Source organism: Methylobacterium oryzisoli, from assembly GCF_046557895.1.
GTDB classification, from domain to species: domain Bacteria; phylum Pseudomonadota; class Alphaproteobacteria; order Rhizobiales; family Beijerinckiaceae; genus Methylobacterium; species Methylobacterium oryzisoli.
Genome location: NZ_JBKIBX010000003.1, coordinates 208,957 through 264,759, shown reverse-complemented (window position 1 = coordinate 264,759; position 55,803 = coordinate 208,957). Strand labels below are relative to the sequence as shown.

At 72.0% G+C, this 55,803-nt stretch carries 50 protein-coding genes (1 of these 50 only partly in view); 32 read left to right on the top strand and 18 right to left on the bottom strand.

Features of this window, described 5'->3' with window-relative positions; genetic code table 11:
- Positions 1-150 precede the first annotated feature (150 nt).
- The gene (locus tag ACKUB9_RS05485) at positions 151-1,365 is read right to left on the bottom strand and encodes a glycosyltransferase family 4 protein (RefSeq protein WP_407520071.1); all 1,215 of its coding nucleotides are present in this window, start codon (positions 1,363-1,365) and stop codon (positions 151-153) included.
- Between the two features lie 62 nt (positions 1,366-1,427).
- Positions 1,428-2,414 (bottom strand): NAD-dependent epimerase/dehydratase family protein, encoded by a 987-nt coding sequence (locus tag ACKUB9_RS05480; protein WP_407520070.1) that lies wholly within the window; start codon positions 2,412-2,414, stop codon positions 1,428-1,430.
- Positions 2,415-2,839: 425 nt separating this feature from the next.
- Between ACKUB9_RS05480 and ACKUB9_RS05475 the strand changes: the two genes are divergently transcribed.
- From ACKUB9_RS05475 to ACKUB9_RS05455, 5 genes are all read left to right on the top strand, one after another.
- Complete coding sequence (locus ACKUB9_RS05475; RefSeq protein WP_407520069.1) at positions 2,840-3,946, top strand: glycosyltransferase family 2 protein; 1,107 nt, start codon at positions 2,840-2,842, stop codon at positions 3,944-3,946.
- Between the two features lie 143 nt (positions 3,947-4,089).
- Positions 4,090-5,568 (top strand): right-handed parallel beta-helix repeat-containing protein, encoded by a 1,479-nt coding sequence (locus tag ACKUB9_RS05470; RefSeq protein WP_407520068.1) that lies wholly within the window; start codon positions 4,090-4,092, stop codon positions 5,566-5,568.
- A 951-nt stretch (positions 5,569-6,519) separates the two neighbouring features.
- Entirely contained in the window at positions 6,520-7,473 is a 954-nt protein-coding gene (locus ACKUB9_RS05465; RefSeq protein ID WP_410825769.1) for a right-handed parallel beta-helix repeat-containing protein, read from the top strand.
- A 223-nt stretch (positions 7,474-7,696) separates the two neighbouring features.
- Positions 7,697-9,352, top strand: coding sequence for a GMC oxidoreductase (locus ACKUB9_RS05460; RefSeq protein ID WP_407520066.1), 1,656 nt, complete (start codon positions 7,697-7,699; stop codon positions 9,350-9,352).
- Positions 9,345-10,355, top strand: a complete 1,011-nt coding sequence (locus tag ACKUB9_RS05455; RefSeq protein ID WP_407520065.1) for an NAD-dependent epimerase/dehydratase family protein — start codon at positions 9,345-9,347, stop codon at positions 10,353-10,355. The genes ACKUB9_RS05460 and ACKUB9_RS05455 overlap by 8 nt, the downstream gene beginning before the upstream one ends.
- 509 nt (positions 10,356-10,864) lie before the next feature.
- On the opposite strand, the gene ACKUB9_RS05450 is transcribed toward ACKUB9_RS05455, so the two are convergent.
- The 4 genes from ACKUB9_RS05450 to ACKUB9_RS05435 form a co-directional block, all read right to left on the bottom strand.
- A complete protein-coding gene (locus ACKUB9_RS05450) occupies positions 10,865-11,593 on the bottom strand; it encodes a Crp/Fnr family transcriptional regulator (protein WP_407520064.1) in 729 nt (242 codons plus the stop codon).
- A gap of 107 nt (positions 11,594-11,700) precedes the next feature.
- A complete protein-coding gene (locus ACKUB9_RS05445) occupies positions 11,701-12,969 on the bottom strand; it encodes a glycosyltransferase family 4 protein (protein WP_407520063.1) in 1,269 nt (422 codons plus the stop codon).
- 105 nt (positions 12,970-13,074) lie between these two features.
- Positions 13,075-14,484 (bottom strand): mannose-1-phosphate guanylyltransferase/mannose-6-phosphate isomerase, encoded by a 1,410-nt coding sequence (locus ACKUB9_RS05440; protein ID WP_407520062.1) that lies wholly within the window; start codon positions 14,482-14,484, stop codon positions 13,075-13,077.
- Positions 14,485-14,618: 134 nt separating this feature from the next.
- A complete protein-coding gene (locus ACKUB9_RS05435) occupies positions 14,619-15,872 on the bottom strand; it encodes a polysaccharide biosynthesis/export family protein (RefSeq protein ID WP_407520061.1) in 1,254 nt (417 codons plus the stop codon).
- Between the two features lie 469 nt (positions 15,873-16,341).
- On the opposite strand from ACKUB9_RS05435, the gene ACKUB9_RS05430 reads away from it, so the two are divergent.
- The 3 genes from ACKUB9_RS05430 (at position 16,342) to ACKUB9_RS05420 (ending at position 19,704) form a co-directional block, all read left to right on the top strand.
- Positions 16,342-17,331, top strand: coding sequence for a UDP-glucuronic acid decarboxylase family protein (locus ACKUB9_RS05430; RefSeq protein WP_407520060.1), 990 nt, complete (start codon positions 16,342-16,344; stop codon positions 17,329-17,331).
- Complete coding sequence (locus ACKUB9_RS05425) at positions 17,331-18,167, top strand: WecB/TagA/CpsF family glycosyltransferase (RefSeq protein WP_407520059.1); 837 nt, start codon at positions 17,331-17,333, stop codon at positions 18,165-18,167. The genes ACKUB9_RS05430 and ACKUB9_RS05425 overlap by 1 nt, the downstream gene beginning before the upstream one ends.
- 88 nt (positions 18,168-18,255) lie before the next feature.
- Positions 18,256-19,704, top strand: a complete 1,449-nt coding sequence (locus tag ACKUB9_RS05420; protein ID WP_407520058.1) for an exopolysaccharide biosynthesis polyprenyl glycosylphosphotransferase — start codon at positions 18,256-18,258, stop codon at positions 19,702-19,704.
- 590 nt (positions 19,705-20,294) lie between these two features.
- On the opposite strand, the gene ACKUB9_RS05415 is transcribed toward ACKUB9_RS05420, so the two are convergent.
- From ACKUB9_RS05415 to ACKUB9_RS05395, 5 genes are all read right to left on the bottom strand, one after another.
- Complete coding sequence (locus tag ACKUB9_RS05415; RefSeq protein ID WP_410824725.1) at positions 20,295-21,071, bottom strand: LuxR C-terminal-related transcriptional regulator; 777 nt, start codon at positions 21,069-21,071, stop codon at positions 20,295-20,297.
- Positions 21,072-21,986: 915 nt separating this feature from the next.
- Positions 21,987-22,787: a glutathione S-transferase family protein gene (locus ACKUB9_RS05410; RefSeq protein ID WP_407520056.1), complete on the bottom strand. Its 801-nt coding sequence runs from the start codon at positions 22,785-22,787 to the stop codon at positions 21,987-21,989.
- A 130-nt stretch (positions 22,788-22,917) separates the two neighbouring features.
- The gene (locus tag ACKUB9_RS05405; RefSeq protein WP_407520055.1) at positions 22,918-23,538 is read right to left on the bottom strand and encodes a TadE/TadG family type IV pilus assembly protein; all 621 of its coding nucleotides are present in this window, start codon (positions 23,536-23,538) and stop codon (positions 22,918-22,920) included.
- Positions 23,539-23,573: 35 nt separating this feature from the next.
- Positions 23,574-24,152, bottom strand: a complete 579-nt coding sequence (locus tag ACKUB9_RS05400; RefSeq protein WP_407520054.1) for a TadE/TadG family type IV pilus assembly protein — start codon at positions 24,150-24,152, stop codon at positions 23,574-23,576.
- A gap of 141 nt (positions 24,153-24,293) precedes the next feature.
- The gene (locus ACKUB9_RS05395) at positions 24,294-24,782 is read right to left on the bottom strand and encodes a pilus assembly protein N-terminal domain-containing protein (RefSeq protein ID WP_407520053.1); all 489 of its coding nucleotides are present in this window, start codon (positions 24,780-24,782) and stop codon (positions 24,294-24,296) included.
- Between the two features lie 291 nt (positions 24,783-25,073).
- Between ACKUB9_RS05395 and ACKUB9_RS05390 the strand changes: the two genes are divergently transcribed.
- From ACKUB9_RS05390 to ACKUB9_RS05350, 9 genes are all read left to right on the top strand, one after another.
- On the top strand, positions 25,074-25,250 hold the full coding sequence (locus tag ACKUB9_RS05390; RefSeq protein ID WP_407520052.1) for a Flp family type IVb pilin: 177 nt from the start codon (positions 25,074-25,076) through the stop codon (positions 25,248-25,250).
- A 128-nt stretch (positions 25,251-25,378) separates the two neighbouring features.
- Positions 25,379-25,885, top strand: coding sequence for an A24 family peptidase (locus tag ACKUB9_RS05385; protein ID WP_407520051.1), 507 nt, complete (start codon positions 25,379-25,381; stop codon positions 25,883-25,885).
- Positions 25,886-26,037: 152 nt separating this feature from the next.
- Positions 26,038-26,841: a Flp pilus assembly protein CpaB gene (cpaB, locus tag ACKUB9_RS05380; RefSeq protein WP_407520050.1), complete on the top strand. Its 804-nt coding sequence runs from the start codon at positions 26,038-26,040 to the stop codon at positions 26,839-26,841.
- Between the two features lie 44 nt (positions 26,842-26,885).
- The gene (locus tag ACKUB9_RS05375) at positions 26,886-28,406 is read left to right on the top strand and encodes a type II and III secretion system protein family protein (RefSeq protein WP_407520049.1); all 1,521 of its coding nucleotides are present in this window, start codon (positions 26,886-26,888) and stop codon (positions 28,404-28,406) included.
- Positions 28,407-28,445: 39 nt separating this feature from the next.
- Positions 28,446-29,174, top strand: a complete 729-nt coding sequence (locus ACKUB9_RS05370) for a CpaD family pilus assembly protein (RefSeq protein WP_407520048.1) — start codon at positions 28,446-28,448, stop codon at positions 29,172-29,174.
- 75 nt (positions 29,175-29,249) lie between these two features.
- Positions 29,250-30,491 carry a CpaE/TadZ family protein gene (locus ACKUB9_RS05365; protein ID WP_407520047.1) on the top strand — a complete coding sequence of 414 codons (1,242 nt, stop codon included), beginning with the start codon at positions 29,250-29,252 and terminating at the stop codon, positions 30,489-30,491.
- Positions 30,492-30,726: 235 nt separating this feature from the next.
- Positions 30,727-32,187, top strand: coding sequence for a TadA family conjugal transfer-associated ATPase (locus ACKUB9_RS05360; RefSeq protein WP_407520046.1), 1,461 nt, complete (start codon positions 30,727-30,729; stop codon positions 32,185-32,187).
- A gap of 28 nt (positions 32,188-32,215) precedes the next feature.
- Complete coding sequence (locus ACKUB9_RS05355; RefSeq protein ID WP_407520045.1) at positions 32,216-33,184, top strand: type II secretion system F family protein; 969 nt, start codon at positions 32,216-32,218, stop codon at positions 33,182-33,184.
- 126 nt (positions 33,185-33,310) lie between these two features.
- Positions 33,311-34,276 carry a type II secretion system F family protein gene (locus ACKUB9_RS05350; RefSeq protein WP_407520044.1) on the top strand — a complete coding sequence of 322 codons (966 nt, stop codon included), beginning with the start codon at positions 33,311-33,313 and terminating at the stop codon, positions 34,274-34,276.
- Between the two features lie 57 nt (positions 34,277-34,333).
- On the opposite strand, the gene ACKUB9_RS05345 is transcribed toward ACKUB9_RS05350, so the two are convergent.
- Positions 34,334-34,879, bottom strand: a complete 546-nt coding sequence (locus tag ACKUB9_RS05345; protein WP_407520043.1) for a superoxide dismutase family protein — start codon at positions 34,877-34,879, stop codon at positions 34,334-34,336.
- Positions 34,880-35,066: 187 nt separating this feature from the next.
- On the opposite strand from ACKUB9_RS05345, the gene ACKUB9_RS05340 reads away from it, so the two are divergent.
- Together ACKUB9_RS05340 and ACKUB9_RS05335 are read left to right on the top strand one after the other, a co-directional pair.
- Positions 35,067-35,816 carry a TlyA family RNA methyltransferase gene (locus tag ACKUB9_RS05340; RefSeq protein ID WP_407520042.1) on the top strand — a complete coding sequence of 250 codons (750 nt, stop codon included), beginning with the start codon at positions 35,067-35,069 and terminating at the stop codon, positions 35,814-35,816.
- A complete protein-coding gene (locus tag ACKUB9_RS05335) occupies positions 35,813-37,066 on the top strand; it encodes a class I SAM-dependent RNA methyltransferase (RefSeq protein ID WP_407520041.1) in 1,254 nt (417 codons plus the stop codon). The genes ACKUB9_RS05340 and ACKUB9_RS05335 overlap by 4 nt, the downstream gene beginning before the upstream one ends.
- Positions 37,067-37,087: 21 nt before the next feature.
- On the opposite strand, the gene ACKUB9_RS05330 is transcribed toward ACKUB9_RS05335, so the two are convergent.
- Both ACKUB9_RS05330 and ACKUB9_RS05325 read right to left on the bottom strand, forming a co-directional pair.
- Positions 37,088-37,915, bottom strand: coding sequence for an N-acyl homoserine lactonase family protein (locus tag ACKUB9_RS05330; RefSeq protein WP_407520040.1), 828 nt, complete (start codon positions 37,913-37,915; stop codon positions 37,088-37,090).
- Positions 37,916-37,930: 15 nt separating this feature from the next.
- Positions 37,931-38,341: a carboxymuconolactone decarboxylase family protein gene (locus tag ACKUB9_RS05325; RefSeq protein ID WP_407520039.1), complete on the bottom strand. Its 411-nt coding sequence runs from the start codon at positions 38,339-38,341 to the stop codon at positions 37,931-37,933.
- 120 nt (positions 38,342-38,461) lie between these two features.
- Between ACKUB9_RS05325 and ACKUB9_RS05320 the strand changes: the two genes are divergently transcribed.
- Entirely contained in the window at positions 38,462-39,376 is a 915-nt protein-coding gene (locus ACKUB9_RS05320; RefSeq protein WP_407520038.1) for an NAD(P)-dependent oxidoreductase, read from the top strand.
- Here the strand turns inward: ACKUB9_RS05320 and ACKUB9_RS05315 are convergent.
- Positions 39,348-40,331 carry a LysR family transcriptional regulator gene (locus tag ACKUB9_RS05315; RefSeq protein ID WP_407520037.1) on the bottom strand — a complete coding sequence of 328 codons (984 nt, stop codon included), beginning with the start codon at positions 40,329-40,331 and terminating at the stop codon, positions 39,348-39,350. The genes ACKUB9_RS05320 and ACKUB9_RS05315 overlap by 29 nt on opposite strands.
- A 209-nt stretch (positions 40,332-40,540) precedes the next feature.
- On the opposite strand from ACKUB9_RS05315, the gene ACKUB9_RS05310 reads away from it, so the two are divergent.
- From ACKUB9_RS05310 to ACKUB9_RS05265, 10 genes are all read left to right on the top strand, one after another.
- Positions 40,541-42,181, top strand: a complete 1,641-nt coding sequence (locus tag ACKUB9_RS05310; RefSeq protein ID WP_407520036.1) for a flavin-containing monooxygenase — start codon at positions 40,541-40,543, stop codon at positions 42,179-42,181.
- Between the two features lie 403 nt (positions 42,182-42,584).
- Positions 42,585-44,255 (top strand): methyl-accepting chemotaxis protein, encoded by a 1,671-nt coding sequence (locus ACKUB9_RS05305; protein WP_407520035.1) that lies wholly within the window; start codon positions 42,585-42,587, stop codon positions 44,253-44,255.
- Between the two features lie 177 nt (positions 44,256-44,432).
- On the top strand, positions 44,433-45,455 hold the full coding sequence (locus ACKUB9_RS05300; RefSeq protein WP_407520034.1) for an alpha/beta hydrolase: 1,023 nt from the start codon (positions 44,433-44,435) through the stop codon (positions 45,453-45,455).
- A gap of 61 nt (positions 45,456-45,516) precedes the next feature.
- Positions 45,517-46,785 carry an ABC transporter substrate-binding protein gene (locus ACKUB9_RS05295; protein WP_407520033.1) on the top strand — a complete coding sequence of 423 codons (1,269 nt, stop codon included), beginning with the start codon at positions 45,517-45,519 and terminating at the stop codon, positions 46,783-46,785.
- Positions 46,786-46,870: 85 nt separating this feature from the next.
- Complete coding sequence (locus ACKUB9_RS05290) at positions 46,871-47,773, top strand: branched-chain amino acid ABC transporter permease (RefSeq protein ID WP_407520032.1); 903 nt, start codon at positions 46,871-46,873, stop codon at positions 47,771-47,773.
- Position 47,774: 1 nt separating this feature from the next.
- Entirely contained in the window at positions 47,775-48,842 is a 1,068-nt protein-coding gene (locus ACKUB9_RS05285) for a branched-chain amino acid ABC transporter permease (protein WP_407520031.1), read from the top strand.
- On the top strand, positions 48,842-49,609 hold the full coding sequence (locus tag ACKUB9_RS05280) for an ABC transporter ATP-binding protein (protein ID WP_407520030.1): 768 nt from the start codon (positions 48,842-48,844) through the stop codon (positions 49,607-49,609). The genes ACKUB9_RS05285 and ACKUB9_RS05280 overlap by 1 nt, the downstream gene beginning before the upstream one ends.
- Before the next feature lies 1 nt (position 49,610).
- Positions 49,611-50,321 carry an ABC transporter ATP-binding protein gene (locus ACKUB9_RS05275; protein WP_407520029.1) on the top strand — a complete coding sequence of 237 codons (711 nt, stop codon included), beginning with the start codon at positions 49,611-49,613 and terminating at the stop codon, positions 50,319-50,321.
- 25 nt (positions 50,322-50,346) lie between these two features.
- A complete protein-coding gene (locus tag ACKUB9_RS05270; protein ID WP_407520028.1) occupies positions 50,347-51,132 on the top strand; it encodes an SDR family NAD(P)-dependent oxidoreductase in 786 nt (261 codons plus the stop codon).
- 30 nt (positions 51,133-51,162) lie between these two features.
- Complete coding sequence (locus ACKUB9_RS05265; protein ID WP_407520027.1) at positions 51,163-51,906, top strand: SDR family NAD(P)-dependent oxidoreductase; 744 nt, start codon at positions 51,163-51,165, stop codon at positions 51,904-51,906.
- 65 nt (positions 51,907-51,971) lie between these two features.
- Here ACKUB9_RS05265 and ACKUB9_RS05260 read toward each other — a convergent pair whose 3' ends face one another.
- Positions 51,972-52,643: an RraA family protein gene (locus ACKUB9_RS05260; RefSeq protein ID WP_407520026.1), complete on the bottom strand. Its 672-nt coding sequence runs from the start codon at positions 52,641-52,643 to the stop codon at positions 51,972-51,974.
- 40 nt (positions 52,644-52,683) lie between these two features.
- Complete coding sequence (locus tag ACKUB9_RS05255; RefSeq protein WP_407520025.1) at positions 52,684-53,745, bottom strand: hydantoinase/oxoprolinase family protein; 1,062 nt, start codon at positions 53,743-53,745, stop codon at positions 52,684-52,686.
- Positions 53,746-53,786: 41 nt separating this feature from the next.
- Here ACKUB9_RS05255 and ACKUB9_RS05250 point away from each other — a divergent pair, with 41 nt between their 5' ends.
- Positions 53,787-54,509, top strand: a complete 723-nt coding sequence (locus ACKUB9_RS05250) for a HisA/HisF-related TIM barrel protein (protein WP_407520024.1) — start codon at positions 53,787-53,789, stop codon at positions 54,507-54,509.
- Between the two features lie 18 nt (positions 54,510-54,527).
- Here ACKUB9_RS05250 and ACKUB9_RS05245 read toward each other — a convergent pair whose 3' ends face one another.
- Entirely contained in the window at positions 54,528-55,466 is a 939-nt protein-coding gene (locus ACKUB9_RS05245; RefSeq protein WP_407520023.1) for a LysR family transcriptional regulator, read from the bottom strand.
- A gap of 123 nt (positions 55,467-55,589) precedes the next feature.
- On the opposite strand from ACKUB9_RS05245, the gene ACKUB9_RS05240 reads away from it, so the two are divergent.
- On the top strand, positions 55,590-55,803 hold the 5' portion of the coding sequence (locus ACKUB9_RS05240; RefSeq protein ID WP_407520022.1) for a YceI family protein. 395 nt of this gene lie beyond the right edge of the window; the window shows 214 of its 609 coding nt (coding positions 1-214); the start codon lies at positions 55,590-55,592; its stop codon lies beyond the right edge, outside the window.

Genomic DNA, 55,803 nt, shown 5'->3' with positions numbered 1-55,803 from the left:
GGGCAGCCGTGCTTGGCCCGGGGCGGGGCCGGGCAGCGCGAGGGCCGACCACGGCAGCGGCGAACGGCCGACACCCGGATCCGTGGGGATCCGGGTGTCGGCCGTGTCCGGAAGGGTCTGGGCGGTGCCGGCTCGCGGGCGGCGGCGCGATCAGACGACGCGCGCCAAGCCGCTCCACGGCGTGGCGTAGAGGTCCCGCAGCCGGCGCGCCGAGCGCGTCCAGTCGCCGATCTCGATCGCCATGCCGTGCGCGGCGCGCGACAGCCGCACCCACTCCTCGGGCGTCACCCGCGCGGCGGCCCCCAGCGCCTCGGCGATGCCCGCCGGCGAGAGATCCCCGATCACGAAGCCGGCGCCGAAGCGCTCCACCGCCTCGCCGAGGCCGGTGGCCCGCGACACGATCAGCGGCAGGCCGTTCAGCGCCGCCTCCAGGGCGCCGACCGGCTGGCCGTCGAAGCGCGAGGATTGCACGAAGAAGTCCCAGCCGCGCAGGGTGCGGATCTTGTCCTCCCCGAAGGCCGGACCGCCCACCGTGGCCGTGTCGGCGACCCCCTGGCGGGCCGCGAGCGTGCGCAGCTCGTCCGCCTCCGTGCCGGCCGGCCCGATCCCGGCGAGCGCGAGGCGCCCGGGGCCGCCCGCGCCGCTGTGGCGGGCGAACCCCTCGATGAGGAGGTCGAGCCCCTTGTGCCAGATCGCGTAGCGCCCGCAGAAGCCGAAGGTCGGGTAGGACGCGGAGCCGCGCAGGCGGGCCGGCCAGGCCGGCCGCTCGTCGAAGGCGCTCGAATAGCTCGCATTCTCGACGATCACCACGCGCGCCCGGGGGGCGATCCTGCGGATGGTCGCCGCCTCCTGGGTCGTCAGGGCGTGGACGAAGGCCGCGTTCTCCAGGAAGCGCCGCTCGAACACCGAGAGGTAGAGCGAGACCGTGGGCCGGACCGGCCGCAGGGCCTCGTCGTACACGTGGGCGTAGCGCCCGTGGATGGTCACGACGTAGCGCACGCCGCGGCGCATCAGCTCGCGCCCGATCATCGGCAGCACCGGGCGGCGCCCGCCGTGGACGTGGACGATGGTGTCCGGCCCGGTGCCGTCGAGGAGCGCGTCGCGCACGCCGGGCGCCGCCTGGACCACGTGGCCGAACAGGCGGTGCCCGTCCAGGCGCAGCGGCTGGACCGGGGCGGCCCATTGCTGCGCGAGGTCGAGCCCCGCCCCGGTCCGGTGCAGCAGCACGATCCGGGCCGCGTCGCCCATCCGCACCTGCTCGCGGGCGAGCCGGTTGGCGACGTGGTGGACGCCGTTGGTGCGCGAGTCCTCGGCCTCCTCGAACACGAGGTGGCGGATGTCGAGCGGCATCGCGTCTGCGACCATCGGGCGTCGGGCTCCAGCGGCGGGGGTGGACCGGCGGCGCATCGCTGCGCCGCCGTATCGGCTCATTCGGCGGCGGCGAGCACGCCCTCGTCCTGAGACCGGCCGAGTTCGCCCTCGATCCAGCGGTAGGTCGGCACGAGGCCCTCGCGGATCATGATCCGCGGCTCCCAGCCCAGCACCTGCCGGATCAGCGTGTTGTCGCTGTTGCGCCCGCGCACGCCCTGCGGCTTCGTGGTGTCGTGGCGCTTGGTCACCCGCTTGCCGGAGATCTCGGAGGCGATGTCGACGAGCTCGTTGATGCTGATCATCTCGTCGGTGCCGAGATTGAGCGGCGCGGTGTAGTCGGACTGCATCAGGCGGAAGAGCCCCTCGACGCAATCGTCGATGTACATGAACGAGCGCGTCTGCAGGCCGTCGCCCCAGACCTCGACCTCGCCGCCATTCGGGCACAGCGCCACCTTGCGGCAGATCGCGGCCGGCGCCTTCTCGCGGCCGCCCTTGTAGGTGCCGAGCGGGCCGTAGACGTTGTGGAACCGCACCACGCGGGTCGGGATCTGCCAATCCTCCGTCATGTACTGGCAGAGCTTCTCCATGTAGATTTTCTCCAGCCCGTACCCCTCCTCGGGGAAGGCCGGCCACGCCATGTCCTCGCTGAGCGGGGTCACGTCCGGCGAGGTCTGCAGGTTGGTCGGGTAGATGCAGGCCGAGGACGAGAACAGGAAGCGCCCGACGCGGCAGTCCCGGGCCGCCTTGGCCATGTGCGCGCTGATCAGCGTGTTGTTGAGCGTGATCTCCGCGTGGGAGCCGCTGATGAAGCCGATCCCGCCCATGTCGGCGGCGAGGTGGTAGACCTCCTCCATCCCCTGGGTGACGGCTTGGCAGGTGTCGTGGAGACGCAGGTCGCCCCGGATGAACTCGTGCGCCGCCGTCGCCGCGTATTCGGGATCCTTGAGATCGACGGCCCGAACCCAGTAGCCGCGTCCCACGAGGAAATTGACCAAGTGGTGTCCGATAAATCCGCCGGCACCGGTGACGAGAACAGTCTTCATGACGGTCGGTCCTCTCCTGCATTGCAGCACAGGACGTTCGTGACATAAGCATCGTCGATCGCGCCATTTCGCATGCGGGTTACGACCGAATCGACCGGGTCTCCTCCTCTTGCGGCGGCGCCACGGCGCGAGGCGCGGCGCAGATTGGTCACGCGCGGTGGGGCCTCATCGGCCGGCCCGGTCCAGGCCTGCGCGCGCGTCCGGACCCGCCGGGCGCCACGGAGGTCCCCGGCAGGGCCGCCCCACCGGCCTCTTTCGTCGTAATCCCTTTCCGTCCGCGCCCCCGCGACAGCTTTCTGGAAAGATGGCGCATGATCTCAATGGCCCGCCAAGCCTCCCGGATCGCAGCGGTGACCAGTCCGGCGGCGGCCACGATGCAGGAACAGGAGGCTCGGCACGGCCGCACCGGGCGGGTCTGATCGACGATGTGGCGCCCTATACTTGCCATGCCGGCGAGTCCGGGGCGTCGAGCGTGCGTCGGAGCCCGGCCCTGCCTGTCGGCCCACCGGGCGCCGATGGAGCCTGGCGGCGGGCGCAGCGGCACGCTCCCGCACCGGGCCGGGCAGTCACGTCAGGGACGATCTCTCCGACAGAGGGAAATCGACATGTCGGTATCAGTCATTATGTCGGCCTATAATCGGGAGAGATACGTAGAAGAATCGGTCGAAAGTGTGCTGGCACAGACCTACGACGATTTCGAACTGATCATCATCGACGATGCGTCCCGCGACGGCACGCCCGCCATCCTCGACCGCATCGCCGCCCGGGATGCCCGGGTGCGGGTCGTTCACCAGCCGCAGAACAAGGGCTTGGCGCCCGGGCGGAACCTCGCCCTGTCCCTGGCCCGGTACGACCTCGTCGCCTGCATGGACGACGACGACATCATGCTGCCGACCCGGCTCGCGCGGCAGGTCGGCTTCATGCGCGAGCATCCCGAGGTGAGCGTGATCACCTCCGCGGCCTACCTCATCGACGAGTTCGGCGAGACCATCGGTGTCAGCGTCCCGCGGGTCGACAGCGAGCGGGGCCGCCGGGAGCACGACCCGTCGCTCTTCCTCGAACTGATCCATCCCACCGTCATGTTCCGGAAGCGCGACGTGCTCGCGGTCGGAGGCTACCGGGACGTGCCGCTGGAGGACCGGGACCTCTGGGGCCGGATGGTGACCTCGGGCTACCGGATCTCCGTCCTGCCCGACTTCGTCATGCGTCATCGGCGGCACAGCAGCCTGATGACGAGCAACCTGCGGCGGCTGTTCGAGTTCGGCGAGTACGTCGACTTCAACGTCCTGCGGCGGCTGCGGGGAGAACAGGAAGTCTCCCTGGACGCCTTCCGGGCCATCATGGAGGCCCAGCCCGCGATGCAGCGGCTCGCCCGCAAGAAGAAGAACAAGGCCGGGATCGCCTTCCGGAAATCGACGCTGTACTTCAGCAAGCGCCGATGGGCGCCGTTCCTCTATCATCTCGCCACGGCCCTCGCGCTCGAACCGAGCTATTACACGCGACGAATCCTGCGCAAGCGCGCCGGCGTCTGACGCGGCCGATGCCTGGACCTGGAGCATCGTCCGACGGAGCGGTCACCGGTTCGTCGCAGAAAATGCCAATATATCAAAGGTTTGGAGCAGGATCCGATCGCCGCGCGATCGGATCCTGCTTGAGCGTGGAGAGGGGCGCGATCATGTTGCTGCCGCACCGTTGGGCGCTGACGCTGGCGCTCCTGCTCGCATCGACCGGCGCCCGCGGGTTCGACGGGGGACCCGCCGCGCCCGGACGGCCGGCCTGTCCGGCGGGCGCGATCCGGGTGGCGCCCGGCGCCTCGATCCAGGATGCGGTGACGCGCGCCGGGCACGGCGCGAGCTTCTGCCTCGGCGCCGGCATCCACCGGGCCCAGGTCGTGACGCCCCTCAACGGGCAGTCGTTCTTCGGCGAGACGGGCGCGGTGCTCGACGGGTCGCGCCGCATCACCGAATTCGCCCGCCTCGGCCGCTTCTGGGTCGCGGGCGGCCAGCCCGCGCCGCTCCAAGTGCTGGGCGAGTGCATGGCCGGCCGGCCCTGCACCCACCGGGCGGGGCTTTTTCTGGACGGCGTGCCGCTGCGGCAGGTGGCGAATCCGGCCGAGATGGGACCCGGCACCTTCCTGTTCGATCCGGCGGCCGGCACCCTGTCCCTGGCCGTGGATCCGGCGGGGCGCGTGGTCGAATCGGCGCGCGCCGCCGTCGCCTTCACCGGCCCGGCCGAGGGCGTGCGCATCAGCGGCCTCACCATCGAAAAATACAACAGCCTGCCGCAGCACGGCGTGATCCAGGGTGCGGCGGGACGCGACTGGCAGGTCACGCATTGCGAGGTGCGCTTCAACAGCGGGGCCGGCATCGTCGTCAGCCCGGGCGGAAGCCTCTCGGCGAGCGACATCCACCACAACGGCCAGCTCGGCGTCGGCGGGACCGGGGCGGATTTCCAGATCGTCGGCAACCGGATCTGGGCCAACAACACCCACGGCTACAACCCCGATTGGGAGGCCGGCGGCGTCAAGCTCGCGGTCGCCCGCAACGTCGTGCTGCGCGCCAACCACGTCTACGAGAACGGCGGGTCGGGCCTCTGGTGCGACATCGACTGCAACCGGATCCTGTTCGAGGGCAACGTCGTCGAACGCAACACGCATTCGGGGATCGCCTTCGAGATCTCGCGCGGGGCGACGATCCGCAACAACGTCCTGCGCCGGAACGGCGCCGGCCCCCGCAGCTGGGTCTGGGGCGCCGAGATCACGGTGGCCAGTTCGGCGGAGGTCGAGGTCGTCGGCAACGACATCACGGTGGCGCCCGGCGGCCACGGCGTCATCCTGGTCGACCAGGGCCGCCCGACGGCGCGCGGCGACGGCTACTACGCGACCCGCGCCAACACCGTGCACGACAACAGGACGACGTTCGATGCGGCCGGGCGCGCGGGCGGCACCTCGGATGTCCAGCCGGGCGAGCCGATGGCCGGCATCATCCAGTCGGGCGGCAACCGCTTCGACCGCAACACCTACGTCTACCGGCCGGGTCACGTGCCCCTGTTCCTGTGGGGGCCGGAGATGTCCTTCGAGACCTTCCGGAAGGCGGGCCAGGAGACCGACGGGCGTCTGCAGCAGATCGAGGCCGGTGCGACAACCGGCCAGTGATTCGGCCTCCGGGCGTCCGCCAGCCCGGCAGTCCCGTGCCGCCGCCGCGCCGGCAGCTCCCGATGCTGCGGATGACCCCGCTGCCATAGGTGCCGCTTCGCGTGCCCGCATGCGCTGCCAGCACAGGCAAGTCAACTAAAAGCAATTGTTAGAATGCCTCATTGTCGCCCCATTTGGGCATTTCAGCTTAACCACATGATTTGAACAAAACACCGGCGAATACGCTCGGATGTGTACGAGTTCGTACACATTCTATGAGTTTGTACTAGTAAGTACAGTATCGGCTGCCCCGTCCTGGGTGCCTCGCCCGCCCGCCTCATCGAGTTCGACGCGACGCCTTCTCCCCTGCGGGAGAACGCGTGTCGGAACGCCGTGCGCCGAGCACGGATCAGCGCCCGGCTGCCTGCGGCGGCCGGGACGACCGCCCGCGGCCGGCCGGCCGGGGCTCATCGACATACTCAGGAGATACGATGCGGTTTACGCCTCGCGACAACACGAATGCGCTCGACGGATTCTGGGACGACCTGAGAAGCCGCTGGGACGGCTCCGGCCGCGGCTCTCGGCAGTGGGACGGTGATTCGTCCGACACACCGACCACCGATGAGGACGCCGCTGTGCCGGCGATCGGTTCCGGCACGGCCGCGACCGATCCCGCATCGACGGCAGAGACGGAGATCGAGACGACGGTGTCCGCCGACGCGGTGATCGCAGAGGACCTCATCACCGACGACAGCGCCGACGACCTCAGCGCGGACGCCGCCATCGGCGAGGACACCGCCGCGGAGGATGCCCCGGCGGTGATCGTCGACCCTGAGGCTCAGGAGGCCACCGACCCGCTGCCGGCGGCGCCGCAGGGCGCGGCGGCCTCCTCCGCCTCCCTCACCCGCTACGACGGGACGCTCTACGCCAACAGCGGCNCTGTCCCCTTCATAGCCCGCAGAGGAGCAGATCATGGCTAGTTCTCCGATCCCGCTCACCCGTTACAACGGGACGATCTACGCGAAGAGCGGTGACGTCATCGAGAACCTCGACATCTACACCGATGGCGTGGGCATCGAACTCGAAGACGACGACAACGTCACCATCCGCAACGTCCGCATCCACTACAACGGCGCCAATCAGGGCAGCGCCGGCATCGACGCGGTCGGCGCCGACGGCCTGACGATCCAGGGCGTGGAAGTGATCAATGCCGGCGCACCGGCCTCCGGCCCCAACAGCGATGGCGGCGAGTTCGGCGTCAGCCTGTTCAGCAGTCCGGGTGCCAGCGTCAACGGCGTCACCGTGCGCGACGCCTCGACCGGCGTCTACCTGCAGGAATCGCCCAACGCCACTCTGGAGGGGATCGAGGGCTACAACATGCGCGGGCCCTTCCCGCGCGGCCAGCTGGTGCAGTTCAACCGCTCCGGCGACAGCAGCCTCAACAACTTCTCGGTCTTCAACGACCTCGACACGGCCTGGACCGAGGACAACATCCACATCGGCGAGGGCAGCGACGGGATCACGGTCACCAACGGCCTCATCGACGGCAACAACTCGCCGAGCGGCGTCGGCGTGATGCTGGAGGGCGCCCAGAACACCGTCGTCCGGAACGTCGACGTCGTCCACATGGGCAACGGCGCCTTCACGGATATCGGCAGCAACAACCTCTTCGACGATGTGCGCTCGTTCGACAACTTCGCCGACAGCCAAGCCGGCCGCGGCACGCCGATGTCGGGCTCGTTGATCTTCGGGCTGGCGGACGACACCACCATCACCAACGGCGCCTACCAGAACCCGGCCAACCCTGAGAACGTCGTGTACGGCGGCGGCATTCAGGACGACGCGTTCGGCGGCACCTACCAGGCCACCGAGATCAGCGGCCAGTCGCCGATGGCCGGGTGGCACAACACCTTCTCCTGGTCCTGACCGGGAGCCTCCTGGTCCTGACCGGGAGCCCGCGCGCCTGACGCGCGGCGCTTCAGCGGCCGCCGCCCTGCGGCGGCCGCGCCCGCATCCGAACACCCATGGAGGTAATCCTTCGGCGCCACTGGAAGCTCATCTCCATTGCTGTACTCCTGACGTGCTGGAACGACAGGGCGCGCCCGGCCGCTCGTCATTGCAGCAATCAGGCCGGGATTGGAGGTTTCCTTTGCCGAAAGCGAATCTTCATGAGATCGCGCCTGAGACCGAACTGGCCTGCGACGTCTGCATCGTCGGGAGCGGGCCGGCGGGCGCCACGATCGCGCGGGAATTGTCGCGCAGTGCGCTGAGCGTCATCCTGCTGGAGAGCGGCGGAGACGAGCGGCAGCCCGCCGTCGACGCACTGAACGAGATCGAGAACATCGGCCGGCCTCGCGAGAGCGACCAATGGCTGGTGCGCAACCGGATCCTCGGGGGCAGCTCCCACACCTGGGCGGGCCGTTGCGCGCCGTTCGATCCGATCGACTACGAGGTGCGCGACTGGGTTCCCGATTCGGGCTGGCCCCTCACGCACGATCAGCTGCAGCCCTACCTCGTCAGAACGGCTCCGTATGTCGGCCTCGGCATCGGGGCGGACTATTCGGACGACCGCTTCTGGGCGGCCGCGCGCCGCCCGGTGCCCCAGCCCCCGCTGAACGAGGACCTGCTGACGCCGTTCTTCTGGCAGTACAGCAAGGACGCCATCAACCGGTTCGACCTGATGCGGTGGGGGCCCGACCTGCTGGCCCACCTGCCCGACACCGTCCGGCTGCTCACCAACGCCACGCTCGTCCGGCTCCAGCTCGACCGCTCCGGCCGCAAGGTCCGGTCGGCCGAGGTCGCGGCGCGCGACGGCTCCCGCCGCACGGTCACGGCGCGCTCCTTCGTGCTGTGCGCGGGCGGCATCGAGAACGCCCGGCTGCTGCTCTGCTCGAACGACGTCGAGCCATGCGGGATCGGCAACCGGCGGGACTTGGTCGGCCGCTACCTGATGGATCATCCCCGCGGCATCCTGGCCCATTTCGACCCCGCGGCCTCGACGGAGATCCGGCGGCGATTCGGCCTCCATCACGTGAGCTTCGGGCCGCACAGCTACCGGTTCCGGCACGGGTTCCGGCTGAGCCCGGAGATCCAGCGGCGCGAGCAGCTCCTCAACTGCGCGGCGTGGCTGGACGAGGAGGTGATGCCCGACGATCCCTGGAGAGCCCTGAACGGCCTGCTCCGCGGCGGATCGCGCACCATGAAGGACGTCCGCGCCGTGCTGGCGAACGCCGACGTGCTGATCAAGGGCGCGGCGGATCTCGCCTTTCGCAAGCGCGGGCTGACGCGCCGGCTGCAGGCGCTCCACCTCGTCGGCATGACCGAGCAGGTTCCCGATCGGGAGAGCCGAATCACCCTGTCGGACCGGACCGACCGCCTGGGCCTGCCGCTCTCGCGGATCGACTGGCGGGTCGACGAGAACGAGGAGCGCAGCCTGCGGCGCCTCGCGCGCCTCGTCGCCGCCGAGGTCGCCCGCATGGGCTACCCGGCGCCGCGCCTCGACGCGTGGGTGGAGCGGAACGAGGGCTTCCCGTCCACCTTCCGCGACGTCGCCCATCCGACCGGAACGACGCGCATGGCGGACGACCCCGCCCGGGGCGTCGTCGATGCGCGATGCCAAGTGCACGACGTGGACGGGCTTTTCGTCGCCGGCAGTTCGGTGTTTCCGACCGCCGGTCACGCGAACCCGACGCAGATGATCGTCGCGCTGGCGATCAGGACGGCCGATACCTTGAAGGAGCGGCATCGCGCCGCCGCTCCGGCCGGCCGCCACGACCTTCCGGCCCGCGAGGTGGCTCATGTCTGAACGCGTTGGCGAGGCCGCGCCGGGACCGGTCCTGGTGACCGGAGCCTCCGGCAAGATCGGCCGATTCGTGGTCGAGGAACTCGTGCAGCGGGGCTACCGGGTCCGCGCGCTCACCTCCCGGAACCGCGATCCCGAGGGGGCGCCCGAGGGCGTCGAGTGGCGCACCAAGGACTTCATGCAATCGCTCGATCTCGACGAGGAGGTGGCGGGCTGCGCGGCGGTGATCCACCTCGCCGCCGAGATCGCCGACACGTCCCGGATGCAGCGGGTGAACGTCGAGGCCACGCGGGCGCTGGCCGAGGCGAGCGAGCGGGCGGGCGTCAAGGTGTTCTGCCACACCAGCACCGTCTCCGTGTACGGGAGCAGCGTGTCGCGCCTCGTGACGGAGGACAGCCCGACGCTGACCGCCCACAAGGACGTCAGGCCGGAATACATCGCGCCCGAGTTCCTGCGCACCTACGGCCGCACCAAGCTGCTCGGGGAGGCCGCCTTGCGCGGCGAGGCGCGGTCGGTCCGCTACGTCATCGCCCGCCCGACCGTCGTCATCGACGTCGAGGACATCGTCAGGCTGGGGCAGCTCGGCACGCTCCGCAAATCGCTGATCGCCCGCCGCCACGCCCACCACATCGGCATCAGGGACGTCGCTCACGCCCTCGTCTGGCTGATGGAGCGCGGGCTGAGCGGCAGCGGGGCGCCGGGCGAGGTGGCGGTCTACAACATCGCCGAGGACGAGTTCCCGGACAGCTCCTACGAGATGATCTTCCGGAAGCTCTACGCGAGCACCTCGCAGGGCGCGTTCCAGATGCGGCCGGCGCCGGGCGTCGTGGATCGTCTCACGAACGCGATGCGGCTCGGCGTCCTTCCGGTGCGGTACTCGTTCGGACAGATGCAGTTCTCGGCCGACAAGCTGAAGCGCGAGGGCTACCGCATCCAGTTCGGCCTCGCGAGCGTCTACGGGCAGGCCATCCGCGAGATCATGGCCGGCGCGGCGTCGCGGCACTGAGACGCCTCTCGCCCGGACGAGCGCGGGATCCCCTCTCCCGTGCGGGAGAGGGGTAGGCGATCGAAGATCGCGCGTGAGGGTTCCGGGAGGGTGCCGCAAGGACCCGGAACGCTGCCGCGACCAGCACTGAGGCTGTTTGCTGGTCCTGACCCGTTCCGCTCCCCTCACCACCGTTTCAGTTTCACTGCGGCACCCTCCCGGGACCCTCATGCGGGATCTCTGATCCCGTGCGGGATCTTCGATCCCCATGCCCTTCTCCCGCACGGGAGAAGGGTTCCCCGCGCTTCGTTCGGCGAGGGGGTGTGGTTTGCACGGCGTCCGCGGGAGCCGCGCTCGATGGACGGAGCGCCGTCATCACCGGCCGGCGCGCCAGGCCGAGCCTCGAGCGCATCGCCGCGACGCTGCCGCGCGACCGATTCTCCTGGACCATCCGCGATCCGGGCGTGACGGTCGCCGCACGACGGCATGGCCGTGTTCAACCGTCGTGCACCGCGGGCCGGCAGCCGGGTTCAGGCGAAGGGGCCGATCAGCCGGCGGTACTCGGCCTCGGCGGTGCCGTAGCTCTCGCCCGCCGCCGCCACGATCTTGGCCCGGTCGATCAGCGTGATCCGCCCGCGGCTCGTGGCGATGGCGTCCTCGCGCTCCAAGTTGCGCAGGGCCGCCGTGATGCCGGGCCGGTGCGTGCCGAGGATCAGCGCCAGCGTCTCGTGGGTCATCGCCAGTTCGTTCTCGTCCAGCCGGTCGGTCGCCTGGAGCAGCCAGAGCGCCAAGCGCTCCTCGAGCTTGTTGCGGCGCAGCGCCAGGGCGGCCTGGCCCGTCCAGATCATCGTCACCTGGACGTAGCGCATCAGGATCTCGTGCAGGAGGGGGCTCTGGCCGAGCAGGTGGTGCAGCGCCCCCGCCCCGATGCGGAGCGCGCTGCCCGGCGCGCGCACCCGCACGTCGTGCGGCGTGCTCTCGACCCCGAGCACCAGCGCGGTGCACACCATCCCCTCCCGTCCGACCACGAGCGTGTCGAGCACGCCGCGTCCGCCCACGTTGAGGATGACCGAGATCAGCCCGCTCTCCGGGAAGTAGACGTGGCTGATCGGCTCGTTGGCCGTGACGATCCGCTTGCCCACTTCGAGGTCCACCAGCTCGAAGAGGGATCGCATCCGCTCGAAGCTCTCGACGGGCAGCGCCATCAGCAGCCGGTTCCGCACATCGGGCGCCTGCAGGGGGAGAGACCAGGCCAACATCAGCTCCTCACCGGGCATGCGCCGCAGCGCCGTTCGCGATTCTGCCCGCTGGCGGGCCGGCGGCCCGCTCGGGGCCTGCGGGCCTGCGGCCCGGGGGAGGCCGCCGGTCATCCGGGGATGCGCCCGGCCGTCTGCCCGTCGACGGCGAGGCGGGCGCGACCGGCCGCCCCGTCGCGGGCGCGCTCCGCCCGCGCCGCCAGCACGCGCCCGTAGACGCCGAACGCCGTCTCGGCGGCGCCCGCCCAGGAAAACTCGGCCGCGACGCGCGCGCGGGCGCGCTCGCCCATCCGGCGCAGTGCCGCGGGGTCGGCGGCGAGGTCCGCCACCGCCTCCCGCAGGGCCTCCGGATCGCCCGCCGGCACCAGCCGGCCGCAGCTCGCGTCGATCTGGTGCGGGATGCCGCCGACCGCGGAGGCCAGCACGGGCCGCCCGTGCGCCATCGCCTCGAACACCACCAGCGGCAGCGTGTCCGCCAGCGTCGGGAAGACGAACAGGTCGGAGCGCCGCATCAGGGCGCCGACCTCCGCGTCGGACAGCCGCCCGGTCACCACGATCCGCTGGCCGGGCCCGGCCTCCGCGACCGCCCCGGCATAGTCGATCTCCGGCCGCGTCTCGCCGCCCACCACCAGGGTGAAGGGCCGCGCGAGCCCGAGGAAGGCGCGCAGCAGCACCGGCAGGCCCTTGTTGGGCGTGTGGTTGGCCAGGAACATGCAGGTGATCGGCGCGTCCGGCCCGGGCGCGCCGAGCCCGAACCTCTCCCAGACCGCGCGGTCCGCCTCGGGCGAGGCGGGGGGCGGCGCGTCGACCCCGTTGGGCACGACGTCGATCGTCTCGCCCCGGAAGCCCATGCCCCGGACGATCTCGAAATCCGCCGGCGACAGGGCCATGATCGCGTCGGCGCCCCGCACCGCGTCGGCGACCGGCGCCTGGACGAGGTGCCGCCACGCGGCCCGCCGCAGCGCCCCGAAGCCGTAGATCTCCGTGCCGCGCGCGACCTCGTTGAAGCCGTGCGTCGAGATCACGTACGGGATGCCGGCGGCGCGGCAGGCCCGCGCGATCCGCCCCATCTCAAGCCCCGGCATCGGGTTGTGGAGGTGGACGAGGTCGTAGGCTCCCGGCCGGATCGCCCGCGGGATGTCCGAGCGGTAGAACGGCGTGCGGTGGCGCTGGGAGAGGCGCGACCAGGGCAGCCCCGGGGGCAGCCCGGTGCGCACCGGGAGCCAGCGGCAGCCCGGCGGGGCGGCGCCGCCCATCATGTTGGCCACCGTCATCGTGCAATGCGCCGACAGGGCGGCGCTCAGCGCCATGCCGGCCCGCGCCCCTCCGCTGACCGAGAGGTGGGGCGGCACCACGATGGCGGAGAGGACGCGGGTCATGGGGGTCTCCTCAGGGGCGCGCGGACGGCCGCCGTCGCCGGGCGCGCCGGGAGCCGGGGTGGCACTGCGCCGGGCAGTGCCACCCCGGCGGACGAGGCCCGGGGCTCAGACGCGGGCGTAGATGTCCTCGATGCGGACGATGTCGTCCTCGCCGAGGTAGTCGCCGTGCTGCACCTCGATGATCTCGACCGGGGTGTTGCCGAAATTCTCCAGGCGGTGGACCGCCCCGAGCGGGATGTGGGCGTGCTGGTTCGGCCCGAGCTCGTGGATGTCGTCCCCGATCGTCACGCGCGCGTGCCCGGTCACCACCACCCAGTGCTCCGCCCGGTGGCGGTGCTTCTGGAGCGACAGCCGGCCGCTCGGCCGCACGACGATCCGCTTGACCTGGAAGCCCGTCCCGGCGTCGATCACCTCGTACCAGCCCCAGGGGCGGTGGACGCGCGGATGGGCGTCGGCCTGCGGCCGGCCCTGGCTCTGGAGGCTGGCGACGATCTCCTTGACCTCGCCGGCCCGGCGCCGGTCGGCGACGAGGATCGAGTCGGTGCTCGCCACCACCACGATGTCGGACAGGCCGAGCACGGAGGTGAGCGGGCCGTCGCTTGCCACGTAGCAGCCGCGGGCGTCGCGCATCACGACCTCGCCGTGCACCACGTTGCCGTCGGTGTCGCCCGCCCCCAGGCTCCAGAGCGCGTCCCAGCTGCCGACATCGGACCAGCCGCAGGCCATCGGCACCACGGCCGCCCGCGCGGTGTGCTCGAAGACCGCGTAGTCGATCGACTGGCGCCGCGCCCGCGCGAAGGCGCCGGGCTCCAGGCAGACCACGTCGAGGTCGCGCTGGGCCTGCGTCACCGCGCCGTCCACCGCCGCGACCGTCTCCGGATCGTGGCGCTCGTACTCGGCGATGAGCGCGCCGGCCCGGAAGAGGAAGATGCCGGCGTTCCACAGGTAGCCGTCGAGGACGTAGCCGGCCGCCCGCATCGCGTCCGGCTTCTCGGCGAAGCGCGTGACCGCCCAGGCCCCCTCGTCCAGGGCCGCTCCGGGCTGGATGTAGCCGTAGGCGGTGGCCGGATGGGTCGGGGTCACCCCGAAGGTCACGAGGTGGTCCGACAGGGCGGGCGCGAGGCCGGCCGCCACCGCGTCCCGGAACGCGACCTCGTCCTGGATCACGTGGTCGGAGGCGAGCACCAGCACGAGGGTGTCGGGGTCCTCCCGGGCGATCTCGCGGGCACCCGCCAGGATCGCCGGGCCCGAATCGCGCCGGTCGGGCTCGACCAGCACGTCGGCCTTGATGCCGAGCTCCGCGAGCTGCTCCTCGACGAGGTAGCGGTGGAGCGCGTTGGTGACGATCAGGGGGCGCTGCGTGGTGCCGAGGCGGGCCGCCCGCAGGATCGTCTGCTGGAAGGTCGATCGCTCGCCCATGAGGCTCGCGAACTGCTTGGGGAGCGCGGCGCGCGACACCGGCCACAGCCGCGTCCCGTTGCCTCCGCACATGATGAGCGGCCTGATCTCCGTCATGCTGTCCTCCTGCCCGAAGATCGATACGATATTCGGTCCTGGTGTGCGGATATGCTTATGGATTGCCGGCCGGGTGGAAACCGAGATTTGGTGGTAATTCGGTGGTACTTGGGGCGTCGGCCGGCCCGTTTCGCTCAGCGGAGCTCGCGGCCCGCCGCGGCCGTGCTGGTCCGCACGGACTTCTCCTCGGGGTCGCGGCGCACGTCGACGATGTCGCCCGGCAGAAGGGCAGTGCGCTCGTCGGCCTCGATGATCTCGCTGCGGCCGTCTTGGACGCGGGTGACGAAGACCCGGCGGGCCGGTTCGCCCGCCTTGGAGACCACGATGCCGCTGGCCTGCAGCCGCGCCGCCCGGATCTCGCGGGCGCTCGTCAGCTGCGTCTCCGTCTCGGTCAGCCGCGTGGTCGTGTCCTGCAGCTCCGTCAGGATGCGGCGCTGGTAGGCGTCCTTCATCTCCTGCAGCCGCAGGGCGAGGTCGCCGAGGGAGAGGTCGAGCCGCGCGAGATCGGAGGTCAGGCGGGCGATCGAGCCCTTGTTGCGGGCCTCCTCGCGCTGGAACTCGATGCCCTGGTAGCGCCGGGCGAGCCCGCTCGCCATCAGCTTCTCGTAATCCTCCATGTGGGCCTGGATCAGGCGCAGCTGCGTCTCCTCGGCGGTGCGCTGGGCCTGCACGCCGACCATCTCGGCTTCGATGCGGGGCTTCTGCGCCTGGAGCAGCTGGACGGACTGGAGCAGGGCGCCGCGCTGCGCGGTGAGGATCTGGCGCTCCTCCGCGACGAGCGCCTCGGTGCCGGCATCGGCGCCGAGGTCGGCGGGCGGGGTGAAGTTGTCGTCGTTGCGCCGCTGCGCGTCGAGCCGTGCGCGCCGGATGCGGTAGAGCCGCCGGTTGGCTTCGAGCACCCGGACGCGCTCGTCCGCCTGCAGGAAGTCGGTCTGCTGCGCGATCTGCTGCGTCTCCGGCCTGGCGTAGCCGCCCGCCAGCGCCACGCCGCTCAGCACCGTCAGGCCGGGCCGGAAGCCGTAGCTGCCCGGGTTGCGCACGTCGCCGAGGACGAAGATCGGCCGCATCTCGGTGACGCGCAGGCTCACCACCGGCTGCTGCAGGTAGCCCTCGGAGAGCCGGGCGACCACCTGCTTCTGCGCCTCCGGCAGCGTGGAGCCCGAGACCGGGACCTCGCCGATCAGCGGCAGGAAGAGGGCGCCATCGCTGCCGACCGTGAACTCGCCCGACAGTTCCGTCTGGCCGTAGACCGAAAGGGCGACCCGGTCGCCCGGCGCGAGGCGGTAGCCCGCCTCCTGGGCGCTGGGGCGGCCGGTGAGCGCGAGGAGTGCGGCCAGCACCAGCACCGGACGCGCGCGGCGGGAGGTAGGAGGCGGGAGGAGGGCCATGGGACGATCGCTCGCGGTCGACGGCGGGGAGGCCCGATCGGGATCCCTCGGATGGCTGGAATCCTAGCCGCGCCCCGCGGCGGGACGGCAGCGCCCTTCGGACGAGCCGCCCTGCCCCTTCGGACTAGTCGGGTGCTCCGGACGGATCGTCCGGCCCTCCCGGCCCCTCCGGCCGCGAGCGCGCGAAGATCTGTGTACGCTCCCGGACCGTGGCTCGGCCGGTCAGCGCCGACGCCCGCGGATGAGGCCAAGATCTTGACTCGTCCCGATAGGATGACCTCCGGGGCATTTCTTTCGGATTGTCGCTCCACCCGATGCGCCAGTTGTCCGGCGGTGCAGTGCAACGTCATTCTCGGTCTGTGACGGAGGCCTGAACCGTGGGGTGGCTGTTGTCCGGCCTCGGGCCGGGACTTCCGCCCGGCCCCGGTGGGCCACCACAGCATCGTTTCCGGCAGCGGAGATCGTGGACATGAAGCGCATTCTCGTGACCGGCGGTGCCGGCTTCATCGGCTCGCACCTGTGCGAGAGGCTGCTGCGGCAGGGCAACGAGGTCCTGTGCGTCGACAACTTCTTCACGGGCACCCGCGCCAATTGTGAGAGCCTGCTCGCCGACCCGTCGTTCGAGCTCCTGCGCCACGACGTGACCTTCCCGCTCTACGTCGAGGTGGACGAGATCTACAACCTCGCCTGCCCGGCCTCGCCGATCCACTACCAGCGCGATCCGGTCCAGACGACCAAGACCAGCGTGATGGGCGCCATCAACATGCTCGGCCTCGCCAAGCGGCTGCGCGTGCGGATCCTCCAGGCCTCGACGAGCGAGGTCTACGGCGATCCCGACGTCCACCCGCAGGCGGAGGGCTATTGCGGCCACGTCAACATCGCCGGGCCGCGCGCCTGCTACGACGAGGGCAAGCGCTGCGCCGAGACCCTTTTCTACGATTACGAGCGCCAGCACCGGATGTCGGTGCGGGTGGCGCGGATCTTCAACACCTACGGCCCGCACATGCACCCGCAGGACGGGCGCGTCGTCTCGAACTTCATCATCCAGGCGCTGACCAACCAGCCGATCACCATCTACGGCGACGGCTCGCAGACCCGCTCCTTCTGCTACGTCGAGGACCTCGTCGAGGGGCTGATGCGCCTGATGGCCGTCGACGGCGGCCCGATCGGCGCGGTCAACCTCGGCAACCCGGTCGAGACCACGGTCCTGGCGCTGGCCGAACGCATCGTCGCGCTGTGCAACTCGCGCTCCACGATCACGCTGCACCCGCTGCCGCAGGACGATCCGCGGCGGCGCTGCCCCGACATCTCGCGCGCCCGCGACCTGCTGCACTGGTCGCCGCGGGTCGATCTCGATACCGGCCTCACCCGCACCATCGCGTATTTCGAGGCGCAGCTCGCCCGCAGCGCCGCTCCGGTGCGCCCCCTGCGCCACGCCGCGCCGCAGAAGAGCGCGTGATGGGAACCGCCGTGAGAGCCGCCGCGGGCGAGGCGCCTCGCCCGTGGGAGCAGGAGCGGGCGCCGGTGCTCGGCGTCGGCGTCAGCGTCATCACGCTCAGCGACGCGGTCGCGGCCGTCGAGGCCTTCGTGGGGACGCGCCGCCCCCACTACATCTGCATCACCGGGGCGCACGGCGTGATCGAGTGCCGCAAGGATCACGACCTGCGCCGGATCCACGCCGCGGCGGATCTCGTCACCCCGGACGGGATGCCGCTCGTCTGGATGTCGCGCCTGCTCGGCTACGGCCCGATCGGGCGGGTCTACGGGCCGGACCTGATGCGCGAGGTGACGCGCCGCTCGCCGGAGCGGCGCCTGCGCCACTTCTACTACGGCGGCGCGCCCGGGGTGGCCGAGCAGCTCCGGGAGCGGCTCTGCGCCGAACATCCGGGCCTCGACGTGGTGGGCGTGTACTGCCCGCCGTTCCGGCCCCTGACCCCGGAGGAGGACGCGGCGATCGTGGCCGAGATCAACGCCGCGAAGCCCGACATCGTCTGGGTGGGCCTGAGCACGCCCAAGCAGGAGCGCTGGATGTCGGCCCATCGCGGGCGCATCGAGGCGCCCGTGATGGTGGGGGTCGGAGCGGCCTTCGACTTCCTGGCCGGGACGAAGCAGCAGGCGCCCCGCTGGATGCAGCGCTCGGGCCTCGAATGGTTCTACCGCCTCTGCACCGAGCCGCGGCGCCTCGTCGGGCGCTACGCGCGGATCGTGCCGCACTTCCTCGTCCTGGCGGCCGGCCAGCTCCTCGCGCGCCACGGCGCGCCGGGGCCGGCGCGCCGCGTGGCCGACAGCGGCTGAGCCGATGCGGCGCGGCCGCGAGGCCGTGCCGCCGGCAGGCATTCCTTGGTCGGGCGTGGCCGCCCGACGCTCACGCGAGGGTGGGTCCATGTCGAACGGCAACACGGTGATTCCCTCCGTCGCGACCATCGGGCCGCGCTCCCGCGCCGATCGGTTCCCGGCGCGCCGCCTGCGGCAGGGATTCGTCGTCGCGACGCTGATGCTCGGCGACCTCGCGGCCGCGCTCGCGGCCGGGTGCCTCGCCACCCTCGCGCTCCGCGGCCTGCCGGCGACGCCGGGCGCGCTCCTGACCGGGCCGCTGCCGTTCCCGGTCGTCTCCGTGCTCGCGGCCTTCGCGGCGCTCGGCCTCTACGCGGGCGACGGGCCGAGCCCCCCCGAGCGGCTGCGGCTGCGGGCGCTGGGCCTCGCGCTCTACGCCGCCGGCTGCCTGCTGGTGGGCGGAGCCGTCACGGCCGGCCTCGTCGGCACGGTCGGGCTCGTCACCGCGCTCCTGCTCGTCCTCGGCTTCTACGGCGAATGGGCGGCGCAGCGGATCCTGATCCGGGCCGGCGCCTGGGGGGCGCCGACCGTGATCGTCGGGGCGGATCCTGCCGGGCGCGCCCTCGCGGACGCGCTCCTGGCCCAGCCCGAACTGGGGCTCAGGCCGATCGGCTTCGTCCTCGACCGCTCGCAGGAGCCGGGGTTGCGCACCGAGCGGCTGCCGGTGCTCGACTCGCTCGACGGCCTGTCCGCCGCGGAGGTGGCGGTCTTCTCCTCCTGCGCCGACCTCGTGCGGCACGACGGGCTGCGGGTCGGCACCCTGCCCGACATGCGCATCGTGCTCGCCCAGCAGATCCAGGACCTCCAGGCCATGTGGCTGCAGGTGCGCCCACTCGGCGGCGCGGTCGGGATCGAGATCCGGCGCGAACTCTACCGGCGGCGCAACCTGATGCTGAAGCGGGTGCTCGACGGCACGGTGGCGGGCCTCGGCCTCATCCTCGTCGCGCCGCTGATCCTGCTGCTCGCCGGGCTGATCTGGCTCGCCGATCCGGGCAGCCCGTTCTACGCACAGGTCCGGGTCGGCCGGAACGGGCGCCCGATCCGCGTGCTCAAGCTGCGCACGATGTACCGCGACTCCGAGCAGAAGCTGCGCGACCACCTCGACGCCAGCCCTGAGGCGCGCGCCGAGTGGCAGCGCTACTTCAAGCTCGCGCAGGATCCGCGCATCCTGCCCCGGGTCGGCCACTTCATCCGGCGCAGCAGCCTGGACGAGCTGCCCCAGCTCTGGAACGTCCTGCGCGGCGACATGAGCCTCGTGGGCCCGCGCCCCTTCCCGTCCTACCACCTCGACAGCTTCGGCCCCGCCTTCCGGCGCCTGCGCACCAGCGTGCCGCCGGGGCTCACCGGGCTGTGGCAGGTCTCGGCCCGCAGCGACGGCGACCTCGCCGTCCAGGAGAGCCAGGACACCTACTACATCCGCAACTGGTCGCTCTGGCTCGACCTCTACATCCTGCTCGCCACCGTCCCGGCGGTCCTGGGAGCCAAGGGCGCCCGCTGAGGCCGCGCGCCGCTTGACCCGGCGAGTCGTCCCGCCGGCCTCGGTCCGACCGAGGCCGGCCTTGGCGCGACTTCCGCCTGCGGCGCGCTCGCACCCTCGGCCAGCCGTCCACCGCCTGTCCTGCAGAATCGCCATCCCGTCAGCCGCGCGGATCCGGTCGGGTCCGTCGTGGCGATCGCCATCCGCCGCCCGTAGCGGCATCCCGATTGCGGGGATGCGTGATCGTCGCGCCGCCGTTGCGGTGGGAGGCACGGCTCCGAACCCGCTCCTGCCCGACTCTTCAGGCGGGACACGTGGTGCTCGGCCTGTCGGGTGAGGCGAAGTCCGTCGGGAGCCGGGCCTGTCCCGCGAGAGCCGGTCCGAGGCCTGCCGGCGGGCGGGCGTCCGGCGTCGGGAGCGTCCGCTCCTCAAGGCCGCGGAGGGCCGGGACGGGTCGGTCGGAGCGCGGTCAAGCCCACGGCATAGGCGGGGCCGGCAGCACGGCGCGTCCGTCCGGACAGCAGAAAGGGCGGGCCTTGGTCGGACGCCGCTCGTCCGGTCCAAGGTCCGCCCTTACGGTGGGGGCTTGCGGGGGCTGCGATGCGGGGAGATCACTCCCGCGCCGCACAGGGAACCGCCGGCGTGATGCCGTGCTGGTGCGTCCAGATCGCCGCCTGGGTGCGGTTCTGCAGCCCGGTCTTGCGCAGGATGCTCTTGACGTGGATCTTGACCGTGGCCTCCGCGATGGCGAGGCGGCGGGCGATCAGCTTGTTCGACAGGCCGCCGGCGAGGCAGGACAGGATCTCGACCTCCCGTCCGGTCAGCGTCTCGCTGGTGCCGGGCGCCGGCGCCGCGGCGGTGGGCGGCGGCAGGAGACGGGGTGCGGGCGCCCGCGGCACGGCCCGGCCGAGATACGGCACCACCTCCATCGGCATCACGATGTTGCCGCTCATGATCACGTTCAGCGACTTGATCAGCGCCTCCGGCTGGGTGAGGTAGCCGAGACAGGCCTGCACGCCCAGATCGAGCACCGAGCGCAGCATCGTCCCGTCCGACGGCTCCGCCAGGATCGCGATGCGCGCCTTCGGCGCCATGCGCCGCAGGAACGGGATCGCCTCCCGCATCTCCTCGCTCCACGCGAACTCCGTCAGCAGGATGAGTTCCGGCTGCGAATCCGGATCGAACTCCTCGACGCTGCCGAGCGTGTCCACCGCGAGATAGCCGTTCTCTTCGAGGATGCTGACCAGTCCGTCTTGGTACAGGCCGCTCGGCCCGATCAGGATGGTGGCGACGCGCGGAAGCGCCGCGGGTCTGAACCGGATCCGCATCCCCGGATTCGCAGCACCGGCCGCATTCAACCCGAACTGGGGTTCGATCACACTCGACATTCACCCAACTCCCTGTGCGAGGACATTTGTTGTCGTCGTGCCGGTGGTCCGCCGTCGGCGCAGGCCGAACGGTCGAGGGCGCCGACAACGCCCACCACCGAAATGATTGCCCTCAAGTCGAGCTGATCCTATCCGCCCGATTCACCCTCGCGAGTTCGAGGGTGCAAGACATCGGCTTGCCAAGCCGCGGGCGAAAGTCCCCCAGGACTGTTCTCATTGCTGGCAAGGATTGTGCCTGTGACCGTGTTTGTCAAGCAACAGAGGATCAGGGCTGTGCACATCGCCGGGGGAATGATCTTGGAATGTATTCCGACGACTAGATCGACATTGCTCCGGCGGCGGTATGACGGACTCAAGACTGTGACACAGCCCGCACTCGATCAGGGTGGGTGTCCGTCATGACGATCGGCCTGACTGCACGCAGAATCCTGTCTGTTTTGCTCAATATTTAGCTGAAATATATCAGTTCAATTCGGTTAAGGATGTATTAACCGTAAGCTTTATGCCAATAGAAGGCGCGCTCCACGCGTGTCGTGAGGCGTTCTCTCGGCGGGCACGCGCCGTCCTCACGCGAACGTGCGGATCATGTCCGGAGCAAGGCGCCGGACGGGCCGTCCATCGTACAGGAGTGCGATGGACGGGCCTCCGCAGACCCGTCTCCGCGCATCTGCCGCTGCGGCCACGAGGCGCAATGGCGCCGCGACGCGGGCGAATCCACCGGATCGCGCGCCGGATGCGAAAGGCGTACCCCTTTTGCGCCGTGCCCTCCGCCGCCGCCGCGCCATCCTGCAGCGCCGGGGTCCCGCGTCACGGCCCAGGTCCTCACGGCCCAGGTCCTCACGGCCCAGGTCTTTCCGGCTCAAGTATTCCCGGTCCAGGTCTTCCCGGTCCAGGTCTTCCCGGCCTCTCGCGCGGTCAATCCGACCCGCCGCGCGAGGCCTCAGGCCAGGGGAAGCGGATGGTGTCGTCGCGCAGGCCAGCCAGCACCACCGCGACGCCCCCGGACTTGATCATCCATTCCAGCCGGTGGTCGCGATATTCCCGGCGGCGTCCGCCCGTGGTGTAGAGGTCGGCGGACTCGGCCATGCGGGCCGCCGCCGCGTCGAACTCGGCGAAGGTCGCGGCCACGGAGGGCCGCTCGCGCACCCGTGCGTGCCAGCGGGCGAGCGCGCCGTCCGCGGTCGGTCCCAGGCCGTAATGCACCGAGCGGTTGAGCATCGGGGCGACCGCCGCGTCCGCCCGGCCGAAGCGGTCGCCGCCGAACCACGCCGCGGTGCCGAGCCTGTCGGCGAGCCACGCCTGCAGGGCCTGCGTCTGCGCCGCCGCCTGCGCCCGCAGGTGATCGGTCAGCGCCCCGGTCGCGCGGCGGAACCAGAGCACCTCGCCGAAACCCCAGTTCACCGCCTCGTACTGCGTGTCGCAGACCTCCTCGGTCAGGCGCGCGAAGGCGCGGGCGGCGGGGTCGCGCGGCAGGAGCGGCGGCTCGGGCCAGCGCTCCTCGACGTAGTCCACGATCACCGTGGAGTCGAAGATCGCCACGTCGCCGTCGACGAGGACCGGGACCTCGGTGCGCGGATTGGCGGCCGCGAAGGGCCCGTCGCCGCGGCCGGTCCCGAAGGTCTCCGGCACCTCGGGCGTGAAGGCGACGCCCTTCTCGCGCAGGGCGATCTTGACCTTCTGCGCGTAGGACGAGAGGGGGTGCTCGTAGAGCAGCAAGGGACCTCCTCCTGGCTCGGCTCGCGGTCTCTGCCCCGCCGTGTGCCGAGGTTCCCACGGTTCGGCCGCGGGCACGATGCGGCATCGAGGAAGCGGAACGCGGACGGGGCCGATCTCGCGGGGTGCGATCTCAGAAGTTCTTGGAGCAGGCGCTGCCGCCCGGGAGCACGATCTCGGGGCTGCCGGTGCTGCTGTTGACGGCCGTGCCGCCGCGGACCGGCCAGGTGATCCGCTCGTGAAGGGCGTTGAGGGGCACCGGGGCGAAGAACGGCCCCAGCATCTTGGTGTAGGTCATCTCCATCTCGACGACGATGTAGCGGGCGCCGTCGGCCTTGTAGGCGTCCGGCACCTTCGGCACGGTCTGCGACGGGGAGGGCGAACGGTAGAGCGGCGTGACGTCGGTGCCCTTGCTCTCGATGCTGGAGCAGATCTTGGCCTTCGATCCGTCCGCGCTGTAGACGCCCACGGTCTTGATCACGAAGGTCGCGGTCGAGGGATTGAAGGGCGCCAGCACCGCCCTGCTCGCCCGGATGATCGTCTCCAGGGTTCCGGCCGTCATGGTGCCCGTGTCGCGCGCCACGAGATCGGCCATGGTGCGGGCCGCGAGCGTCACCTTGCGGCTGTTGTTGATGTACTGGGCGAGTTCGCTCGCCCCGAAATACAGCCACAGCAGCACCGGCAGCACGATGGCGAACTCCACCGCCGCGACGCCGTCGGAGGCGAGGAGGAACGACCGCCGCGCGCCCGCCATGCCCCTCCTGCGGGGTCGGCTCATCCGCCCGAGGATCACTGGTAGGGCTCCGTTCTGAACGCGACCGTCGTCTGCAGCACCCGCATGCCGTTGGTGAGGGTCATCGGGTTCATGGCGCCGAAGAACACCGGGAACTCCACCGCCGCCTGCACGAGCACGATCTGGCTCGGATCGGGCTTCTTGTAGTTGGTGCCGAAGCCCTCCCGCCACGTCTTCTTCTGCGCGTCGATCGGGCTCTTCGGTGTGAAGCTGTCGTTATCCGTCACCGGCAGGATGTCGATCTTCAGTTTGCTGCAGTCGAAGATCGTCACCCGGTTGGTGCAGACGATGTCACGGAATTTTTCCAGCGTCTTCTCGGCGGTCAAGGTGCCGGATTGGAGGGAGTTCTGGAACTGCCCGGTATAGATCTGGCGGGCGGCATCCGCGACGGTGGCGTCGAGCATCTGCGCGGCGAAGAAGGCGAGCGCCGTCTCGGTGATGGCCGCGAGCAGCCCCACGAAGGGAAGCGCGATGAGCCCGAACTCCACCGCCACGGCGCCGCGCCGGGCGGGACCGAAGCGCCGCGCCCGGCGGAGCGCGAGGGCGGGCAGGCGATGCACGAAGGGCGGGATCATGCGGGGCACTCGCGCGGCAGACCCATCGGCGCCGCTGAGCCCGAGGCTAGGTGCAAAGCCTTGCGGAAGGGTTGCGCCGATCGCGTAGCGAGGCCTCCGGCGGAACCGGGATGGCGCCGAGCCGTGCCCGAGGCGGGCGGCTCAGCGCTGCTGCGCCATGGTGTTGCGCTGGCCGGCCTGGCCGCTGACCTCGTTGAAGTAGCGCTGGGCGTCGCCCAGCTGGACCGCCGGCTGGCAGGCCGGGGTGCAGGAATAGGATTCGCGCTCCAGCCCGCGCTGCACCGTCACCACCGAGGAGCCCGCCGCCTGCACGGTGATGAAGGATTCGGCGAGCATCGTCCCGGACCCGTCGAGAGCGATCAGGTTGGTGCTGCCGAAGCTCTTGCCGGTGAGCACGACGATGCCGTTCCGCTGCAGCGAGACGTCGGCGATGATCGGGTTGCCCACCACCACGGTGGCGGTCCGCTCGGGCAGGCGGATGATCTTGGCATTGTCGACCGACACGGAGACGACCGCTCCGGCGGTGCCCGCCTCATCGCGCGCGGCCGCGACCGTCGGCGCCCAGACGGCGAGGAGCAGGGCGAGGCCGCGCACGGTGCGGCGGCGGGGGCGGCGGGGCTGCGGGCGCATCGTCTCGGGTCCCGGGCGACGAAGGAACGGTCGGATCCCATCAAGACGGCAGGATGGTTGAGGAACCCCTAATCCGCTCCCGTCCCGCCCGCCGCGGGTGAGCATGGCGGCCTCGTCCGGGCGGCTGCGGATCGTTAACCACGCGCTGCTTTCCCTGGTGCCGCCCGATGTTCGAGAGTCGCTTTAACCCAACCTCAACGCGCGCGGCCTAGTCTGACAACAGTTCCGGACGACGCCGAAGCGAGTGTCGGCGGAATTGCACAGAGGCCAATCAGTCGAGGATCGAGTTCCATGAAGACTCTGATGAAGCGCTTCGTCTCGGACGAGAGCGGCGCCACTGCGATCGAGTACGGGCTCCTCGCCACCCTGATCGCCGTCGCGCTGATCGCCGCGGCCACGACCGTCGGCGGCAACATCGGCAACATGTTCAACAAGGTGGCTGGCGAGATCGGCAACAAGGCGAACTGATCGCGCTGACCAGGGGTCGGATCGGTCCGGGGCGGCCCGGGCCAGTCCGCCCCTGCGCGCGTTCCGCGCCCCTGCCCGGCGGTGCCGGCGAGCGGCCGGTCCGTGCCGCCCCTGCCCCGGAGCCCGTCATGGCCAGCATCGCGCTGCTCGTCGTCTTCCCGTTCCTCATGGCCTACGCGGCCGCGAGCGACCTCCTGACGATGACGATCCCCAACCGCCTGTCGCTCGCGCTCGTCGCCACCTTCCCGGTCGCCGCGCTGACGCTCGGGCTGGGCTGGGCCGAGGCGGGCAGCCATGGCGCGGCCGGCGCCCTGACGCTCCTCGTCACCTTCACGATGTTCTCCTTCGGCTGGATCGGCGGAGGCGACGCCAAGCTCGCCGCCGCCACGGCCCTCTGGCTCGGCTTCGAGGTCCTGGCCGATTACGTCCTGCTCGCCTCGCTGGCGGGCGGGGTGCTCACCCTGCTTCTGATGCAGGCCCGGACCTACCCGCTGCCCGGCTTCGCGGTCGGCTGGCCCTGGGCACGGCGCCTCCACGACCGGCGCACGGGCGTTCCCTACGGCATCGCGCTCGCCGCATCGGCGCTCGTCATCTGCCCCATGGCCCCTCTCTGGCGCGCGGCCCTGCCGGCTTGATCAATCCCCTCGGTCAGGTCGTCGGTGCCCGGCCCGGCATCGGACAGACCATCCAAGTCGCAGGCAGGAAACGGTTAACCCTAATTTGAGGAATGCATGGTGATCTCGGCGGGTCGGCGGCGCGATGCCGTCATGCCCGGACCGGTTCGTCCATGAAGTCCTCCCGCGCCCTGCTGTTCGGCGTCGCCGGCGTCACCGGCCTCCTGGCCTTCTACATGATGAGCGGTTCGCCCCCGCCGCCGCCGGCCCAGCCCGTTCCGGCGGCGCCGGTCGCGGCCGACACGGTGGACGTCCTCGTGGCCGCCGCCGACCTGCCGATGGGCCAGACGCTCCAGGCCGCGGACATGCGCTGGCTCGCCTGGCCGAAGGGGGCGCTCAACGAGGGCTTCCTGCAGCGCGCCCAGGCGCCCAACGCCCTGGAGGACACGGTCGGATCCTTCGTGCGCGCGCCCTTCCTCGGCGGCGAGCCGATCCGGCGCGAGAAGCTGATCCGCGCCAACGGGTCGGGCTTCCTGTCGGCGATCCTGCCCAGCGGCATGCGCGCGGTGGCGATCTCGATCGACGCCCGCGGCAGCAACACCGCCGGCGGCTTCATCCTGCCCAACGACCGCGTGGACGTGCTGCGCACCTATCGCGACGAGGAGGCGTCCCGCGCCACCGGCACGGACGTGCAGGTCTCCGAGACCATCCTGACGAACGTGCGGGTGCTGGCGGTGGGCCAGACGGTGCAGGAGCGCAACGGCGAGCGCGTCGTCACGGGCGACACCGCCACCCTCGAACTCACCCCCACCCAGACCGAGCAGATCACCCTGGCCCAGAAGGTCGGGCAGCTCTCGCTCGCCTTGCGCAGCCTCTCGGATGCCGGACGCGCCCAGCCCGAGGTGGCCGAGCCGCAGACCGAATCCGCGGTCACGGTCGTGCGCTACGGCGTCGCCCGCCAGGCACCCCGCCGCTGATGCCGACCGCCTTCCAGACGCCCGCGTCCAGGACAACCGCGTTCATGACCCTCGCTCCCGCCCCCCGGCCGCTACTCTCCGGTCTCGCCGCCGGCCTTCTGGCGGCGGCCTCCCTCCTCGGCGCCGATCCGGTCGGCGCCCGACCGGGGGCGGCGGTGACCCCGGCCCCGATCCTCGCCGTCGGCCCCGACGAGGCCGAGGTCTCGCGCCGCATCGACCTGACGCAGGGGCGCTCCCTGGTCATCGACCTGCCGCGGGACGCCAAGGAGGTGTTCGTCGCCAACCCCAAGGTGGCCAACGCCGTGGTGCGCTCCACCCGCAAGGTGTTCGTCATCGGGGTGGAGAACGGCGCCACCTCGATCTTCGTGATGGATGCGGAGGGCCGGCAGATCGCCGCCCTCGACGTCACGGTGGGGCGCGACCTGAACGTCCTGCGCCAGACGCTCGCCTCGAGCCTGCCCGGCGCGCGCTTCGACGTGCGCCCGGCGGGCGAGTCGGTGCTGCTCACCGGCACGGTGAACTCCTCCTCGGAGGCCCAGCAGGCGATCGATATCGCCAACGCCTTCGTGGGCATCGGCGCCGCCGGCGGCGGCGCCGGCGGCCTCACCCGCGGCGCGGTGATCAACAACATCACGATCCGCGGCAAGGATCAGGTGATGCTGCGCGTCACCGTGGTCGAGGTGTCGCGCAACATCCTCAAGCAGTTCGGCATCAACGTCAGCGGCACGTGGTCGGGCCTCAACTTCAACAACGCCGCGCCGCTCGGCCTCAACGCCGGCCGCTTCCCGGCCGGCAACGAGATCGCGGGGGTGATCGGGGCGCTCAATCCCGATGGCAGCTTCACGGGCAACGGCCTCAAGGCGACGCTCAAGGCGTTCGAGCAGGCGGGCGTCTCGCGCATCCTGGCCGAGCCGACCCTGACGGCGATCTCCGGCGAGGCCGCGAAGTTCACGGCGGGCGGCGAGATCGCGGTGCCGGGGGGCCTGAGCTGCACCGCCTCCGCGGTGGGCGCGACGACCAACTGCGTGCCCGGCATCGTCTTCAAGCCCTACGGCGTCAGCCTGAGCTTCACGCCGGTGGTGCTGAGCGAGAACCGCATCTCGATCCGGGTCGGCACCGACGTCACCGAGATCGACCAGCAGAACTCGTTCTCCTACGTGGTGGGCCGTGAGGCGACGGCGGTCCCGGGCTTCACCGTCCGCAAGTCGGAGACGACCGTGGAACTCGCCTCCGGCGCCACGATCATGACGGCCGGCCTGATCCAGCAGAAGAACCGCCAGGCGATCACCGGCCTGCCCGGCCTGATCAACCTGCCGGTCCTCGGCGCCCTCTTCCGCTCGCGCGACTACCAGCGCGACGAGACCGAGCTGATGATCATGGTCACCCCCTACATCGCCAAGGCGATGGAGACCGCGCAGGCCAAGCGGCCGGACGACGGCTTCGTCGAGGCGACCGACGGGCAGGCGGTGCTGCTCGGCCGCTTCAACCGCCTTTACGGCGTGGTCGGCGCCGCCCCGCTCGCCTCCAAGTCCTATCGCGGCCGCTTCGGCTTCATCACCGACTGATCCGGCTCCCCCCTGCTCCCGCGTACACGGATTCCCGCGATGATCGGCCCTTTCCGCCGGCCCGGCCACGCCGCCGCCCTGGCCCTGCTGTCCCTCACGCTCGGCGCCTGCGTGTCGAACCGGGTCTCGACGACCGGCTCGACGCTGCCCACCACCGTGGAGGGGCGCCACCCGATCGTCCTGGCCGACACGCCGCGCAACCTCGACGTCTTCGTCACCGGGCTCGGCCACGTCGATCCCCGCCAGGCCGACGACGTGGACGCCTTCCTGCTGGAATACCGCCGCTACGGCCGCGGCGTGCTGGTGCTGGAGGTGCCGCGCGGCTCGCAGGTGGCAGGTCCCGCGGTCGCCCGCACGGCCTCGCTCCTGCGCGAGCGCGCCGTCTCCCGCGGCATCGCGGCGCGCGAGATCGTGGTCGCCCCCTACCCGGTCGCCAACCCGTCCGTGGCCGCGCCCGTGCGCATGAGCTTCCAGCGCATGCAGGCCAAGGTCGCCGGGGCCTGCGGGCTGTGGCCGCACGATCTCGGCGTCAGCGACCCGGGCGTCAATTTCCGCAACGCGCCGCACTGGAATCTCGGCTGCGCCATGCAGTCGAACGTCGCGAGCCAAGTCGCCGATCCGGTCGACCTCGTGCGCGGCCGCCAGGAGGGCCGGATCGACACCGTCACGCGCACCCGCGACCTGCAGGACCTGCGCACCAACAAGGATCCGTCAACCACTTGGAAGCAGGATGGCACGGCCAGCGTGAAGGAACAGGTCGGCCAGTGACCCGCGCGAGCGTCGCCCTGCGCCGTCGCCCCTCTCTCGTGTCCCCTTCCCCGAGCCGGATTTCCCGAGCCAGCCATGCCTGACAGGACCGACACGGCCGAGCGGGTGATCGCCCCGGTCCCGCGCATCACCATCCAGGCCTTCTGCGAGACGCCGGACGTCGCGGCGGTGATCGAGGCCGCGGCGGAGGACCGCCGCATGCTGAAGGCGCACCTCAAGGTGCAGATGGGCGGCGCGCCCGCCGCCGCGGAGGCGTTCCGCACCGCGCCGACCCCGAACGTGCTGGTGCTCGAACTGCATGGCGGGCGCGGGAACCCCCTCTCCCAGCTCGACGCCCTCGCGGAGGTCTGCGACCCGGGCACCAAGGTCGTCGTCGTCGGGCACGTCAACGACGTGCTGCTCTACCGCGACTTCATTCGCCGCGGCGTCAGCGAGTACCTGATCGCCCCGATCGATCCCGTGGCGATGATCACGGCGGTGTCGGACCTCTACGCCGAGCCGGGGGCCGAGCCGGTCGGGCGGACCGTCGCGGTGGTCGGGGTCAAGGGCGGCGTGGGCGCCTCGACGCTCGCCCACAACCTCGCCTGGTCGGTGGCCCGCGACCACGCGACCTCCACGGTGATCGCCGACCTCGACATCGCCTTCGGCACGGCGGGACTGAACTTCAACCAGGACCCGCCGCAGGGCGTGGCGGAGGCGGTGTTCGCTCCCGAGCGCATCGACGCGAACTTCGTCGACCGCCTGCTCTCGAAGTGCACCGACAACCTCAGCCTGCTCGCGGCCCCCGCCACCCTCGACCGCACCGCCGATTTCGGCGAGAGCGCCTTCGACGGGGTGATCGACATCCTGCGTGCGACGGTGCCCTGCATCGTCCTCGACGTGCCGCACGTCTGGACGGCCTGGAACCGGCGGCTGCTGATCGGCGCCGACGAGATCGTGGTGGTGGCGGTCCCCGAACTCGCCTCGCTGCGCAACGCCCGCAACCTGTTCGACCTGCTGCGGCAGACCCGCCCGAACGACCGCGCCCCACGCCTCGTGCTCAACCAGGTCGGGATGCCCAAGCGGCCCGAGATCGCGGTCGCCGAGTTCTGCAAGGCGCTCGACGTCACCGCCGCCTCCGTGCCGTTCGAGCCCCAGCTCTTCGGCGCCGCCGCCAACAACGGCCAGATGCTCTCCGAGGTGCAGGCCGGCAACAAGATCAACGAGATCCTCTCCGACCTCGCGGCCGCAATCCTGGGACGCACGGAGGTGAAGCGGTCGAGGGGCGGCATGCTGGAGCCCCTCCTCGCCAAGCTCACCCGCCGCAAGGCGTCCTGAGCGCGGGACGCCGCGGCTGATCCCTCTCGCCGGTTCGGCGGGAGGGATGAGCGACGAGCGCCCGAGCGCAGCCCCCCGGGCCGGTGCGCTCGGGCCCCTCCCCGGCCGCGATCCGGACGCGCCGCGAGCGCGGCGCCGGACCAAGGCCGGGCCGCGATCCCGCGCCGGTCGTGGCGGGACGCGGTCCACCGCCACGCGCGGCCCACCCACGACCGCAGAAGGCCCGGCAGCACCCATGTTCGGCAGGAGACCCGGAGCGAGCGTCCAGAGCGTCGCGGCAGCGCGGCCGGCGGCGCCCCCGCCGCAGGCGGAGGCCACCGCCCCGGTGTTCCAGGACACGGTCCCCCACCGGGAGGTGCCCCGCGCGCGCGAGGCGCCGGTGGCGGTGGAGACCGGGCGCTCGGAAGAGTATTACCGCACCAAGAGCATGATCTTCGGTGCGCTGATCGAGGCGATCGACCTCGCGCAGCTCGCGCGCCTGGAGGCGGATGCCGCGCGCGAGGAGATCCGCGACATCGTCACGGAGATCATCGGCCTCAAGAGCGTGGTGATGTCGATCGCCGAGCAGGAGGACCTGCTCGACGACATCTGCAACGACGTGCTCGGCTACGGCCCCCTGGAGCCGCTGCTCGCCCGCGACGACATCGCGGACGTGATGGTGAACGGCGCCAACCGCACCTACATCGAGGTCTCGGGCAAGATCCAGCTGACCAGCGTCCGCTTCCGCGACAACCAGCAGCTGATGAACATCTGCCAGCGCATCGTCAGCCAGGTCGGTCGCCGGGTCGACGAATCCTCGCCGATCTGCGACGCGCGCCTGCCGGACGGCTCGCGCGTCAACGTCATCGCCCCCCCGCTCGCCATCGACGGGCCCGCGCTCACCATCCGCAAGTTCCGCAAGGACAAGCTCACCCTCGACCAGCTGGTGCGCTTCGGCTCGATCTCGCCGGAGGGCGCCCGGATCCTGCAGATCATCGGGCGGGTGCGTTGCAACGTGGTGGTGTCGGGCGGCACCGGCTCGGGCAAGACCACGCTGCTGAACTGCCTCACCCGCTACATCGAGGACGACGAGCGCATCATCACCTGCGAGGACGCGGCCGAGCTGCAGCTGCAGCAGCCCCACGTGGTGCGCCTGGAGACTCGCCCGCCCAACCTCGAGGGCCAGGGCCAGATCACCATGCGCGACCTGATCAAGAACTGCCTGCGCATGCGGCCCGAGCGGATCATCGTCGGCGAGGTGCGCGGCCCGGAGGCGTTCGACCTCCTGCAGGCCATGAACACCGGCCACGACGGCTCCATGGGCACGCTCCACGCCAACTCGCCCCGCGAGTGCCTGTCGCGCATCGAGTCGATGATCTCGATGGGCGGCTACTCCCTGCCCTCCAAGACCATCCGCGAGATGATCGCCGGCTCGATCGACGTGATCGTCCAGGCCGCCCGCCTGCGCGACGGCTCGCGCCGCATCACCCACATCAGCGAGGTGATGGGGATGGAGGGCGACGTCATCATCACCCAGGACCTGTTCGTCTACGAGGTGCAGGGCGAGGACGCGAACGGCCGGCTGATCGGCCGCCACCGCTCGACCGGGATCGGGCGCCCGCGCTTCTGGGACCGGGCCCGCTACTACGGCGAGGAGCGGGCGCTCGCCGCCGCCCTCGACGCGGCCGAGGCCAGCGAGCCGGCGGAGGCGCCGTGATGGCGCGGCCCTGCAGCGGGAGACGGGCGTGAGCGACCCCAAGACCCTCATGGTGGCCGGGCTGTGCGCGGTGGCGGCGGCGTGCGTGGCCTACGCGGTCGTCGTGCCCCTGCTGCCGAGCGAGGCGCGGCCGGCCAAGCGCCAGCAGGCGGTGATCGGCCGCCGCAACGCGGGCGAGCGCATCCAGGCGGTGAACCGACGCGAACAGGTCGCCAAGAGCCTGAAGGACCTCGACGACAAGGAGAAGAAGTCCCGTCCCAGCCTCGAACTGCGCCTCGCGCAGGCCGGCCTCGGGCTCTCCAGGAAGACGTTCATCATCTACAGCGCGGTCGGCGCGGGCCTCTGCGCGCTCGCGGCGCTGATCCTGTCCGGCAACCTCCTCCTCACGCTGGCGGTGGCGTTCGCGACCGGGCTCGGCGTGCCGCAATGGCTGCTCGGCTACCTGCGCAAGCGCCGGGTGATGCGCTTCGTCCGCGAATTGCCCAACGCCATGGACGTGATCGTGCGCGGCATCCGCTCCGGCCTGCCGATCGGCGACTGCCTGCGCATCATCGGCCGGGAGGCGCCCGAGCCGCTCAAGAGCGAATTTCGGCTGATCGTGGAGGCGCAGGCGCTCGGGCTCTCGCTGCCCGAATCGGTCGCCAAGCTGCACGAGCGGATGCCGGTGCCGGAGGTCAACTTCTTCGCCATCGTCATCGGCATCCAGTCGAAGGCGGGCGGCAACCTCTCGGAGGCGCTCGGCAACCTGTCGCGGGTGCTGCGCGAGCGCCACAAGATGTCCGAGAAGGTCTCGGCGATGAGCATGGAGGCGCGCGCCTCGGCGGGGATCATCGCCTCGCTGCCCTTCGTGGTGGCGGTGCTGTGCTGGCTGTCGAGCCCGGCCTACATCGCGCTGCTGTGGACCACGCAAGTGGGCCAGATCGCCCTCGTCCTGTCCGGCCTGTGGATGCTCGTCGGCATCGTCGTCATGCGCCGGATGATCACCTTCGACATCTGAGCGGAACCCCGAGCCGGCCCGCTCCGGCTCGGGGTTCTCGCTTCCTTCCCGCTGCCGGGCCGGTGACCGCCGCGGCGGCAACGCTTCAGAGGGGCGCCCCGCAACGGACCGCCCCGGAGACGGCCGATGCTGGCGCTTCTGAACAACCTCAACGACCCGCGCTTCCTCGCCTCGGCGCTGGCCGGCATCGCCGCGGCGGCGACCGCCTACACGCTGGTCCAGCCCTTCCTGGAGCCCGACCGGCTCGCCAAGCGCATGAAGAACGTCGGCGAGGAGCGCGACCGCATCCGGCTGCGCGAGCGCGAGCGGCTGAACCAGCGCGGCAGCCTGCGCCACCAGCCCAAGGCCTACATGAAACGCGTGGTCGAGCGCTTCAAGCTCGACAACTGGCTGGCCACCGATGACGCCAAGCGGCGCCTGATGACGGCGGGCTACCGCGGCCCGCAGGCCGAGACGGCGTTCCTGTTCTTCCGGCTGGTGATGCCGATCGGCTTCTTCCTATTCGCGGTCTTCTACCTGTTCGTGTTCAAGGCGCTCAATCAGCCGCTGAGCATCCGCTGCCTGATCGTGGTGGCGGCGGTCTATGTCGGCATCAAGATGCCGGAGGTCTTTCTCAAGAACCAGACCGACAAGCGCCAGGCCGTGATCAAGCGCAACTGGCCGGACTCGCTCGACCTGCTGCTGATCTGCGTCGAATCCGGCATGTCGATCGAGCAGTCGTTCAAGCGGGTGAGCGTCGAGATCGCCAACCAGTGCATCGTGCTGGCCGAGGAACTGGCGCTGACGACGGCGGAGCTCTCCTACCTGAGCGAGCGGCGCCTCGCCTACGAGAACCTCGCCCTGCGCACCGGCCTCGACACCGTGAAGGCGGTGAGCACCGCCCTGATCCAGGCCGAGCGCTACGGCACGCCGATCGGCCAGGCGCTGCGGGTGCTGGCGCAGGAGAGCCGCGACCAGCGCATGACCGAGGCGGAGAAGAAGGCCGCGGCCCTGCCGCCCAAGCTCACTGTGCCGATGATCCTGTTCTTCCTGCCGGTGCTGTTCGTGGTGATCCTCACCCCGGCCCTGGTGCAGGTCTTCGGTGCGAAGTGACCAGGACGTCACTTCGTGAAGTGACCAGGACGTCACTTCGCGAGGTGACGCAGGACGTCACTTGATGACCGCGCAGGCGATGCGTGCGCCCGCGTTGCCGATCGGCTGGGTCGCGTGGTCGTCCTCGCCGGCATGGATCACCAGGGCCGAGCCGTCCGCGTCCTTCAGGCCGCCCTCCCCGGTGAGCGGCGTCTCGCTCGACACCTCGGCATTCACCGAGCCGTCCGGGTTGGCGTAGACGTTGGGCAGGTCGCCCTCGTCCGGCCCCTCCGGGTTGAGCAGGCCGTGCTTGCTCCCGTCGTGGTTCACGTGCGCCTTGGATTGCTCGAAGCGCGCGGTGTCCGAGCAGTTGGCCACCGCGTGGAAATGGATCCCGTGCCAGCCCGGCGGCAGGCCGCCCGGCCCGATCAGCACCCGCATCACCAGGGTGTTGGCGCCGTCGCGGAGCTGGATCCGGCCGATCGGCTCGCCCTTGGCGTTGATGACCGGGGCGTCGTAGGTCTGGAGGCCGGCAGGCTCCGCAGGCGGCTGGGCCGCGGGCTGCTGGGCTGCGGCCGGAAGCGCGGCGCAGAGCGCGGCGCCCGCGAGCAGGTGGATCCTCATTCGGTCGCCTCTCCTCTCCTGGCTCCCGTGAGCTAGCGCGCTCCGCGCCGAAGGGGATGCCGGATCGGCGCGAGCGCGTCGACGACGCGGGCTCATGCGCCGCGTCGGATTGCAAGGCGATCGGACGCGGCTCTAAGGGAGGGCGCCGGCCACGGAGCGAGAGGGCGGCGGGCGAGAGAAGGACGGCATGACGGACGGGGAGCGGCTGCGGGCCGACCGCCTGCTGGTGGAGGCGGGCCACTTCGAGAGCCGCGCGCGGGCGCAGGCGGCGATCGCGGCCGGGCTGGTGCGGGCGGACGGCGCGCCGGTGCGCCGCCCCTCCGACCTCCTCGCCCGCTCCGCCCGGATCGAGGCCGCCCCGCCGCACCCTTACGTCTCGCGCGGGGGGCTGAAGCTCGCGGCCGCCCTCGACGCCTTCGGCTTCGATCCCGCGGGGCTGACCTGCCTCGACATCGGCGCCTCGACCGGTGGCTTCACCGACGTGCTGCTGCGCCGGGGCGCGGCGCGGGTCCACGCGGTCGATGTGGGGCGCGGGCAGCTCCACCCCACGCTCGCGGACGATCCCCGGGTCGCCCTGCACGAGGCCACCGACGTGCGCGCCCTCTCGCCGGGCCTCTTCCCCGTCCCGCCCGCCCTCGCGGTGGTCGACGTGAGTTTCATCTCCCTCGCCCACGTCCTGCCGGTGCTGCCCGCCCTCACGGCGCCCGATGCCCGCTTCGTCGCGCTGATCAAGCCGCAATTCGAGGCCGGGCGGGCGCGGGTCGGCCGCGGCGGCATCGTGCGCGACGAGGCCGTTCGGGCCGAGGTGTGCGAGGCGGTGCGGACGCTCAGCCTCGACCTCGGCTTCGCTCCCGTGGGGCTGATCCCCTCGCCCGTGGAGGGCGGGGACGGCAACCAGGAATTCTTGCTCGGCGCCGTGCGGGGGGACGCGCGATGAGCGGCAACGACGTCGAGATCCGGCGCCTCGGCGCCCGCGGCGACGGGGTGACGGCGGACGGCCTGCACGTGCCCGGGGCGCTCCCGGGGGAGCGAGTGCGGGTGGGGCCGGCGGAGGAGCGCCGCGGCGCGCGGCGCGCCGCGCTCGACGCGGTGCTGGTGCCCTCCCCCGACCGGATCGCGCCCTTCTGCCCCTATTTCGGCACCTGCGGCGGCTGCGCGGTCCAGCACCTCGCGCCGGAGCCCTACGCGGCCTGGAAGCACGGCCTCGTCGCCGCGGCGCTCGCCCGCGCCGGCATCGACGCGCCGGTGGCCCCCTTGCGCGACGCGCACGGGGCGGGCCGGCGGCGGGCGGTCTTTCACGTGCGGCGCCTCGACGGGCGGCCCGAGGCCGGGTTCATGGCGGCGCGCAGCCACGCGCTGGTCGCCATCGACCATTGCCCGATCACCGACAATCCCCTGCACCGCGCCCCGGAGGTCGCCCGGGCGCTCGCCCGACCGCTGGGCGGCGGGGGCAAGCCCCTCGACGTGCAGGTGACCGCGACCGAAGGCGGCCTCGACGTGGACGTGCGCGGCCACGGCCCGGCCGACGCGCGCGCCCGGCAGGCGCTGGTGGCGCTCGCGGGCGAGCTCGATCTCGCGCGCCTGTCCCTGCACGGCGAGGTGCTGGTGGAGCGCCGCCCGCCCGTCGTGCCGGCCGGCCGGGCGCCCCTGGTGCCGCCGCCCGGCGGCTTCCTGCAGGCGACGCGGCTCGGCGAGGCGATGCTCGCCGACCTCGTCGCCGCGGCGGTCGGCGAGGCCAAGCGCGTCGCCGACCTCTTCTCCGGCGCGGGCGCCTTCAGCCTGCGGCTCGCCGAGACCCGGGCGGTGCACGCGGTCGAGGGCGACGCCGGGGCGCTCAAGGCCCTCGACCGGGCGGCCCGGGCGACGCCCGGCCTGCGGGCGGTGACGCACGAGCGCCGCGACCTCTTCCGCCGCCCGCTGCTCGCGCCCGAACTCGACCGCTTCGACGCCGTGGTGTTCGACCCGCCCCGGGCCGGCGCGGAGGCGCAGGCGGCGCGGCTGGCCGAGGCGACGGTGCCGGTGGTGGTCGGCGTCTCCTGCGATGCGGGCACCTTCGCGCGCGACGCGGGCCTGCTCCTCGCGGGGGGCTACCGGCTCGCCGAGGTGGTGCCCCTCGATCAGTTCCGGCACTCGCCGCACGTCGAACTCGTGGGCGTCTTCCGGCGGGACGCGCGCCGTCGGCGCTGAGCCGTCTCGTCCCGGGCGGGATCAGCCTCCGAGCGGGGCCAGATCGAGCCGCACGGCCTCGACGCCCGGCACCGCCGCCGCGGGATAGCGCCGCATCACCAGGGGGTCATGGCCCGGGACCACGTGGTCCGGCCCGTCCGCGAGGGCCGCGAGGCGGTTCCAGCTCTCCATCGTCGCCGCGACGTCGACCGTGATGGAATAGGGATTCCGGGTCTCGATCGTGGCGTAGTAATGCGCGGCGTCCGAGGCGAGCACCACGGCGCCCCGGCCCGTCGCCACCCGCACGCATTGCAGGCCCTGCGTGTGGCCGGGCACGCGGTGCACCGAGAGGCCGGGAAACAGCACGGCGTCGCCGTCCGTGAAGCGCACGCGGCCCGCGTAGACGTGGCGCACCATCGCCACCACGTCCTCCACCGCGAAGGCGCCGCGCAGCCGGGCGTGACACATGCAGCGCCCGGTCGCGAAGGCCATCTCGGAATCCTGGAGATGGAAGGTGGCGTTCGGGAAGGCCGCGAGGTTGCCCGCGTGGTCGTAGTGCAGGTGCGTGATGATCACGTCCCGCACCGCCTCCGGGTCGACGCCGAGCGCCCGCAGGCCCTCGGCCGGGTGGACCAGCAGGGTGCGGCCGCGCTCCGCCGCCGCCTCGGGGCCGAAGCCGGTATCGACCAGCACCGTGCGGGCGGCGTTGCGCAAAACCCACACGAAGTAGTCGAGCGGCATCGAGGCGTGCGGGTCGCCCTCGGGCCAGAACAGGAAATTGTCCCGCGCCGGGCGGTCGTGCACCGCGTAGCGCAGGGCCAGGATCTCGTAGGTCTCCACGGACCCGGTCTCCACGGCCCTGGTCTCCATGGCCCCCTGCCGCCGTCAGCGCGCGGGGCCGGCGGGCTCGCCGGTCACCGCGCCCTCGGCCTTCAGCACCTCGTGGGCGGCCTTGAAGGCGTCGAGCCCCGCCGGGATGCCGCAATAGACGGTGGCGTGCAGCAGGATCTCCCGGATCTCTTCCACGGTGACGCCGTTCGTGAGCGCGCCCTTCACGTGCAGCTTGAGTTCGGCCGGCCGGCCCAGCGCCGTCAGCATGGCGAGGTTCAGCATGCTGCGGGTGCGCCGGTCGAGGCCCTCGCGGGTCCAGGCATAGCCCCAGCACCACTCTGTGGTGATGCGCTGGAACGCCATCATGAACTCGTCGGCCCGGGCGAGGCTGCCGTCGACGTAATCCGCGCCGAGCACCGCGCGCCGCACCTCCAGGCCCTTCTCGAACTGCTCGCTCTCGGCCATCGCGTTCCCTCCCTCGGGGCTGCCCCGTTGTCCGGCGGTCAGCCTCGGCCGTCCCTCACTTGTCTGTCAATCGCGCGGGGCGTTCTATGGGGCGAGAGACGATCATCCGGGAGGACGCCCGTGGCCGCAGCCGATTCACGCCCGATCGCCCCGCCGGCCCGGATCGGCCTGATCGGCCTCGGCCGGATGGGCCTGCCGATGGGCCGGCGCCTCATCGCGGCGGGCTTCGCGGTCCGCGGCCACGATCCGGCCGAGCGGGCGCTCGCGGCCTTCGCGGAGGCCGGCGGCACCCCCTGCGCGGCCGCCGCCGAGACCGCCGCGGAGGCGGACGCCGTGATCACCATGCTGCCGGACGGGGCCGCGGTGGCGCGCGTCGCCCTGGAGCAGGAGGCGCCGCTGATCCGCGCGATGCGGCCGGGCGCGGTCCTGATCGACATGAGCTCGTCGGCCCCCCTCTCCACCCGCCGCCTCGGGGAGCGGTTCGCGGAGGCCGGCCTCGCGCTCGCCGACGCGCCGGTCTCGGGCGGGGTGAAGAAGGCGGAGGCCGGCACGCTCTCGATCATGGTGGGCGGGCCGCTGCTGGAGCGGATCCGGCCGCTGCTGGAGGCGATGGGGAGCGCGATCTTCGAGACCGGCCCCCTCGGCTCGGCCCACGCCATGAAGGCGCTCAACAACTACGTCTCGGCCGCCGGGCTCATCGCCACCTGCGAGGCGCTGCAGGTCGGGGCCGCCTTCGGCCTCGACCCCGCGGTGATGACCGACATCCTGAACGTCTCGACCGGGCGCAACAACACCACCGAGAACAAGCTCAAGCCCTTCATCCTGCCGGAGACCTACGATTCCGGCTTCGGCCTCGCCCTGATGACGAAGGACATCGGCATCGCGGTGGACCTCGCCGACGCGCTGGAGCGGCCGGCCCCCTTCTCGCACGCGGTGGTGGGCTTCGCCCGCGAGGCCCTGGCGCGGCTCGGCCAGGAGGCCGACCACACCGAGGTCGACCGCTACCTCAAGCTCCTGGCGGCGCAGGATCGCTGAGGGGAGGATCGCTGAGGGCGCGCGGTCCCGCCCGCCGCTCCTCGGCCGAGCGCCGCCACGCGGGCGCGCCCTGCGAGAAGGAGCGGTCGAGGAAGTCGAGGAAGACCCGGATGCGCTGGCTCAGGTGCCGGCGGCGCCCGTAGAGGGCGTAGATCGGGTCCTCGGCCTCGCTCTGCTGGTCCGGAAACAGGTCGATCAGCCGGCCCGCCCGCAGGTCCGCGACGATGTGAAACTCGGCGAGCCGCACGATGCCGGCGCCCGCGCGGGCCATCGCCAGCAGCATCTGCCCGGTATTGGCCGCCACGCTGCCGGCGGGCTTGAGCCGGGCGGGCGCACCCGTGGATCCGCGCACGCCCCAGGTGCTCCACGGCACGGTGGTGGGGAAGTTCAGGCACTCGTGCCCGGCGAGATCCGCCGGGCCGGCCGGCATGCCGCGCTCGGCGAGGTAGGCGGGCGCCGCGCAGATGATCCAGCGGGTCGAGGTGAAGCGGTGGGCGACGAGGGAGGAATCGGCGAGTTCGCCGACGTGGATCGCCACGTCGACGCCCCCGTCGAGCAGGTTGCCCGGCTCCATGCTGAGCACGAAGTCGAGGCGCAGGGCCGGGTGCAGGCGGCGGAAGGCCGGCACCAGCGGGGCGAGCTGGTGCGTGGCGAAGGTCGGCATCGAGCGGACGCGCAGCGTCCCCTTGGCGGCGCTGCCGCCGAACACCGAGGCCTCCGCCTCCTCCACCGCCTCGATCGCCCGCAGCGCCGAGGCGTAGAAGGCCTCGCCCTCCGCGGTGAGCGCCGGGATGCGCGGCCCGCGCTGGAAGAGCGCCACGCCGAGCCGGTTCTCCAGGCGCCCGATCAGCTTGCTCACCGCCGAGGGCGTCAGGGTCAGGCTGCGCCCGGCCGCCGAGAAGCCCCCGTCCTCCACCGCCCGCACGAAGACGAGCATCTCCCCGAAGCGATCCACGGCTGAGACCTGTGAATTCCAGTCACATGTTGTGCGCAGTGTCGGATATGGATGCGGCCGGAGCAACGGGTTAGCGTCGGGTCGTTCCCCCATGCCGGGTCCGCACGCGGGTCCCCGGCGCCGGGCGGGACACAAGGAAGAACGCCGACAGCGCGATGCGGCACGCCGGGCCGAGGCCCGGGCGAGGCCGCGCAGGGAGACGAGACGCCATGGCGCAGACGCAGGCGCAGCAGCCGATCCTCGACGCCCGTCCGGCCCGGGCCTACGACGCGATCATCGTCGGGGCGGGTTTTTCGGGCCTCTACCAGCTCCATCAGCTGCGCGACCGGCTCGGCCTCTCGGTGCGGGTGCTGGAGGCCGCCGACGGGGTCGGGGGCACGTGGTACTGGAACCGCTACCCGGGCGCGCGCTGCGATTCCGAGAGCTACTACTATTCCTACTCGTTCTCGCCCGAACTGGAGCAGGACTGGGAGTGGACCGAGCGCTACCCCGAGCATTCGGAGATCCTGCGCTACCTCAACCACGTGGCGGACCGCTTCGACCTTCGCCGCGACATCCAGTTCGAGACCCGGGTGACCGGGGCGGCGTTCGATGACGCGCGCAACCGCTGGACCGTGACCACGGCGGCGGGCGAGCGGTTCGAGGCCGCCTTCCTGATCACCGCGGTGGGCTGCCTCTCGGCCGCGAACGTGCCGGCGATCCCGGGCCTCGAGACCTTCGCGGGCGCGTGGTACCACACCGGCCGCTGGCCCCACGAGGGCGTGGACTTCACGGGCAAGCGCGTCGGCCTGATCGGCACCGGCTCCACCGGCATTCAGGCGACCCCGGTGATCGCCGCGCAGGCGGCGCACCTCACGGTCTTCCAGCGCACCGCCAATTACAGCGTGCCGGCCCGCAACGGCCCGATGGGGCCCGAGGTCCAGCGCGAGATCAAGGCGAACTACGCCGCCATCCGCGAGAAAGCCCGCGCCTCCACCAACGGCCACCCGTTCGACGTCTCGGACCAATCGGCCCTCGACGTGGCCGAGGAGGAGCGCCTCGCCCGCTACGAGGCGGCCTGGGAGCGGGGAGGCCTGCGCTTCCGCGCCGTCTTCCGCGACCTCCTCCTCGACAAGGCCGCCAACGACACCGCCTCGGAGTTCATCCGCGCCAAGATCCGCAGCATCGTGAAGGACCCGGAGGTCGCCGCCAGGCTGACCCCCACCGACCACCCGTTCGCCTCCAAGCGCCCGCCGATCGACACGGACTATTTCGAGACCTTCAACCGCGACAACGTCGGGCTGGTCGACCTGAAGGCGACGCCGATCGAGGCGATCGTGCCCGAGGGCGTGCGCACCCGCGACGCCACCTACCCGCTCGACGTCATCGTCTTCGCCACCGGCTTCGACGCGCTCACCGGCCCGCTGCTCGCCCTCGACATCCGCGGCAGCGGCGGCCGGCCGCTCCGGGAGGCCTGGGCCGCGGGGCCGCGCACCTATCTGGGCCTCCAGACCCCGGGCTTCCCGAACCTGTTCACCATCACCGGCCCCGGCAGTCCCTCGGTCCTCACCAACATGCCGATCGCCATCGAGCAGCACGTGGAATGGATCACGCGCTGCATCGCGCACCTGCGCGAGCAGGGCCTGGAGCGCATCGAGGCGACGCCCGAGGCCACCGAATCCTGGGTCGCCCACGTCAACGAGGCGGCGCACGCCACCCTGCTGCCGATGGCCAACTCGTCCTGGTACCTGGGCGCCAACGTGCCGGGCAAGCCGCGGGTGTTCATGCCCTACGCGGGCGGCATGGCGCGCTACCGCGCCCATTGCGAGACGGTGGCGCGGAAGGGCTACGAGGGGTTCGCGCTGCGATAGGGCGGAAGCGGATGGCCGGACCGCGTGGCAGGCGCCCGTCCCGTGGGCCGCGCAGCGGCGGCTCCGGCGGTTCTCGCGCCGACGCCGCGGCACGGACCCGCATCGCTCACGTCCTCGCGCCGAAACGACCCTCGCGTGCACGGCGAAGACTGGCGGCTCCGCTCGCATCGGATGCGGACTGCTGCAGGCGAATGGAGTTCCCGAGCCGCGATGATGCCTCCATCCTCCCGATTTCGCCCAGAAAGACCAAGATCATCGTCGCAGGACTGCCTGAGTGGTCGCTGCGGCAGGGCGGCCGGAGGTCGCGGTAACTCAAGGAGATGCGGAGGCGATCAGCACAGTGTGGAACTGAATTTTAAGCATGCAACGTCAAGCTCTGCTCGTGTCCGCTAGGAACTCGGCCATGAGCCTCAAAGTCAAGCACACCCTGATCGGCCTCGTCATCGTGCTGTCCCTCGCCATCCTGCTGCAGGGCGCCTCGGGCATCGTCCAGCTGCGATCGGTCAACGCCAACGCGCTCGACCTCTCCGGGAACTGGATGCCGAGCGTCGCCGCACTCGGCGAGACCAAGTACAGGGTCACCCGCCTGCGCCTGGTGGACGCGCGCTACATCAGCGCGCGCGAGCCCGTCCACGAGCTGGAGCAGACCTTCGAGCGCCGCCTCGCGGAGGTCGAGGCCGAGGCCGGCCGCTACGAACCCCTGATCAGCAGCCCGGAGGAGCGCCGCCTCTGGGACGGGTTCCGCCGCCGCTGGGCCGATTACCTCGCCGTGCGGGCCAAGCTCGTGACGGCCGCGAAGGCCGGCGACCAGGCGCTGATGCAGGAACACTTCGCGGCCTCGCGGGCGCCCTTCGACGATAGCCTCAACTTCCTCAACCAGGGCGCGACGCTCAACGTGCAGGGCGGCAAGGACGCCACCGAGAAGGCGGCCGGCACCTACCGGCAGGCCTTGTGGCTGACGGGCGCGCTCTGCGTCATCGCGCTCCTCGTCGGACTGGCCGGCCTCGTGTTCGTCGTCGCCCGGCTCACGCGTCCCCTCGACCGGCTGATCCGGCGCATGCGCGATCTCGCGGCCGGGGATGTGACGGCCGACGTGCCCTTCCTCGCCCACACCAACGAGATCGGGGCGATCGCGGCGGCCGTCGAGGCGTCGCGGGATGCGAGCGTTCGGACGCGCCAGCTCGAACAGGAGACCGCCTTCGCGCGCGCTTCGGCCGAGGAGCAGCGCAAGGCCGGGATGCGCCAGATGGCCGACAGCTTCGAGGCCACGGTGGGGAGCATCGTCGGTCAGGTCTCGGCGGCGGCGACCGAGCTGCAGGCCACCGCCCAGCAGATGACCGCCACCGCCGGGCAGACGGCGTCGCGATCCAGCGCCGCCGCCGCCGCCGCCGGACAGGCCGCCGCCAATGTCGGCACGGTGGCCGCCGCCGCGGAGGAACTCGGCGCCAGCGTGCAGGAGATCGCGCGCCAGGTGCAGGGCTCCGCCTCGCTCTCGCGCAGCGCGGTCGCCGAGGCGGGCCAGACGGTGCATCTCGTCCAAGTGCTGAAGGAGACCTCGGCGAAGATCGGCGACATGGTCGGTCTGATCGCCGACATCGCCAGCCAGACGAACCTCCTGGCGCTGAATGCCACGATCGAGGCCGCACGGGCCGGCGAGGCGGGCCGCGGCTTCGCCGTGGTGGCGGCCGAGGTGAAGGGCCTCGCCACCCAGACGGCCCGCGCCACGGACGAGATCACCGGTCAGATCAAGGAGATCCAGACCGTGACCGATCAGGCGGTCGCGGCCATCGGCGCGATCACGGGCCGGATCGACGAGATCAGCACGGTCGCGACCTCGATCGCCTCGGCGGTCGAGCAGCAGGGGGCGGCGACGCAGGAGATCGTGCGCAACGTCGCGCAGGCCGCCAGCGGCACCGGGGAGGTGACGAGCAACATCGCGGGCGTCGCGCACGCATCGGAGGAGACCGGCACGGCGGCGCATCACGTGCTGGTCTCCTCCTCCGACCTGTCGCGGCAATCCGAGCATCTGTCGGCGGAGGTCCACCGCTTCCTGGCCACCGTGCGCGCCGCGTGATCCTGCCGGTGCCCCGTCCGACGACGGGGCTGCCGGTTCGCCGCGGGAGAGCGCGGCGGAGCAAGACCTGAGGGCGGCATCCGAGGAGGCCGCTCCGGGCGTCCGAACGGAGCCGCCGGCGCGTGGATGCCGGGGGATAAGGACCGTCGTCCGACGGTCGAGAGGGAGGGACGTGCGATGCCGGCGCTGCATCCGGATGGTCAGGCCCTGCTGCGATCGATCCGGGAATCCGGCCGGCCGCCCTTCGAGGCGCTGTCGCCCACCGCCGCGCGGGAGGCCTACAGCGCGAGCCGGGCCGCGCTGCAGCCGCCCCTCGATCCGGTGGCGCTCGCGCGCGACCTGTCCGCGCCGGGGCCGGGCGGCCCGGTGGGCCTGCGGCTCTACCGCGGCCTCGGCACCGGGCCGGAGCCCCTGCCCTGCCTCCTCTACCTGCATGGCGGCGGCTGGATGCTCGGAGACCTCGCCTCGCACGACTGGGTCTGCCGGCGGCTCGCCAACGCCGCGCAGGCCTGCGTGGTCGCGGTGGAGTACCGGCTCGCGCCCGAGCATCCCTTTCCGGCGGCCGTCGAGGATGCGGTGGCGGCCCTCGCCTTCGTGGCGGCCGAGGCCGGGGCGCTCGGGATCGACCCGTCGCGTCTGGCGGTCGGGGGCGACAGCGCGGGCGGCAATCTCGCGGCGGTGCTCGCCCTGATGGGACGCGACGGGACCCTGCCCGCGACCGCGTTCCAGGTCCTGCTCTATCCGGCGGTCGATCTCGGCATGGCGACCGAGAGCTACGCGCGCGTCACCCGCGATGTGCCGATCACCGCCGCCACCATGCGCTACTTCATCGACCATTACGCCCCCGACCCGGCCGCCCGGGGCGACTGGCGCGCCTCGCCGGCGCGCGCCGGGAGCCTCGCGGGCCTGCCGCCCGCCCTGGTGCTCACCTGCGGCCACGACCCGCTCTGCGACGAGGGCCGGGCCTACGCGGCGCGGCTGGAGCGCGAGGGGGTGCCGGTCACGGCCCTCCACCTCGGCGACCAGATGCACGGCATCCTGACCATGGGCCGGGCGATCGGGGCCGCCGCCCCCACCCTCGCCTACGTGGGGCAGGCCCTGCGCGAGGCGTGGCGAACCGCGTCCGGCGCGCCGGTCTCCGTTGACTCGCCCACGACCTTGCCGGAGGATCACGGTCAAACGACCAATCCACGCCAGTAGAACCACCGTAAAACCCCAGGTGGCAAGAATTGGGGTTCATAAAACGAGGGACGGAAACCAGATGGACACGACGAGGACGGGCGCGCGCGCCATATCGCGCCGGCAGGTGCTGGGCGGGCTGGCGGCGGGCGCCGCGATCACCGGGTTCCCGCACATCGCGGGGGCGCAGGCCAAGGCGATCCGGATCGGCATGCCGACCATCCTGTCGGGCCGCGTCGCGATCCTCGGCACGTCGGGCCGGGCGGCGGTGCAGCTCGCCTTCCGGCAGATCAACGAGGCCGGCGGCATCGGCGGGCGCACCCTCGAACTCGTCGACCGCGACTCCAAGGGCCGGCCGGACGAGGCCGCCAAGGTCACGCGCGACCTCATCAACAACGACGGCTGCGAGATCATCATCGACGGCGAGGCCTCCTCGGGCGCCTTCGCGGTGCACGAGGTGATCCGCGACCTGCCGGTGCTGTGCCTGCACACCTGCTCGGAGACGTCCTCCCTCTCCGCCGACCCGAAGCTGCACGTCAAGACCGCGTTCCGCTGCGCCCGCCAGGGCATCCACGACGCGGTGGCGGGGGGCACCTACGCGGCGCGGATCGCCAAGGAGAAGGGCCTCAAGCGCTGGATGACCTGCTCGCCCGACTACGCCTACGGCCGCGACAACACCGCCGAGTTCCTGGAATTCGCGCGTATCTTCGAGCCCTCGGTCGAGGTGGTGGATCAGGTCTGGCCGAAGCTCTTCGCGCCGGACTACACCGAGAGCATCACCAAGATCCTGCAGGTGAAGCCGCAGGCGATCTACTCGGCGCTGTGGGGCGGCGACCTCGTGGCCTTCATCGAGCAGAGCAACCTCTACCGGCTGTTTGCCAATATCGGCTTCTTCTCGGGCGGCCTCGGCGACCCGCCGGTGCTCACCGCGATCAAGCAGCTGCCGCCGGGCCTCAACACGGCCTACCGCTACAACCGCAACTATCCGGCCAAGCCCGCCAACGTCGCCTTCGCGGACGGGTTCGCCGGCATCGCCAAGCACGAGCCGACCAACTGGGCGTGGCAGTGCTACACCGCCTGCCTGTTCATCGCCGAGGCGCTCAAGCGCACGAACGGCAGCACCGAGGGCGCCAAGCTCGCCGCGGAGCTGAAGGGCATGAAGCTCGCCGCCCCCTTCGCGGTGGACGACGCCATCACCATGCGGGACACCGACCACACCATCATCGGCTATCCGGTCGCCTGGGGCCGCACGGTGCCGAAGGCCCCCTACGTCGAGGATTTCTCCGGCGTCGACTGGGGCAAGATCGTCGAACTCGAGACGCAGTGGAAGAAGGGCAAGGGCTACGCGTGACGCGCAGGGATCCCCTCTCCCGTGCGGGAGAGGGGATCCCGCGCCCGTATTCGAACCGCCGCGTCAGCTCACCAGGAGTTCCGCCTTGAACCTCGAGGCCCTCGCCGCCTGCCTGTCGTCGGCATCCTGTGCCGTCACGCAGGTCTCGACCGCGCTGATCGTCGGGATGCTGCTGTTTCTCGTCACCTCCGGCCTGTCGCTGATCTTCGGAGTGCTGGGGATCGTCAACTTCGCCCACGGCGCCTTCTACATGCTGGGCGCCTACCTCGCCTTCACGGCCTACGCGCTCTCGGGCAGCTTCCTGCTCGCGATGGCGGCGGGCGCGCTCGGCGTGGCGGTGTTCGGGGTGGTGTTCGAGCGCCTGATCATGAGCCGCGTCTACGGGCGGGACATCCTGATGCAGCTCCTCGTCTGCTACGCGATGATCCTGATCCTCGACGACGGGGTGAAGCTCCTCTACGGCGGCGAGTACCGGATGATGGGCATGCCCGACGCCTTCGCGCTGCCGCCCGTCGAGATCGCCGGCGGGTTCGTCCCGGGCTACTACCTGTTCATGGTGGCGGTGGCGCTCGCGGCGGGCCTCGCCCTCTGGCTCGGCATCAACCGCACCCGGCTCGGCAAGATCATCCGGGCGCTCGCCATTAACCCGCAGATGGTGGGCGCGCTCGGTATCAACACCACGCTCCTCTACGCGGGCGTGTTCGGCCTCGGCAGCCTGCTCGCCGGCATGGCCGGGGCGCTGGCGGCCCCGATCCGCACCCTCACCCCCGGCATGGGCGTGTCGATCCTGATCGAGAGCTTCATCGTCACGGTGATCGGCGGCATGGGCTCGATCGCCGGGGCCTTCATCGCGGCCCTGCTGATCGGCTTCACCCGGGCCTTCGGGGCGATCGGCTTCCCGCTCTTCGTGGACGGGATGATGTTCGCCATCATGGCCCTCGTCCTCATCGTCAAGCCGAGCGGCCTGCTCGGGCGGGAGGCGGCCTGACATGCGCTCCGATCACTTGCGCTCCGATCTCTTGCGCCCCGGACTCCTCCGCGACCTCGCGTTCGCCCTCGCCGCCCTCCTCGTGCTCCTGGCGGTGCCCGTCGTCTTTCCGCAGCCGGCCCTGCGCGACTTCCTGATCTACTTCTTCGCCTACGGGCTGCTCGCGATGTCGCTCAACCTGCTGGTCGGGCTCACCGGGCTCGTGTCCTTCGGGCACGCCGCCTACTTCGCCTCGGGCGCCTACGTGTTCGGGCTCCTGATGCAGTCCGGCCAGGTCTCGATCCCGGTCGCCGCGCTGGCGGCGGTCGGCGGCACCGCGCTGCTCGCCTTCGTCATCGGGGCGATCTGCGTGCGGCTGAAGGAGATCTACTTCTCCTTCATCACGCTGGCGTTCCAGATGTTCATCCACAGCATCATCGTGACCTGGGTGAGCCTGACCGGCGGCGACCAGGGCCTGCGCGGGGGCATCCCGCGCCCGCCCATCCTCGGCCTCGACCTCAACGACGCGCGCACGCTCTACGGCGCCTGCGTGGTGGTGTTCGTCCTGTGCATCGTCGCCATGCGGCAGGTGTCGCAATCGCCCTTCGGCTACACGCTGCGGATGATCCGGGACAATCCGGCCCGGGCCAACTTTCTCGGCGTCAACGTCGTCCTGATGAAGCTCGGCATCTTCGTCTTCGCGGGGGCGATGGCGAGCGTCGGCGGGGTGCTGCTGGCGCTGTTCGTCTCGGGCGCCTACCCGGAATTCGCCTTCTGGACCACCTCGGGCGAGGCGATCTTCATGATCATGCTCGGGGGCATGAAGCTCTTCCTCGGGCCGCTCGTCGGCACGCTGCTGCTCCAGACCCTCAACCACTACGTGACGATCTACACCGAGTACCACGGCCTCGTGCTCGGCTCGGTGATCCTGCTGATCGTGCTGGGGCTGCGCCGCGGCCTCGCCGACTACCTGCACGACTGGCGGCAGGACCGCCGCGCCCGCCGCCTGCCCGCCGCGGCCCAGGGGCACGAGACCCAGGGACGCGAGAGCCAGGTGCCCGAGGCCCTCGTCAAGAGCAGGACCGTGTGATGCTGCGCGTCGAGCACCTCTCGAAGTCCTTCGGCGGCGTGCGCGCCACCCGCGACGTCTCGATCGACTTTCCCGACGGCTCGCTCACCGCGATCATCGGGCCGAACGGGGCGGGCAAGACCACGTTCTTCAACCTGATCTCCGGCCATATCCGGCCCGACGAGGGCCGGGTGCTGTTCGACGGGGCCGACATCGTCGGCCTGTCGAGCCTGGAGGTGGTCCGCCGCGGCATGGCCCGCGCCTTCCAGGTCGCTTCGCTCTTCCCGAGCCTGACGGTGCGCGAGGCGCTCACCGCCGCGGTGATCTCCCACCAGCACCGCTCCTGGCGGGTGCTGGCGCGCTTTCCGCTGGCGGAGGCCCGCGCGCGGGCGGACGAGATCATGGACCTGCTCGGGCTCGGCCCCAAGGCGGAGGTGCTCTCGGCCAACCTCTCGCACGGCGACCAGAAGCTCCTCGACATCGGGCTCGCGCTGGCGATGGACCCGAAGGTGCTGCTCCTCGACGAGCCCACCGCCGGCATGGGGACCGAGGAGCGCTGGCGGATGATCGGCAAGGTTCAGGCGCTCTGGGAGGCCAAGCGGATGACGGTGGTGTTCATCGAGCACGACATGGACATCGTCTTCAAGATCGCCCAGACGATCCACGTCCTGAAGTACGGCGCCGTGCTGGCGCAGGGCACGCCCGACGAGATCCGGCGCAACCCGGACGTGATCGACGCCTATCTCGGCACCGATCACGGTCTCTCCGAGACGGTCGGGGAGGCCTGAGATGGCGGCGATGCTCGAAGTGCGCGGCGCCGACGTCTATTACGGCGCGAGCCAGATCCTGTTCGGCCTCGACCTCAGCGTCGAGAAGGGCCAGACGATGGCGCTGCTCGGCCGCAACGGCGCGGGCAAGAGCACCACCTTCAAGGCGATCGCCGGCATCGCGCCGCCCAAGCGCGGCGAGGTCGTGCTCTCGGGCGAGACCGTCTCGGGGCGCGCGCCCTACCGCATCGCGCGCGCCGGCATCGGCTACGTGCCGGAGGACCGGCAGGTCTTTCCCGAGCACACCGTCGAGGACAACCTGATCGTCGGCGCCAAGCGCGGCCCGCGGGGCGATGCGCACTGGACCCTGACGCGGATCTACGAGGTCTTTCCGCTGCTCGCCGGCATGCGCACCCGCATGGCCGGGCGCCTCTCGGGGGGCGAGCAGCAGATGCTCACCATCGCCCGCACCCTGATGGGCAACCCCGACATCCTGCTCCTCGACGAGCCCTCCGAGGGGCTGGCGCCGATCATCGTCCAGGCGATCGGCCGGCTCATCCGCTCCTTGCGCGACATGGGCGTCACCATCCTGCTCGCCGAGCAGAACATGCATTTCTGCCTCGACATCGCGACCCACGCCACCGTCGTGGACAAGGGGCAGGTGGTCTACCGCGCACCGATCGCGGATCTGCGCGGCAACACCGCGATCACGCAGCGCTACCTCGCGGTCTGAGCATCCATCGCATCGGGAGACGACCATGGAACGGGACGAGGGACGTGGCCGGGTCGCCCTGGTGACGGGCGGCGCGAGCGGGATCGGACTCGCCACCGCGGGCGTGCTGGCCGGGCGCGGCTGGCGGGTGGTGATCTCGGACATCGACGCCGCGCGGGCCAGGGCGGCGGCCGGCCCGATCGAGGCCGAGGCGGTGCCCTTCGACGTGGTGGACGAGGCGGCGACGCAGGCCGCCTTCGCGGAGATCGAGGGGCGGCTCGGCCCGGTCGAGGCCCTCGTCGCCAATGCCGGGCTGATCCAGCCGGGCGGCCGGCCCGAGGACCTGCCGCTGGCCGAGTTCGACCGCATCATCGCGGTCAACCTGCGGGGCGTCTACGTCTCGTGCCTCGCGGCCGGCACCCGGATGGCGGGGCGCGGCCGGGGCGGCATCGTCATCACCGGCTCCGTCACCGCGTGGCGCACCGCGCCGCTGCACGCCTACGCGCCCTCGAAGGCGGCGGTGGTGCACATGGCGGCCTGCCTCGCGGCCGAATGGGGCCGCTCGGGCGTGCGGGTCAACGCCGTCTCGCCCGGCTACGTCGCCACCCCGCCCCTCCAGGCCGCCATCGACCGCGGCCAGCGCGACCCGAGCCTCCTCACCGAGGCGGCGGCGCTGGGGCGCCTCGTCGCGCCCGAGGAGGTCGGCCGCGGGGTCGCGTTCCTGCTCTCGGACGACGCGGCGGCGGTGACGGGCATCAACCTGCCAGTCGATGCCGGCTGGCTCGCGGGGGCGCATCTCTCGACCTATGGCGGGATGCGCCCGGCGCGCTGAGCCCGCACTCGCGACCCTGGAAGGACGGCCATGACCGCACCGGACGCCTCGCCCTTCGACCTGACCGGACGGCGCATCCTGATCTCCGGCGCCGCCGGCGGCATCGGCAGCGCGACGGCGCGGCTCTGCGCCCGGCAGGGAGCGCGGCTCGTCCTGGTCGACGTGGTGGCGGAGGAGGAGACGGCGCGCCGCCTCGGTCCCGCTCTCGCTGGAGCCGCCGAGATCCACAGCCTCGACACCGGCTGCCGGCAGGCGGTGACGCGCATGGCCGAGGCGGTCGGCCCGGTCTACGGCCTGATCGACGCCGCCGCCATCGCGCCCTTCGACGACTGGATGGCGGAGGAGTGGGACGAGGCGCTCGACCGGGTCATCCGCGCCAACGTCAAGGGGCCGATCAACCTCACCCGCGCCTTCCTGCCCGGGATGATCGCAAGGGCCGAGGGCCGCATCGTGCTGTGCGGCTCGGTGGCCGGCTGGATGGGCGGCATCCGCTCGGGGCCGCACTACGCCTTCTCGAAGGGCGGGCTCCACGCCTTCGTGCGCTGGCTCTCGCGGCAGGGCGCCCCCCACAACGTGCTGGTCAACGGCATCGCGCCCGGCCCCGTCGAGACGGGCATGACCGCCGGCAAGGGCTACGACCCGCAGCTCTACCCGCTCAAGCGCATGGCCAAGCCCGAGGAGATCGCCGCGACCGCCGTCTTCCTCTGCGGCGCGGGCGGCGGCTACGCCTCGGGCGCCATCTTCGACATCAACGGCGGCACACACTTCCACTGAGGGCATCGGCCCGGCGGCCCACCGGAGACGCGGCGTGGCCCGGGAACAGGCAGCCGGGACCGGCCTCACCCCGCCGTCGGCTCGGGCAGGGCGAAGGTCTCGCGCATGGAGCGTCCGCCCCCGAGGCTCGCCTCCCACTCGGCCTCGCGGGCGAGCTTGGCCTCGGCGTCGCCGATGCGGGCACGCACGGCCGCCGGCGTCAGCACCGCGAGCCCGTCGTCGTCGCCGAGGATCAGGTCGCCCGGCGAGACGAGGCAGCCGCCGACCACCACCGGGCGGTTCACCGCGCCGCGCTCGGCCGCGGCCGGGCCGCGCGGGGTGATCCAGCGGGTGAAGGCCGGCAGGTCGTCCCAGGCGGCGAGCGTCGCGACGTCCCGGATCGCGCCGTCGCAGACGAGGCCGGTCCCGCCGCGCCGCCGCAGGTGACCGCCCACGATCTCGCCGATCATCGCGGTCTCCGGCCGGCCGCCGGCCGCGATCACCAGCACGTCGCCGGGGCCGATCCGGTCGAGGGCGTACAGCACCGCCCCGAAATCCGGCGGCTCGCACCACGCCGTCACCGCGTGCCCGAACAGGCGCGGCTGCTGCCCGGCCGGCCGCAGCGGCCGGATCGCCGGGTCGATCTGCCCGATCTCTCCGCCGAGATCGACCGCCACCGCGACGGGCACCGCGCGCCAGCGCGCGATCTCCGCCTCCGTGAGGTCGCTCGGCTTCGGCGTGTGGAGGGTGACGGGCATGGGGCGCTCCTTCCTGCGATGGCGTGGGGACGGCCTGGTGTCAGCCGGACCGGGCCTCCAGCAGGGCCACCGCCACGGCCGGCCCGCAGACGGAGGTCCAGTCCGGGCCGGCGCCGGCGAGGTGCGGCGCGAGGACCTGCGCGAGATCGTGGGCCGGACGGCCGAGCCGCCCGGCCAGCCGCGCGGCGAGGAACCGGCCGGCGCCGCAGACGACCACGGGCGCGTCGTCGGGCAGGTCGCCGCGCGAGAGGATGACGGCGGCCGCGTCGTGCAGGAGGCGCAGCTGCGCCTCCGCGAAGTGGCCGGCGAGGCGGCGCCAGTCCGCCAGCCCGCCCTCGTGGCGGTCGCGGCCGATCATCCGGGCGAGGCGGGTCTCGGTCTCCGGGACCGACTTGCCCTTGAGGTCCGGCGTGTCCTGCTGGTCCTCCTCGGGGGGCAGGTCGCCGAGCAGCCGGTAGGAATCTCCCGTGGTCGCGAAGGTCTCGGCCATCAGCGCCGTGCGCCGGCCGCGGAAGGGCACGACGGCGCCGAGCGCGAGGAGCGGCGTGCGCACGACGCCCGTATAGACGAGTTCCCCGGTCTCCAGCCGCTCGGCGTCGCTGTAGCCCTGCGCCGCGGGCCGCCCGTCGCGGATCGGGATCAGGTCGGCGGTGGTCGAGCCGATATCGGCCAGCAGCGCCGCCGGCAGGGCGCGGCCGACGAGCGCGGCGGTGGCGTGCCAGTTGGCGCTGGCGATGTCCGCGGCGGCCCCGGGCGCGCCGTCGGGTGGCACGAACCCGGCGCGCCCGGCATAGAAAGCCACCGGGCCGGGCAGGCACCGCGCCGCCCAGGCGGCGATCTGCGCCACGCCGTCCGCCCGGTCGGCGAAGCAGTCGGTGAGTTCGCCCGTCATGGTCACGGCGTGGCGGGCGGGGGTGCGCGCCCAGTCCGGCAGGCCGGCGAGGGTCTCGTCCAGGGCCGGCAGGCCGCGCCAGAGCGGACAGGGCGCCTGCACCACGGCGCGCACCCGGCCGTCCTCGACCAGCGCCGCCTTGACATGCACCCCGCCGAGGTCCCAGCCGATGACGCGATGGATGGAGGCCGGGAAATGCGGAGCGGGCACGGCGGGGTTCCGGTGGGGCGTGGATCGAGGGCCGGGGTGGCATGAGCGCGGGGCCCGACGCAAGCCCGTTCGCGGTGGTGCCGGTGCTCGACCTGCGGCACGGGCGGGTGGTGCGCGCCAAGGCCGGCGAGCGCCACGCCTACGCCCCCATCGTCACCCCGCTGAGCCCGGGAGCGGCGCCCGCGGACGTCGCCCGGGGGCTCTTGGCCGCGTGGCCGGCGCGGCGCCTCTACGTGGCCGATCTCGACGCGATCATGGACGGGGCGGCGCCGGATCGCGGCGCGCTCGCCGCCATCGCGGCCGCCTGTCCGGGCGTGGAGCTGTGGGTCGATGCGGGCTTCGCCACCCATGAGGGCGTCGCGGGTTTCCTCGCCACCGGGCTCGGCCGGCCGGTGCTCGGCAGCGAGAGCCAGACCGGTCCGGACCTCGTGCGCGATCTCGGCGAGCGGGCCGTGCTCTCCCTCGACAGCCGGGCGGGCCTGCCCCTCGGCCCGGCGATCCTGCACGAGGACCCGGCGCTCTGGCCTCCCGACGTCATCGCGATGAACCTCGCGCGGGTCGGCGGCGGGAGCGGGCCGGACCTCGCGGGCGTCGCGGCGCTGCGGGCGCGGGCGCCGGGCCTGCGGGTCTACGCGGCGGGGGGCCTGCGGGGGCCCGACGACCTGCGGGCGCTGCGGGCGGCGGGCGCCGCCGGGGTGCTAGTGGCGAGCGCGCTCCACGACGGGCATCTGCGGCCGGAGCACGCGGCGCTCCTGGAGGAGTGAGGCGGCAGCGTCGCCCTCTCAGCTCCGGTCCGGTTCGACGGCGAAGCGCTTGCGCAGCGCCATGCTCACGTGCTCGCGAAACACCCGGACCCGTGCCGGCAATTCCCGGCCCGCCAGGCTCAGCGCCCGCAGCGACCCGGTCCGGGCGGCCCAGGGCGAGAGCACGCGCGCGAGGGCGCCGGTCTCGACCGCGCGCGCGGCCACGAGGCTCGGGATGTAGCCGATGCCGGCCCCGGCGAGCGTCAGGCGCAGGACCGTGGCGTAGTCGCCCGCCCGGATGACGGGGTCGATCGGGACGCTCTCGGTCCCGCCCGTGCCGTCCGAGAGGGTGAGCGGGCCGCCGCTCGGCTGCCCGCGCGCGACGATCAGGTCGTGCTGCGCGAGGTCGGCGAAGCCCGCCGGGGCCGGGCGGCGGGCGAGATAGGCCGGCGCCGCGTAGAGGCCGATCTGCAGGTTCATGATCAGGGCGGCCCGGTAGCCCGTCTCCTCGGCCCGCCCGAGCCGCAGCGCGAGGTCGATCCGGTTGGCCGCGAGGTCGAGCCGCGCGTCCGTGTTGAACATCTCGACGGTGATCTGCGGATAGGCCTCCCGGAAGCTCGCGATGATCTCGGGCATGACCTCGATGCCGAAATCGACCGAGGTCGTCACCCGCAGGTGGCCCGCCGGCACCGTGCGGGCGTCGCGCGCGGTCTCGACCGCCTCGTCGAGGAGGGCGAGGCATTCCTGGGCGCGCGCATGGAAGGCGAGCCCTTCGGCCGTGGGTGAGATCGCGCGCGGGGTGCGTGCCATCAGCGTCGCGCCGAGCGCCCGCTCCAGCCGGGTGATGCGGCGGCTGACGCTGCCCTTGGTCTCGCGCAGGCTCGCGGCGGCCGCCGTGACCGTGCCCAGATCGACCACGGCGCAGAAGGCGCGCACATCGTCGAGGCTCCCGCCGAAGGTTTCCGATCTCGCAACCATGTGGTGCCTATTGGCGGGCTCAAGCTTCGTCCGAAAGCAGGCTATCACCCCGGCCTATGCCACGCGGTCCCGCGTCGCGCACCCGACGCCGCATTCCGCCTGTCGTGGTTCCGGAGACATTTCGTGAAGTCCCTGTTCGCCTCTTCCCTCGTCCTGTCCCTCCTCGTCGGCGGGCCGGCCCTCGCCCAGATGGCCACCCGCGATCCGGCCCAGATCCAGGCCGGCACCTACGCGGTCGATCCCGGCCACACCCAGGTCGGCTGGCGGGTCTCGCATTTCGGCTTCTCGCATTACGCCGGAGGATTCTCGGGCGTGACCGGCACCCTGGAACTCGACC

Excerpts from the sequence above, each read along its gene's own strand:
- ACKUB9_RS05285 (WP_407520031.1), top strand. The coding sequence starts at position 47,775 with ATGCGCTCCGATCACTTGCGCTCCGATCTCTTGCGCCCCGGACTCCTC.
- ACKUB9_RS05325 (WP_407520039.1), bottom strand. The coding sequence starts at position 38,341 with ATGGCCGAGAGCGAGCAGTTCGAGAAGGGCCTGGAGGTGCGGCGCGCG.
- ACKUB9_RS05345 (WP_407520043.1), bottom strand. The coding sequence starts at position 34,879 with ATGAGGATCCACCTGCTCGCGGGCGCCGCGCTCTGCGCCGCGCTTCCG.
- ACKUB9_RS05260 (WP_407520026.1), bottom strand. The coding sequence starts at position 52,643 with ATGCCCGTCACCCTCCACACGCCGAAGCCGAGCGACCTCACGGAGGCG.
- ACKUB9_RS05300 (WP_407520034.1), top strand. The coding sequence starts at position 44,433 with ATGCCGGCGCTGCATCCGGATGGTCAGGCCCTGCTGCGATCGATCCGG.
- ACKUB9_RS05360 (WP_407520046.1), top strand. The coding sequence starts at position 30,727 with ATGTTCGGCAGGAGACCCGGAGCGAGCGTCCAGAGCGTCGCGGCAGCG.
- ACKUB9_RS05305 (WP_407520035.1), top strand. The coding sequence starts at position 42,585 with ATGAGCCTCAAAGTCAAGCACACCCTGATCGGCCTCGTCATCGTGCTG.
- ACKUB9_RS05385 (WP_407520051.1), top strand. The coding sequence starts at position 25,379 with ATGGCCAGCATCGCGCTGCTCGTCGTCTTCCCGTTCCTCATGGCCTAC.
- ACKUB9_RS05390 (WP_407520052.1), top strand. The coding sequence starts at position 25,074 with ATGAAGACTCTGATGAAGCGCTTCGTCTCGGACGAGAGCGGCGCCACT.
- ACKUB9_RS05450 (WP_407520064.1), bottom strand. The coding sequence starts at position 11,593 with ATGTTGGCCTGGTCTCTCCCCCTGCAGGCGCCCGATGTGCGGAACCGG.
- ACKUB9_RS05250 (WP_407520024.1), top strand. The coding sequence starts at position 53,787 with ATGAGCGCGGGGCCCGACGCAAGCCCGTTCGCGGTGGTGCCGGTGCTC.
- ACKUB9_RS05470 (WP_407520068.1), top strand. The coding sequence starts at position 4,090 with ATGTTGCTGCCGCACCGTTGGGCGCTGACGCTGGCGCTCCTGCTCGCA.
- ACKUB9_RS05340 (WP_407520042.1), top strand. The coding sequence starts at position 35,067 with ATGACGGACGGGGAGCGGCTGCGGGCCGACCGCCTGCTGGTGGAGGCG.
- ACKUB9_RS05465 (WP_410825769.1), top strand. The coding sequence starts at position 6,520 with ATGGCTAGTTCTCCGATCCCGCTCACCCGTTACAACGGGACGATCTAC.
- ACKUB9_RS05310 (WP_407520036.1), top strand. The coding sequence starts at position 40,541 with ATGGCGCAGACGCAGGCGCAGCAGCCGATCCTCGACGCCCGTCCGGCC.
- ACKUB9_RS05295 (WP_407520033.1), top strand. The coding sequence starts at position 45,517 with ATGGACACGACGAGGACGGGCGCGCGCGCCATATCGCGCCGGCAGGTG.
- ACKUB9_RS05480 (WP_407520070.1), bottom strand. The coding sequence starts at position 2,414 with ATGAAGACTGTTCTCGTCACCGGTGCCGGCGGATTTATCGGACACCAC.
- ACKUB9_RS05330 (WP_407520040.1), bottom strand. The coding sequence starts at position 37,915 with ATGGAGACCAGGGCCGTGGAGACCGGGTCCGTGGAGACCTACGAGATC.
- ACKUB9_RS05485 (WP_407520071.1), bottom strand. The coding sequence starts at position 1,365 with ATGGTCGCAGACGCGATGCCGCTCGACATCCGCCACCTCGTGTTCGAG.
- ACKUB9_RS05420 (WP_407520058.1), top strand. The coding sequence starts at position 18,256 with ATGTCGAACGGCAACACGGTGATTCCCTCCGTCGCGACCATCGGGCCG.
- ACKUB9_RS05245 (WP_407520023.1), bottom strand. The coding sequence starts at position 55,466 with ATGGTTGCGAGATCGGAAACCTTCGGCGGGAGCCTCGACGATGTGCGC.
- ACKUB9_RS05395 (WP_407520053.1), bottom strand. The coding sequence starts at position 24,782 with ATGCGCCCGCAGCCCCGCCGCCCCCGCCGCCGCACCGTGCGCGGCCTC.
- cpaB (WP_407520050.1), top strand. The coding sequence starts at position 26,038 with ATGAAGTCCTCCCGCGCCCTGCTGTTCGGCGTCGCCGGCGTCACCGGC.
- ACKUB9_RS05405 (WP_407520055.1), bottom strand. The coding sequence starts at position 23,538 with ATGGCGGGCGCGCGGCGGTCGTTCCTCCTCGCCTCCGACGGCGTCGCG.
- ACKUB9_RS05400 (WP_407520054.1), bottom strand. The coding sequence starts at position 24,152 with ATGATCCCGCCCTTCGTGCATCGCCTGCCCGCCCTCGCGCTCCGCCGG.
- ACKUB9_RS05375 (WP_407520049.1), top strand. The coding sequence starts at position 26,886 with ATGACCCTCGCTCCCGCCCCCCGGCCGCTACTCTCCGGTCTCGCCGCC.
- ACKUB9_RS05280 (WP_407520030.1), top strand. The coding sequence starts at position 48,842 with ATGCTGCGCGTCGAGCACCTCTCGAAGTCCTTCGGCGGCGTGCGCGCC.
- ACKUB9_RS05335 (WP_407520041.1), top strand. The coding sequence starts at position 35,813 with ATGAGCGGCAACGACGTCGAGATCCGGCGCCTCGGCGCCCGCGGCGAC.
- ACKUB9_RS05370 (WP_407520048.1), top strand. The coding sequence starts at position 28,446 with ATGATCGGCCCTTTCCGCCGGCCCGGCCACGCCGCCGCCCTGGCCCTG.
- ACKUB9_RS05475 (WP_407520069.1), top strand. The coding sequence starts at position 2,840 with ATGTGGCGCCCTATACTTGCCATGCCGGCGAGTCCGGGGCGTCGAGCG.
- ACKUB9_RS05275 (WP_407520029.1), top strand. The coding sequence starts at position 49,611 with ATGGCGGCGATGCTCGAAGTGCGCGGCGCCGACGTCTATTACGGCGCG.
- ACKUB9_RS05270 (WP_407520028.1), top strand. The coding sequence starts at position 50,347 with ATGGAACGGGACGAGGGACGTGGCCGGGTCGCCCTGGTGACGGGCGGC.
- ACKUB9_RS05445 (WP_407520063.1), bottom strand. The coding sequence starts at position 12,969 with ATGACCCGCGTCCTCTCCGCCATCGTGGTGCCGCCCCACCTCTCGGTC.
- ACKUB9_RS05440 (WP_407520062.1), bottom strand. The coding sequence starts at position 14,484 with ATGACGGAGATCAGGCCGCTCATCATGTGCGGAGGCAACGGGACGCGG.
- ACKUB9_RS05430 (WP_407520060.1), top strand. The coding sequence starts at position 16,342 with ATGAAGCGCATTCTCGTGACCGGCGGTGCCGGCTTCATCGGCTCGCAC.
- ACKUB9_RS05435 (WP_407520061.1), bottom strand. The coding sequence starts at position 15,872 with ATGGCCCTCCTCCCGCCTCCTACCTCCCGCCGCGCGCGTCCGGTGCTG.
- ACKUB9_RS05350 (WP_407520044.1), top strand. The coding sequence starts at position 33,311 with ATGCTGGCGCTTCTGAACAACCTCAACGACCCGCGCTTCCTCGCCTCG.
- ACKUB9_RS05265 (WP_407520027.1), top strand. The coding sequence starts at position 51,163 with ATGACCGCACCGGACGCCTCGCCCTTCGACCTGACCGGACGGCGCATC.
- ACKUB9_RS05455 (WP_407520065.1), top strand. The coding sequence starts at position 9,345 with ATGTCTGAACGCGTTGGCGAGGCCGCGCCGGGACCGGTCCTGGTGACC.
- ACKUB9_RS05365 (WP_407520047.1), top strand. The coding sequence starts at position 29,250 with ATGCCTGACAGGACCGACACGGCCGAGCGGGTGATCGCCCCGGTCCCG.
- ACKUB9_RS05415 (WP_410824725.1), bottom strand. The coding sequence starts at position 21,071 with ATGTCGAGTGTGATCGAACCCCAGTTCGGGTTGAATGCGGCCGGTGCT.
- ACKUB9_RS05425 (WP_407520059.1), top strand. The coding sequence starts at position 17,331 with ATGGGAACCGCCGTGAGAGCCGCCGCGGGCGAGGCGCCTCGCCCGTGG.